The following is a 55834-nucleotide window of genomic DNA, read 5'->3' on the forward strand; positions in this document are numbered from 1 at the left end:
GCCGACCGGGTCGCGGTGATGAACGCGGGCCGCGTCAACCAGACCGGCGACCCCGCGGAGGTCTGGCGGCGCCCGGTGGACGAGGAGACCGCCCGCTTCCTGGGCTGCACGACCTTCCTCCCCGGAAGGGTGGCGAACGGCGTGCTGACGTGCGAGTTCGGCGCCATCCCCCTGTCCGCCCCGGATGGTGCCGTCCACGTGGGCCTCCGCCCCGCCGCCCTGCGCCCGGCCCCCGCTGGTGTCGCAGGCAAGGTGACCGGCCGCGTCCACCGCCACGACCACGTCCGTCTGGTCGTGGACGCGGGCCGGGCGGTGGACGCCGTGGCCGAGGTGACCAACGCCCCTTCCGTGGGCGACGAGGTGACTCTGGCGTTGGACGAGACGGGAGTGGCGATCATCGGCCCCTGACCGCACGAACACCCGACGCCCCCGCTCTCCCGACACCGACCTGCCGCGATCGGAGCGCCGCGGCCGACGAGCCTCACGATCTCCAGCCTCGCCCCGAGCCGCCGCCCGCCTGAGGCGGACCGCGGCCGGAAGTCCGCTCAGCCGTCCCGGGTGAGCATGCGGGAGAGGGCCACGGAGTAGCCGATGAGGATGTAGCAGCCTGCTCTGAGGACGCCTTCGGTGAGGGTGGGCCAGGGGAGGGGGTCGCGGGCGACCTCGCCGATGGATTCCCAGCCGGAGGTGATCAGGACCGGGTCCAGCCAGTCGAGGGCGGGGATGGCGCTGAGGACGCCGGAGACGATCAGGAGGCCGAGGGCCACCGAGAGGACGATCAGCGGGTGGTCCGTCCAGGCCGAGACGGCCAGGCCGACCGCGGCGACGCCCCAGATCTGGATGGCGACCAGGAGCGCGGTCAGCAGGACGCGCCCCAGGCCGTCGGCGAAGGGGAGGCGGGTGGCGGAGACGGTCAGCATGCCGTCGCCGCCGAGCAGGATGATCCCGGTGATCGTGCCGGTGGCGGCCATCAGGAGGCACGCCAGCAGGGTCACCGTGGCGATCCCGAACGCCTTGATCGCCAGCAGGCGGGGCCTGCTCACCGGCGCCACCAGCAACGAGCGCAACGTCCCGTTGGTCGACTCCCCCGCCAGCGCGTCGGCGGCGAGGGTGGCGCCCACCAACGGCAGCAGCATGGTCAACGCCGCGAGCAGGGAGAAGATCGGCAGCATCAGCCCGTTCCCCGCCACCAGCGTCGACAGCCCCTCCCCGACCGGCCCATCCCCATCCGCGGCGATGCGGATGGCGATGCCCGCGATCACCGGCACAGCCGCCAGCAAACCGAGACCGACCAGCGTGCGCGGCCTGCGCAGCATCATCCGCAGCTCGGAGCGGAGCAGCCGCGCGATGGGGGCTTTGGTGCGTGGCAGCGGTATGGCCATGGGGGTCATCGCGGGCCTCCGGTCGCGGCCGGTTCGGTGGCGGTGTCCGCGGTTCCCGGTATGGCCGCCGGTAGACCGAGGCTGACCAGGTTGCGTGGTGTGCGCAGCGTCCGGCGCTGCTCGGAGTGGAGTAGGCGTGCGACGGGGGCTTTGGTGCGGGGCAGTGGTGTGGCGATGGTGGTCATCGCGGGCCTCCGGTCGCGGCCGATTCGGTGGCGGTGCTCGCAGTCCCCGGTATGGCCGCTGGCAGTCCGAGGCCGACCAGGGTGCGCGGCCTGCGCACCATCATCCGCAGCTCGGAGCGGAGCAGCCGCGCGATGGGGGCTTTGGTGCGTGGCAGTGGTGTGGCGATGGTGGTCATCGCGGGCCTTCGGTCGTGGCCGGTTCGGTGGCGGTGCCTGCGGTGCCCGCGGTGCCCGCGGTCCCCGGCACGGCTGCGGTTAGACCGCAGTCGACCGGGGTGCGGAGCATCCGGCGCGGTTCGGAGCGCGGCGGCTGCTTGATCGGGGTCTTGGCGAATCCGGGGGACATCGGTTCGGATGGTGGTCGGTCGAGGTGGGCCGGGGGGTGGGGCCTGTGCGGTGTGGTGGGCGGTTCGGGGCGCAGGGGTTGGGTGGTGGGGGGCTGGGTGTGTGGTGGTGGCTTGGCCATGGCGGTCATCGTGCGTCTCCGATCATGGCCAGTTCGGCGTCCAGGGAGTCGGTGGGGCTGGGTTCGGTCAGGCGGGCGAAGAGGTCCTCCAGGCCGGTGCGCTGCCTGCGGACCTCGTGGACGGGGACGCCTGCGCGCACCAGGGTCTCCACCACTGCCGGGGCGGTTGTGGTGGTGAGGTCGGCGAGGATGCCGTTCGGCACGGCGCGGGCCGGGATGCGGTTGTCGCGCAGCGCGTCCACGGCGTGGGTGACGTCTGGAGTGGACACCAGCAGGCCCGCGCTGTCGGCGTCCAGCAGGGTGGTCAGGTCGCCCTGGGCCACGACCGTGCCCTGGTGCAGGACGGCCACGTGGGTGCAGGTGGCCTCCACCTCGGCGAGCAGGTGCGAGGACACCAGCACCGTCGTGCCCGCCGCGTGGAGGTCGGCGATGACGGCGCGGACGTCGCGGGTGCCCGCCGGGTCGAGGCCGTTGGTCGGCTCGTCGAGGATGACGAACCGGCGTGGGGCCAGCAGGGCAGCGGCCAGGCCGAGGCGCTGCTTCATGCCCAGCGAGTAGGCCTTGAACCGGCGGTCGGCCGCCCCCGCGAGGCCGACCCGCTCCAATGCCTCGGACACCGCTGCCGGGATCGCCTGGGTGGCCAGCGCGGGCTCGGCGGCACCCATCCGCAGCAGGTTCTCCCGCCCCGACAGGAACGGGTGGAACCCCGGTCCCTCCACCAGCGCCCCCACCTCGGGCAGCGCCCGGGGCAGGCCGTCCGGCAGCCGGTGCCCCAGCAGCTCGACCTCGCCCGCCGTGGGCTCGACGAGGCCGAGCAGCATGCGGATCGTGGTGGTCTTGCCCGAGCCGTTCGGCCCGAGCATCCCCATCACGGACCCGGTGGGGACCTCGAGGTCGACGTGGTCGACAGCCACTGTCCCCCGGTACACCTTGCGCAACCCCCGTGTGCGCGCGGCCGCGACCATCGTCGACCCCCCGGTCACTTCGTCGCCAGCGCTTCGGCCAGGACCTGCTGCGGCACGGCGCCCAGGGCGACCCGGCCGTCGGTGGTCACCAGGGCGGTGCCGACCTTGGTCGTGATCGCGTACCCGGTGCCGAACTCCCCGGTCACCTCGCTGCCGAACTGGCTCAGCAGGGCCATCGGGTCGGTCTCATCGCCGTTCTCCGACGGGACCGGCGTGGACATGATCTGGGTGGGCACCTTGCCCACCAGGACCGTGTCCCAGCCCTCGCCGACGACCTCGAGGTCGAGGTCCTCCAGCAGCGCGTTGCCCTCGACGTGCTTGGACCCCTGCGCGCCGTCGGTCACCGTCGCCCCGGCGGGCGGGGTGAAGCGGAACAGGGCCGGGTCCTGCGCGCCCGTGTCGAAGTCGGAGAACCCGACGCTGAGCGCGGGCTCGGCCTGGCCGTTGGCCAGCACCTCCAGCCGCAGCGGCAGCCGGGTGGCCTCGTCGACGGAGACCCTGACCTCGCGCAGCAGCGTGCGCTCGGTGGGCTTGGGCGTCAGCACCAGCTGGTACACCGGCCGGTCCGCGACGCGCGCGGTGCCGTCGATGGTGATGGTGCTGTCCTTGCGCATCAGCTCGACGAGCTCGCGGGACGCGGTGGCCGGGTCGGCCAGCCCGTCCTGCGGGGTGACCCCGTGCTCCATGCCCTCGAACCGCAGCACGCTGCGGTCCTTGCTGTCCCACACCCACGTGGTGGCGCCGTCGCCGACGATCGTGCGCTCACCGGAGCGCTCGCCCTCCAGCGCCAGCCGGAAGCGGCCGTCGCCGTCGGTGAACACCCGGGCCATGTGGCCGTCCGACGACGGCACGCCCGGGATCGGCAGGCCGAGGTCGTTGGTCAGCTCGACGGTGCCTGCCAGCGCGGGCACGTCCGCGTCGAGCACCGACTGCACCAGCGCCTCCGGCGTGGTCTCCGGCAGCGCGGGCGGCGTCTCGCCCGCACCGGCGGGCGTCGCCAGCAGGACGAGGCCGACGACCCCCGTCGCGGTCCCTGCCGCGGCGATCCCCAGCGCGGTCCGTTTCCTGTCCATGGTTTGTCTCTCCCCTGATTCGGGTTTCGATTCCCGCGATTCCGAGAGTGCACCCCGGCTGCTGAGATCGCGCTGAGAGCTGCCGCCACGCTGAGAACCCGCTGAGAGCGGCGGCGGGAACCGGCGGCCACCCGCCATGATGGCAGGCGTGAAGCCTCGGGTGCTGGTGGTCGACGACGAGCCTGGCGTGCGCCGGGCGCTGCAGCGCGGGCTGTCCGCGGAGGGCATGGACGTCGCCGTCGCCGCGGACGGGCCCAGCGCGCTGCGCGCCGCGCTCACCGGCGCCTTCGACGTGATCCTGCTCGACATCATGCTGCCGGGTCTGTCCGGCTACCGGGTGCTGGAGCGGCTGCGCGCCGAGGGCGTGCGCAGCCCGGTGCTGCTGGTCTCGGCCAAGGACGGCGAGATCGACCAGGCCGACGGCCTCGACCTCGGCGCCGACGGCTACCTGGTCAAGCCGTTCTCCTTCGTCGTGCTGGTCGCCCAGGTGCGGGCCATGCTGCGCCGCGGCGCGGACGAGGTCGGCGCCCGCGTGCTGCGGCTGGGCGAGCTGGAGGTCGACCGCGGCGCCCGGGTAGTGCGCTTCGCAGGCGAGCCGGTCGCGCTGAGCCCGCGCGAGTTCGCCGTGCTCGACGCCCTGGCCGGGCGCGCGGGCTCCGTCGTCACCAAAGATGACCTGCTCCGTGCGGTCTGGGGCGACGAGCAGGCCGCCACGCGCAACGCCGTCGAGGTCTACGTCGGCTACCTGCGCCGCAAGCTGGAGGCCGTGGGCGCGGGCGGCATCGTGCGCACCGTCCGTGGACACGGCTACCTGGCCTCGACCGGCGAGATCGACGCCGCGCTCGATCCCGCCCGGCCCCGGTGACCCGGCTGCGCGGGCTGTGGCTGCGGCGCACGATCCGCTCCCGCATCACCGCGGTCGCCACGGTGGCGACGCTGGTCGTGCTGGTCGGGGTGGCCGTGCTGACCAGCAAGCTGGCGGGCTCGGTGCTGGTCCGCGCCGCGGACAAGGAGCTGTCCTCGGTGCTGTCCGCCGCGGTGGGCGCGGTCAGCGCGGGCGCCCCGGCCGAGACGGCCCCGAACACCCAGGTCCGGGTGCTCGACACCGCGGGCACCCCGGTCGACGGCGGCCCGCCGCCCCGGCTGGACCCCGCCGACATCCGCGTCCTCAAGGCGGCCACGCCCGTCCTGCGCCGCGGCGACCGGCCGCCCACCCGCTGGCTCGGCACCGTGGCCACGGCCCCGGACGGCAGCCAGCGGCTCGTCGTCGTCGGCACCGGCCTGGTCGGCTACCACAGCGCCGACGACGAGGCGCTGCGCTGGCTGCTGATCGCCGCTGGCCTGGTGTCCGCGGCCGTGGCGCTCGCCACCGGGCTCACCGTCCGCTCCGCCATGCGGCCCGTGGAGCGGATGCGCAGGGCGGCGGGGCGGCTCGGCCCCGGCCGCAGACTGCCCCTGCCGGACGCCGACGACGAGATCCGCGCGCTGGCCAGCGCGCTGAACGCCCTGCTGGCCCGGCGCGACGAGGCCACCGACCGGCTGCGCCGCTTCACCGGCGACGCCGCCCACGAGCTGCGCTCCCCGGTCGCGTCGATCCGCGTGCAGGCCGAGGTCGCCGTCGCGCACCCGGACCCGGAGCTGTCGCAGGAGGTGCTGGCCGAGGTCGTGCACGAGTCCCAGCGCCTGTCGGTCCTGGTCGACGGCCTGTTGACGCTGGCCCGCTCGGACGCGGGGGAGCTGCCGCCCGCCGAGCCGGTCGACCTCGCGGCGGCCGCCGCCGCGGCGGTGCGCCGGTGCCCCGAGGACGGGCCGACCGTCCAACTGCACCTGCCGCCCACGGCGTGCTGGGTGTCGGCCGCGCCGTCCGAAGTGGAACTCGTGCTGGACAACCTGCTGCGCAACGCCTTCCGCCACGCCCGCGCCCACGTGACGGTGACCGTCCTGCCCGGCAACCGCACCGGTCGGCTCGTGGTCGACGACGACGGGCACGGCATCGCCGCGGAGCACCGGCAGCGGGTGTTCGACCGGTTCTACCGCGTGCAGGACGATCGCGCGCGCAGCAGCGGCGGCACGGGGCTCGGGCTGGCGCTGGTGGCCGAGGTGGTGCGCAGGCGCGGGGGCGCCGTCGGCGTCACGGAGTCGCCCGAGGGCGGGGCCCGGTTCCAGGTCGCCTGGCGGGCGGCCGCCGATGGCTGAGGCGGGCTGGCGGTGTGCTCGACCTGGCTGGCCTGCTCTGCTCGGCGGCAGGCGGGCCGGGCTGACCGGGCCAACGCTAGGCCGTGTGGCGCAGTGCAGCGTGGCGGATGTGTATGGGGTGGACGGTGAAGGGCATCATGCCCCCCATGCGGATACCGCTGCCGCCGCGGGCCGTCGCCGCCGCCCTGACGGAGTCGGGCGTCCTCGGCGCGCCCGGACCCCGCCACCTGCTCGTGCCCGGGGAGGACGTCCGGCTGGGCGAGCACCGCCTGCGGATCGCCCACCTCGACGCCGACGGCCTGCGCGCCGTGCCGGTCGGCAGGCAGGTGGTGGCGATCGACGTCGGCGTCGAGGCCGTCGACGGCGGCACCGAGCTGACCGTGGCCGTGCGCGGCCCCACGGCGTGGGCCGCGGAGCTGGTCGACCGGATCACCCAGCGCGCGGCGGTGCTCGCCGAGGCCAGGGTCGTGGTGGGCACGGCCGTCCTGCGCGACCGCCAGGTGCTCGCCCAGCAGCGCGCGTACCCGCCGGAGACGGCGGGGCTGTGGGAGTTCCCCGGCGGCCGCGTCGAACCGGGCGAGTCCGACGCCGACGCCGTGCGCCGGGAGTGCCGGGAGGAGCTGGGGATCGACGTCCTCCCCAACGGGACGGTCGGCCCGGACGTCGTGCTGGCCGATGACCTCGTCCTGCGCCTCTACACCGCCCACGCCCCGCACGGCACCCCGCGCCCGCACGACCACCAGGCCCTCGCCTGGCTGACCGAGCACACCCTGGACTCGGTCCCCTGGCTCCCCGCCGACCGCGTCCTCATCCCCGCCCTCCGCACCCGCCTGACCCAAACCCGCTAGCCGACGCCCCGGATGATGACGCCATCCCAAACCCGGATGGCGTCATCATCTGAAACCCAAATGGTCACATCATCTCGAACGGTGTGGAGATGATGGCATCATCCGAGTCGCCAGATGGCGACGACATCTGACCGGCAGCGAGATGGTGTCGTCATGCGAATCTCGGATGATGACGCCATCTGAGCTTCGATCTAGATGGTGGCGGCATGTCGATCCCAGATGATGTGGCCATCTGGCCCGCAATCCAGATGATGCAATCATGTGAATTGCGGATGATGTCATCATCTGGGTTGGGTCAGGCGACGCCTGCTAGGCGGAGGGCTGAGTCGAGGCGGTGGGCGGCGCGGTCGCGGGCGCGTTCGGCGCCGTCCTTGCGGATGCGGTCCAGCTCGGCCGGGTCGGCGAGCAGCTCGATCACCTTCTCCCGCAGGGGCCGCAGTTCCTCGATCACCGCGTCCGCCACCGCCGTCTTCAGCTCCCCGTACGTCCGGAACTCGACCTCCCGGGGCGACACCCCCACGCACGCCGCGTAGATCTCCAGCAGGTTCGCCACCCCGGGCTGCTTCTCCGGCCGGTACGCCACCACGTCGTAGGAGTCCGTCACCGCGCGCGACAGCTTCCGGCGAATCAGATCAGGGTTGTCCAGCACGAAGACCACCCCCGCCGCGTCCCGCGTGGACTTCGACATCTTCCGCTCCGGCGCCGCCAGGTCCCGCACCCGCGCCGCGGTGGGCGGGGTCGTCGCCGACGGCACGACGAACACCTCCCCGAACGTCGAGTTGAACCGCCGGGCCAACACCCGGGCCAGCTCCACATGCTGGGTCTGGTCGTCGCCCACCGGCACCGAGTCCGCGCCCTGCAGGAGGATGTCGGCGGCCATGAGCACCGGGTACGTGAGCAGCCCGAGCCGCGCGCCCGTGCCGCCGCCCTTCGCCTTGAACTGGGTCATCCTGGCGGCCTCGCCGTAGGAGCACGTGCACTCCAGCACCCAGCTCAGCGCCCCCAGCTCCCGCACGAGGTCGGACTGCACGAACAGCCGGGCCGGGTCGATGCCCTCGGCCACCAGCACGGCCAGCAGCTCGCGGGTCAGCGCGCGCAATCGGGGCGGGTTGTACGACACCGTCATCGCGTGCAGGTCGGACACGAAGTACAGGTCGCCGGGGCCGCCGTCGCGCGCCCACCGGCGCAGTGCGCCCAGGTGGTTGCCGATGTGAGCGTGGCCGGACGGGGTGATCGCGGACAGCCGGGTCATGACGTCTCCTAACGTCGGGAGTCCCGGACATGCCAAAGGCCGCCCGAGACGGACGGCCTGGAAATGTGGACAGGGTTCACAGCCGCCGTTAGGCGGCCCACCACAGTCCCGTGTTCATGGTGGTCAAGGTAGCAGCGAAGGGGGCGCTCACGCAGCCTTTTTCCCCTCGGCCTTGATCCGCTGCAGCGCCAGCACGGGGCACTTCCGGCACCGCGGCTTCGACTTGCAGCACTTCTTCTTGACCTTGCCCTTCTTCATCAGCTTCTTGACGGTCTCGGCGGGCGTGCGACGGTGTTTGCCCACGTCCGTCCTCCATTCGGTAACCTGGGATTAGGTTAGGCGTACCTCTCTTGATCGCCGTGTGGTGCCTGCCACAGGCGGGCGGCCGCTATCCTGGTAATGCGGCAGCAGCGATTCCGCTGCCTGGGCACGCCCGCCGACCGCCGCCATCCGCCAGCGAGAACCCGGGAGCACGAGCGTGCCCACTGCCACCGCCGAGCCCGTCAGCCTGCGCCGACTCGACCTGCGCAACGTCGCGATCGTGGCGCACGTCGACCACGGCAAGACCACCCTGGTCGACGCCATGTTGCGCCAGTCAGGGGCGTTCGCCGCCAGGGCGGAACTCGTCGACCGCGTCATGGACTCCGGTGAACTCGAGCGCGAGAAGGGCATCACCATTCTCGCCAAGAACACCGCCGTGCGCCGACAGACCGCTGACGGCCCGGTGACGATCAACGTCGTCGACACCCCCGGCCACGCCGACTTCGGCGGCGAGGTCGAGCGCGGCCTGTCGATGGTCGACGGCGTCCTGCTGCTGGTCGACGCCTCCGAGGGCCCGCTGCCGCAGACCCGGTTCGTGCTCCGCAAGGCACTGGCGTCGAAGCTGCCGGTCGTGCTGGTCGTCAACAAGGTCGACCGCCCCGACGCGCGCATCGCCGAGGTCGTGGAGGAGACCCACGACCTGCTGCTCGACCTGGCCTCGGAGTTCGACGACCTCGACGAGTCCGTCCTCGACCTGCCCGTCGTCTACGCCTCGGCGCGCGCGGGCCGGGCGAGCCTCAACCAGCCCGAGGACGGCGGCCTGCCCGACAGCGAGAACCTCGACCCGCTGTTCGACCTGCTGCTGGGCACCGTCCCGCCGCCGGTCGGCGACGCCGAGGCCCCGCTGCGCGCGCTGGTGACCAACCTCGACGCCTCGGCGTTCCTCGGCCGCATCGCCCTGTGCCGCATCCACGCGGGCAAGCTCCGCAAGGGCCAGACCGTGGCCTGGATGCGCGCCGACGGCAGCGCCACCAACGTCCGCATCACCGAACTGCTCATCACCGAGGCGCTGGAGCGCGTGCCCGCCGAGGAGGCGGCCGCAGGCGACCTGGTCGCCATCGCGGGCATCCCGGACATCACCATCGGCGACACCCTCGCCGACACCGAGAACCCCGAGGCGCTGCCCCGGCTCACCGTCGACGAGCCCGCCATCTCCATGACCATCGGCGTCAACACCTCGCCGCTGGCCGGGCGCAACGGCGGCACCAAGATCACCGCGCGGCTGCTGAAGAACCGCCTCGACGCCGAACTCGTCGGCAACGTCAGCGTGCGCGTGCTGCCCACCGAGCGCCCCGACGCCTGGGAGGTGCAGGGCCGGGGCGAGCTGGCGCTGGCCATCCTGGTCGAGCAGATGCGCCGCGAGGGCTTCGAGCTGACCGTCGGCAAGCCCGACGTCGTCACCCGCACCATCGACGGCAAGCTGTGCGAGCCGTTCGAGCGGCTGACCGTCGACACCCCCGAGGAGCACCTCGGCGCGGTCACCCAGCTGCTGGCCAACCGCAAGGGCCGGATGGAGCAGATGGGCGGGCACGGCTCCGGCCGGGTCAAGATCGAGTTCGTGGTGCCCTCCCGCGGCCTGATCGGCTTCCGCACGGACTTCCTCACCGAGACCCGCGGCACCGGCATCGCCAACGCCATCTTCGAGGGCTACTTCCCGTGGGCCGGTGAGATCCGCAGCAGGCACAGCGGCTCGCTGGTGGCCGACCGCCAGGGCGCGGTGACCGGCTACGCCATGCTGCAGCTGGCCGACCGGGGCACGTTCTTCGTCGAGCCCGGCGCGGACGTCTACGAGGGCATGGTCGTCGGGGAGAACCCGCGCGCCGAGGACCTCGACGTGAACGTCACCAAGGAGAAGAAGCTCACCAACATGCGCTCCTCCACGGCCGACGTGATGGAGACGCTGGCCCGTCCGCGCAAGCTCTCGCTCGAGGAGGCGCTGGAGTTCTGCGCCGCCGACGAGTGCGTCGAGGTCGCGCCGGACGTCGTGCGGGTGCGCAAGGTCATCCTGGACGCCACCAGCCGCGCCCGGACGCGGTCGCGGGAGAAGGCGCGCGACCAGAAGTAGAGTGGTTGGGGTTGTCCAACCGGTGCGTGGGCGCCCCCGGTTTTCTGGCAGCATGTCTCCCGGGGGATCCAGGGGAGGTCGGTCGTGCGTCGGGTAGTCGCGGTGGTGGCCGCTCTGGCGCTGGCGGGCTGCACGAACGCGCCCCCGCCGCCGCTGGTCACCACCGACGTCGCCCGCACCGAGCCGAGCCGCGCGGTGGACACCGGCGAGATCGTCGTCGGGGTCGACAGCGTGGCGGGCGGCTACAACCCGCACAAGCTCGCCGACCAGTCCGCGATCACCACCGCGCTCGCGCAGACGATGCTGCCCTCGGTCTTCCGCACCGGCCCGGACGGCGTGCGGCGGCTGGACCGCACGCTCATGGTCTCGGCCGAGGTCACCTCGGCCGAGCCGTACGTCGTGACCTACCGGGTGCGGCCGGAGGCGGCGTGGTCGGACTCCGCGCCGATCGCCGCCGAGGACTTCGTCTACCTGTGGGAGCAGCTGCGCGACGCGCCCGGGGCCATCGACGCCGCGGGCTACCAGCTGATCTCGAACATCTCGGCCAGTGACGGGGGCAAGGTCGTCGAGGTGACCTTCGCCAAGCCGTACCCCGGCTGGCGGTCGCTGTTCGGCGACCTGCTGCCCGCGCACCTGCTCAAGGACAGCCCCGGCGGCTGGGACGGGGCGCTCGCCGACGGCTACCCGGCCAGCGGCGGCCCGTACTCGCTGCGCCTGCTCGACCGCGACCGCGGCGAGGTCGTGCTGGAGCGCAACGACCGCTACTGGGCGGAGCCGGTCGAGCTCGACCGCGTCGTGCTGCGCCGCACGGACGTCCCCGGCATGGTCGGCGCGCTGCGCACCGGCCACCAGCAGGTCGGGCTCACCCCGGTCGACGCCGACGACGAACCGCTGATCGAGGGCCTGGGCGCGGAGGTGACCACGTCGGCCGTCCCGCGTCCGACCGTGGCGACGGTGCTGCTGCGGCCGGTCAGCGAGGCCATGCGCGAGTCGGCCGTGCGCCGGGCCGTCGTGGCCGCGCTCGACCGCGCCGCGCTGATCGCGGCGGGCACCGGCGGCGGACCCGCGGCCGCGCTGCCCGCCGACGCCCTGGTCCTGCCGCCGTCCGCGCCGGACTACGCCGCGACGCGGCCCTCCGGCGTGCCGGTCAAGCCGAACGCGAAGCAGACCCAGCAACTGCTCACCGACGCGGGCTTCGCCAAGGACACCGCGGGCGTGTGGGCGCGCGGCGGCAGCCCGCTCACGCTTGTCATCGCCGCGGGCCGCCCCGACTACACGGAGCTGGCGACCGAACTGCAGCGCCAGCTCACCGAGGCGGGCATCCAGTCCAGCATCGCCACGCCGGCCGACCCGTACCGGTCACCAGAGCCTGTTGACCTCCTGGTCGGCCCGCTTCCGGCGGACAGCGACCCCGCCACCACGCTCGCGGGCCGCTTCGGCTGCACCGCCACCGCGCACCCGGCCCCGTCGACCACCCCGACCCCGCCGCCCACGGCTCCGGACCCGACCGCGAACCCCCTGGGCTACTGCGACCTCAGCACCGACGAGGCCATCGAGTCCGCGCTGACCGGATCGGCCCCGGTCGCGTCGGTCCTGGAGAGCGTGGAGCCGAGGCTGTGGCAGGCGGCGCTGGTCTACCCGCTCTACCAGGAGACCGACCAGCTGGTCACGCACCGGACGGTGGCGGGCGTGGCCGCCGGGCCGCCGCTCGCGGGCCCGTTCGCCGTCGCCGACCAGTGGCACCGGCGCGGCTGAGACTCAGGCGACCACGCCGCCCGCGCAGGCCCGCAGCGTCCACCGTGGAGGCCACGCGCGCCTGCTCGACCAGGGCGGTCGCCGGGCGGTCCATGGCCGTCAGCGCCCGGTCTAGGCGGTCAGCGCCGCCTTCACAGGTCGAGCGGGGAGAACCAGATTGACACCTAGCGGCCGTCCAGCGCGCCGAGTGCGCGCAGCGCCCTCCGGCCCGCCGGGGCACCGAGTGGTCTCACCACGGTGGACGTCACGAACAGTGGTCGCCCGGCTTCGGGGTACTGCTTCCGTTCAGCCGTCCGTACGGACGCCGAACGGAGGGGGTCTCGTCGCCGATCGGCCCTGACGGGCGTTTTGGCAGGAAGTGGACATGCCGCGCTTGGGACATAGTCGCAATCTGGACACGGATTGTCACCGTCGTCCTGCGCTGTGTGCCAAGTGGTAACGGACACGTTGCGTGCCGGCCCCCGCGTGTCACCCTTTGGTCACGATCGCCGTGGCAGAGGTGACCGGGAGCCCTCTTCGTTCCTAGCGTGCGCAGCTAGTGCGCCGCCCAACGGTCGTTGGGGGCGTGATGGGTAAGGGACCGTTCGGCCGGACCGGCCGAGGGCGGGGCCCTGTGCTAGGAGGGCACGTGTCAATCAAGAAATCCACACTGTCGGCATTCGCCGCGGTCGTCGGAACGTCGCTCGTCCTGAGCGCGTGCGGCGGATCGAACGGTGACGGCGGCAACGGATCCACCGACGGGACCACCGACATCAAGTCGATGGCCACCGCTAAGGGCCAGTCGGGCGACGAGTACACCTCTCCGGACGTGGAGCAGGGCACCCAGGAGATCAAGGTCTCCACCGACAACCCGTTCACGGCCTACAACAACGCCGCGGCCGACGCGAACAACTCGTACAACTCGTTCGCGCTGACCATGGTCCTGTCCGGCGCCTACAAGCTCGACGGCAACGACAACGTCCTGCTCAACAAGGACGTCATGGAGTCGGTCGAGCTGACCAACAAGGACCCGCAGGTCGTCACCTGGAACATCAAGCCGGGCGTGACCTGGTCCGACGGCGAGGCCTGGGACTGCGACGACTTCCACCTGGCCTGGCTCTCCCAGACCGGCAAGGTCAAGGAGGGTGACGCCGACATCTTCACCGCGGCGGGCACCACCGGGTACGACGTCCTCGAGAAGCTGGAGTGCCCGACCCCCACCCAGGTCGTGACCACCTTCTCCGAGACCTTCCCGGACTACAAGAGCCTCTTCGGCATCTCGCTGGACATCCTGCCCGCCCACATCCTGGAGCAGGAAACCGGCATCGCCGACATCACGAAGCTGACCCCCACCTCGGACATCGCCGAGCTGAAGAAGGTCGCCGACTTCTGGAAGACCAAGTGGAACGGCTTCGACGCCAAGCTGATGCCGTCCTCCGCGCAGTACAAGATCACCGCGTTCGAGCAGAACAACTCGGTGACCCTGGAGCGCAACGAGAAGTTCGCCGGTAAGCCCGGCGGCCCGGCCAAGATCGTCCTGCGCGGCATCGCCGACCAGGTCGCCCAGGCCCAGGCGCTGGAGAACGGCGAGCTCGTCGTCAACTCCATGGCCCAGCCGGACGCCAACGCCGCCGAGCGGCTGCGCAACCTGTCCGCCCAGGGCGTGACCTTCGGCGCGACCGCGGGTCTGACCTTCGAGCACTTCGACCTCAACGTCGAGAACAAGTGGCTCAAGGACCAGGCGGTCCGCAAGGCGTTCATGCAGTGCGTGAACCGCGACGAGCTGGTCGAGAAGCTGGTCCGCCCGGTGCTCGAGGACGCCCAGCCCAAGGGCAGCCTGATCTTCTTCCAGGGCGAGGACGGCTACACCGACAACTACGCGCAGTACACCGGTGACGCCAACGCCGCCAAGGCCACCCTCGAGGGCGCCGGCTACACCATCGGCCCGGACGGCTTCGCCACCAAGAACGGTGAGAAGGTCTCGCTGAAGATCGCGCACACCGACATCCCGCGCCGCAAGCAGACCGTCGAGCTCGTGCAGTCGCACTGCAAGCCCGCTGGCATCGAGATCATCGACGACACCGACCCGAACTTCCTGGACACCCGCGTGAGCCAGGGCGACTACGACATCGCGCTGTTCGCGTGGTCGTCGGCGCCGTTCAAGTCGGGCCAGAAGTCGATCTACTCCACCGGCGGTGGCCAGAACTGGTCCAACTGGTCGAACAAGGAGGTCGACGCGGCCCTGGCCGACGCGACCACCAACCTCGACGAGGCGGCCGCCACCGCGGCCTACGCCAAGGCCGACGCCATCCTGGCTGAGGAGAACTACTCGCTGCCGCTGTTCCCGCTGCCGCGCATGTGGGCGTTCAAGGGCGTCGACAAGGTGTTCTTCCAGTCGTACTACGGCACCCTGTGGAACGCCAACGAGTGGGTCGTCTCCTAGTCACCACGCCGCCCCCTGGCGGTTGACAGGTCGACGAGCGGAGGGGCCGGGCCACACAGTCCGGCCCCTTCCGCTTGGGCACTGACCGCGGCCGGCGCACACTGGCTGGGTCAGGACGCCGGAGCGCACCTACCGGTCGCCTGGGCCCCACCGAGGAGTTCTCGTGATTCGCTACATCATCCGAAGGCTGCTGATATCAATCCCGATCCTGCTGATCGGCAGCTTTCTCGCCTACCTGATGGTTGCCTCGGCAGGCAACCCGCTCGCGGAGTACCGGGCCCAACCCAACGTGACCGAGGAGATGGTCCGCTCCCTCGAGATCAGCCTGGGCCTGGACAAGCCCGTCATCGAGCGCTACTGGATCTGGCTGACGGACTTCCTGTCCGGCGACTGGGGTGAGAGCATCGCTCTCGGCCAGGCCAGCGTCGAGGTCTTCGACTCCGTCATGCGCTCGCTCTGGATCACGTTCCGCCTGGTCATCGGCGCGGAGCTGCTGGCGATCCTGCTGGGTGTGTCCGTCGGCGTGCTCGCGGCCGTGAAGCAGTACTCGATCTTCGACTACTTCGCCACGTCCGCGGCCTTCCTGATGTTCTCCATGCCGGTCTTCTGTGTCGCGGTGATCCTCAAGACCTACGGCATCGAGTTCAACAACGTCCTCAACAGCATGGGAATGGAGCGCTGGCTGAGCACGGTCTCGCCTGCGACGACCGGCTACGAGGGCGGGTTCATCGACGTCCTTTATCAGTACACCGGCCAGTACACACTGCCGACGATCACCTTGGCGCTGATCAGCTTCGCCGCCTACAGCCGCTTCCAGCGCGCCTCGATGCTGGAGACGCTGCACTCGGACTACGTGCGCACCGCCAAGGCCAAGGGCCTCTCGCAGCGCCGCGTCATCCTGCGGCACGCCTTCCGCAACGCGATGATCCCGGTGACCACGCTGTTCTCGATCAACTTCGCCATCGTCTTCACCGGCGCGATCGTGACCGAGACCGTGTTCGGCTGGCGCGGGATGGGCTTCCTGCTGGTCAGCTCGGTGCGCCAGTTCGACCCGAACATGCTGATGGGCTGGCTGATGGTCACCGCGACCATGGTCATCATCTTCAACCTCGTCGCCGACATCATGTACGGCGTACTCGACCCGAGGATCCGTCTTGCCTAGCGACCCGATGCTGCTCACCGCGAACCAGCCCGGCCCCCCGATCGGGACGGCGAGCGAGTTCGACGCCTCCAAGGCGCGCAAGCAGAGCACGCTGATCCGGCAGCGCTTCTTCCGGCACAAGCTGGCCGTGACCAGCCTCATCGTGTTCCTCCTGATCGTGGCCTTCGGCATGATCGGCCCGCTGTTCTGGGGGATCTCGGTCGACGACTCGTCCGGCGGGCGGTTCGAGCCGCCCAGCGCCGAGCACCCGCTCGGCACGAACCAGATCGGCAAGGACATGCTGGCCCAGCTCATGCGGGGCACCCGGCTGTCGGTGCAGATCGCGCTCACCGTGGCGGTCCTGGCCACGCTGGTCGGCGTGACCCTGGGCGCGCTCGCGGGCTACCTGCGCGGCTTCGTCGACACCGCGATCAGCCGCGTCATCGACCTGATGCTGATCATCCCGGCCATCGCCGTCGCGGGCATCCTGGTCAAGGCGTTCAGCGGAAGCTGGTACGTGGTGGCCCTGGTGCTGGCGTCGTTCGGGTGGATGTCCATCGCCCGTATCACCCGCGGCGAGACGCTGTCGCTGTCGCAGCGGGAGTTCATCGAGGCGGCCAGCGCCTCCGGCGCGACCACCCGCTGGGTGATCTTCCGGCACCTGGTGCCCAACATGGTCGGCAGCATCACGGTGAACGCCACCCTGGCCATCGCCCTCGCCGTGCTGTCCGAGGCCGCGCTGTCCTTCATCGGACTGGGCGTGCAGATCCCCGACACCTCGCTCGGCCTGATCATCAGCGAGAACTACGCCCAGATCACCACCAGGCCCTGGCTGTTCTGGGGCCCGTTCGTGGTCATCGTCGCGCTGTCGCTGTGCGTCAACTTCATCGGCGACGGCCTGCGCGACGCGTTCGACCCTCGTCAGACGAAGGTGCGTGCCTGATGACCGTACTCAACGAGCGCGTCACCACCGACGCTGTGCTCGCCGTGGACGACCTCTCGGTCACGTTCCCGACCGACGACGGCAACGTGCGCGCGGTCCGCAACGTGTCCTACACGCTGCGCCCCCGCGAGGTGCTGGGCATCGTCGGCGAGTCCGGCTCGGGCAAGTCGGTGTCGTCCATGGCCGTGATGGGCCTGCTGCCCCGCTCCGCGAAGATCACCGGCTCGATCAAGTTCCGCGACCGGGAGCTGGTCGGGCGGTCGTACAAGCAGATGCAGGGCATCCGCAACAACGGCATCGCCATGATCTTCCAGGACCCGATGACCTCGCTGAACCCGGTCTTCACCATCGGGTGGCAGCTCGCGGAGGCCTACAAGGCCCACCACGACGTGTCCAAGAAGGTCGCCTGGGCCAAGGCCGTCGAGGCGCTGGAGCTCGTCGGCATCCCGGAGCCGCAGAAGCGGGCGCACCAGTACCCGCACGAGTTCTCCGGCGGCATGCGCCAGCGCGTGGTGATCGCCATGGCGATCATCAACGACCCGGACGTGATCATCGCCGACGAGCCGACCACGGCCCTCGACGTGACCGTCCAGGCGCAGATCCTGGAGACCATGCTCCGCATCCGCGACGAGACGGACGCGGCCATCGTGATGATCACCCACGACCTGGGTGTCGTCGCGGGCATGGTCGACCGCGTGCAGGTCATGTACGCGGGCACGGTCGTCGAGGCCGGGCCGGTCGACGAGGTGTTCGACCGCCCCCGGATGCCCTACACCGTCGGGCTGCTCGGCTCGCTGCCGGACCCGACGATGCTGGGCAAGCGGCTCACCCCGATCCTGGGCGCCCCGCCCTCGCTGATCAACCTGCCCACCGGCTGCTCGTTCTCGCCGCGCTGCCCGCTCGTCATCGACGAGTGCCGCAGCGTCGAGCCCCCGCTGACGCCGACCGACTCGGGCAACCACTTCGGCCGCTGCCACCGCTGGCAGCACCTGGCCTCGCTGCCGAACCCGGAGAAGCTGTTCGAGCACGAGGAGATCGGCACGATCGACGACACGATCCTGCCCGGCACGGGCGCGACCCACGTCGGCGACGACGTGGAAGCGGTCGAGCAGCGGCTGCACCAGGAAGGCCATTCGTCATGACCGAGACTTACGCCAAGGCGGACCCCCAGTCCGCCCCCCGGACCGGCAGCGCGCCGCTGCTGGAGGTCACCGACCTGGTCAAGACGTTCCCGGTGCGCGGCGGCGGGATCATCCCGCGCACCGTGGCCGAGGTGCAGGCCGTGGCCGGGGTCAGCATGACCCTGAACAAGGGCGAGACGCTGGGCCTGGTCGGCGAGTCCGGCTGCGGGAAGTCCACCACCGGGCGGGCCATCCTGCAGCTGCACAAGCCGACGTCGGGGTCGGTCAAGTTCGAGGGCCGCGAGCTGACCACGCTCAAGCCTGCGCAGCTGCGCCCGCTGCGCAAGGACATGCAGATCGTCTTCCAGGACCCCTACGCCTCGCTCGACCCGCGCTGGCAGGTCAACGACGTGGTGGCCGAGCCGCTGCGCATCCACAAGTACGGCTCCGACGAGAAGATCCAGCGGCGGGTCGACGAGCTGCTCGAGCTGGTCGGCCTCAACCCCGAGCACCGCAACCGGTACCCGCACGAGTTCTCCGGCGGTCAGCGCCAGCGCATCGGCATCGCCCGCGCGCTGGCCCTCGACCCCAAGATGATCGTGCTGGACGAGCCGGTGTCCGCGCTGGACGTGTCGGTGCAGGCGGGTGTGGTCAACCTGCTGGAGGAACTGCAGGAGCGGATGGGTCTGGCGTACCTGTTCGTCGCGCACGACCTGTCGGTGGTCCGGCACATCTCGCACCGGGTCGCGGTCATGTACCTGGGCAAGATCGTCGAGGTCGGCGACCGCAACTCCATCTACGAGCGGCCGACCCACCCGTACACCCAGGCGCTGCTGTCCGCGGTGCCGGTGCCCGACCCCAAGCAGGAGCGGCAGCGGCAGCGCATCGTGCTGACCGGCGACGTGCCCAGCCCGGCCAACCCGCCGTCGGGGTGCCGGTTCCGGACGCGGTGCTGGAAGGCGCAGGACATCTGCGCGACCGAGGAGCCGCCGCTGGTGGCCCACGGCGCCACCGTCTCGGCGTGCCACTTCGCCGAGGAGCGGCAGGTGCTCCCGTAGTAGGGTGACCGACCGGGGAAGATCGACTTCTCCGCTGGACGCCGTATGCAGGCGCGGGGACCACGGGGTCCCCGCGCCTGCATCGCCTTACTGTGCATAGGCTGACCCCGATGCTGACAGCCCCACCACGACTGCTGCTCGTCCACGCGCACCCGGACGACGAGAGCCTGTGGACCGGCGGGACCATCGCCCGCTACGCCGCCGCGGGCGTGCAGGTGACCCTGGTGACCTGCACCCTGGGCGAGGAGGGCGAGATCATCCCCGACTCGCTCGCCCAACTCGGCGCGCACGCCGCCGACCAGCTCGGCGGCTACCGGGTGGCCGAGCTGCGCGCCGCGTGCGCCGCGCTCGGCGTCTCCGACCACCGCTACCTCGGCGGCATGGGCCGCTGGCGGGACTCCGGCATGGTCGACACGCCCGCCAACGCCCATCCCCGCGCGTTCGTCGGGGGCGACCTCGACGAGCAGGCCGCCGCCCTGGCGGCGATCCTGGCCGAGGTGCGGCCCCAGGTCGTGGTGACCTACGGGCCCGACGGCGGGTACGGCCACCCCGACCACATCCGCGCCCACGAGGTGACCGTCGCGGCGCTCGCGAGCTGCCCTGAGGTGCAGCGGCTGTACTACGCGGTCGTGTCCGAGGGGGACGTCGAGGCGGGCCTGGCCGCGCTGGCGGGCGTCGACCTGCCCTACCGGATGCCCGAGCCGGGCGAGCTGCCGGTGGTGGCCGACCGGGAGATCACCACGCGGGTGGCCATCGGCGACCACCTGCCCGCCAAGCTGCGGGCCCTGCGCGCCCACGCGACCCAGGTCAGCGTGTGGCAGGGCGCGGGGGAGGCCGCGGACACCGTCGTCTACGCGCTGTCCAACGGGATCGCCCAACCGGTGCTCGACAGCGAGTGCTACGTGCTGGCGTCCGGGTCCGGCCCGGTGGAGACCGACCTGTTCGGCGGGCTCGCCCCGGTCGAGCACGCGGGCGCGGACCGATGAGCCGGGCGTGGCCGTCGTGAGCGCGGAGCGCGGGTCGCTGGGCGGGTTGTTGGTCATCAGCGCCGTGCTCGCCGTGTTCGAGCTGTTCTTCCTCCCGCTGCGCTTCGACGGGACGCTGCTGCCCGACATCGGGGCCACGCCGTTCCCGATCTCCGCGCTGGTCGCCGCGGTCAGCATGTGGTGGCTGGTCGGCGCGGCGGGCCGGGTGGCCCCTCGGCCCGCGGTCGCGGGCGCGCCGCTGTGGGTGTGGCTGGGCACGCTGCTGCTGTTCGTGCTCATCGGCCCCGGCGGCGACCGGATCGTCCTGTCGGACTGGCGGATGCTGCTGTTGCTGGGCGCGGGCGCGTTCCCGGCGGCCTTCCGGATCGGCGACGTGATGGCCAAGGCGGCCATCGCGCGCAACCAGGACACACGCGGCTAGCCTGCGGGCGCCGCGCCGATCACCCAGACTGGGCCCGTGGCCGAGTACATCACCGACAAGCACGTGGTGTCCGTCCTGCGGCCGTTCGTGCGGGCCACCGCGCCCATGCTCGCCGCGCTGCGCGACTCCAACCCGTTCTTCCTGGTCCGCAAGGTCCTGCCGAGCGCTGAGGCCGACCGGTCGGACGCGGACAGGGAAGACACCGAGCACCTGGCGAAAGTCGACAAGTCGATCCGCGAGCGGCTGCGCTCGGGCCTGGAGCACGTGCGCGTGCCCGGGACGCGGGCGTGGGACGGGATGACCGTCGCCGAGCGGGAGGACTGGTGGCTCAACCGGGTCGGCCGGTTCACGGTGCTCATCGCGGCCATCCCCGGGGTCGGCGGCGCCCTTGCCGACCGCCTGCCGATCCAGACGACGCTGGCGAGCGCGGGCCAGGGCCTGGTCCTCTCGGCGATCGGCATGGAGAACGGCCTGGACGCCGCCGAGCGCGTCCGGCTGATCGCCCACGTCCTGTTCGACCGCGACATCCCCCCCGAGCTGGCCCGCGGCGCGGGACTGGCCGACGCCGATGAGGACGCCGCCACCGCCGACCTCACCCAGGAGCTCGACGCCAGCTCGGCCAAGCACGGCCGGGTGACGGTCAAGGCCGCCGCCCGCACCCTCTGGCGCTTCGGCCGCACCCTCTACGCGCTGGGGGAGGAGCTGGACAAGCGACCGCAGGGCCGGTTCTACCACCAGCTGATCGGCATGCTCCCGATCGTCGGCGCCCTCGGCGACTACCTCGGCGAGCGCTCCGCCCTGAAGCGGGCGGTGCGCAAGGGGCGCAAGTGGCTCAGTCGCCGACCCAGTATCGGTAGCGGTGGGACTCGGTGAGGCCCTCGCGGCGGTAGAGGGCCACCGCGGCGGTGTTGGCCGTGGTGACCTGGAGGACCCGGTAGGGCGTCCCGGCCCAGTGGTCGAGCGCGGCGAGCAGCGCGGCGCCGTGGCCCCTGCGGCGGTGCTCAGGGCGCACCTCCAGGACCGCGACGTGCAGGTACGCCCCCACGACGCAGCCGCGCGCGATGCCCGCGATGGCGTCGCCGTCCCACACCGTGGCGAAACCGACGCGCGGTCCGGTGGTGAGGACGTGTTCTTGAGCACGTGTCGGGGCGCCGCCCACCGCGACCTCCAGCCAGCCCGGGGGCGGGGTGTCGCGGACATCGCCGGGCGCGGGCCGGGTCGGGCCGACGAGCACGTACGTCTCGGCGCCCTTGGCGTGGGCGGTGTTCGCCCGCCAGCCGTGGCCGGTCAGGTCCTCCTCGACGGGTGAACCGCTGACGACCTGCAGGTAGGGGCGGATGCCGTGCTCGCGGGAGAAGGCGACGACGGTGTCCAGGGCGCGGTGCAGCGGCAGCCCGGGGTCGCCGATCGCCAGCGTGCTGTTAGCCCGTCCGGTGTAGCCGCCCGCCGCGCGCATCCGCCAGTCGCCGAGGTCGCGGCGGACGACGGCGGGCCAGGCGTCGGCGCAGACGCCCTCCAGGGTCTCCATCGGGTGCACTACCCCAGTCTCGCCGGATGGGGCCACCTTCTCCTGCATTGTGAACAACATGGCACCTGCTGCGTGTCACAGTGGGGGGCAGGGGATACTGGCCGGTGTCGCGCAGAAGGACGCCTGCGCGCCGTCGAAGATAGAAGGAGCAGGAGACCGCAGTGACGTACGTGATCGCCGAGCCCTGCGTCGATTTGCTCGACAAGGCCTGCATCGAGGAGTGCCCCGTCGACTGCATCTACGAAGGGGACCGGATGCTCTACATCCACCCCGACGAGTGCGTCGACTGCGGAGCCTGCGAGCCGGTCTGCCCGGTCGAGGCCATCTACTACGAGGACGACGTGCCCGACCAGTGGGCCGCCTACACCAAGGCGAACGTGGACTTCTTCGACGAGCTCGGCTCCCCCGGCGGTGCGTCCAAGACCGGCAAGACCAGCAACGACCCGGACTGGATCAAGGCGCTGGACCCGCGCTCCCACGACGAGTGACCACGCTTCCGGACTTTCCCTGGGACAGCCTGGCCGACCACGCCGCCCGCGCGCGAGCGCATCCCGACGGCGTGGTCGACCTGTCGGTGGGCACCCCGGTCGACCCGGTGCCGGAGGTCATCCGCGCCGCGCTGGCGTCGGTGTCGGACGTGCCCGGATACCCGACCACGCACGGCACGCCCGCGCTGCGGGTGGCCGCGGTGGCGGCGATGGCGCGCCGGTTCGGCGTGGTCGGGCTCGACCCGCTGGCGGTGCTGCCGACCATCGGGTCCAAGGAGCTGGTGGCCTGGCTGCCGACGCTGCTGGGCGCCACCTCGGTGGTGATCCCCGAGGTGGCCTACCCGACCTACGAGGTGGGCGCCCTGCTCGCGGGCGCGTCGGTGACGCGCGCCGACAGCCTGACCCAGATCGGGCCTGCCACGCCGTCGCTGCTGTGGCTGAACTCCCCGGCGAACCCGACCGGGAAGGTGCTGCCGGTCGAGCACCTGCGCAAGGTCGTGGACTGGGCGCGCTCGCGGGGCGTCGTCGTCGCCTCGGACGAGTGCTACCTGTCGCTGGGCTGGGACGCCGAGCCGGTGTCGATCCTGCACCCCTCGGTCTGCGACGGCGACTTCACCGGGCTGCTGGCGGTGCACTCGCTGTCGAAGTCGTCGAGCCTCGCCGGGTACCGCGCCGGTTTCGTCACCGGTGATCCCGCCCTGGTCTCGCGCCTGCTGGAACTGCGCAAGCACGCGGGCATGATCGTCCCGTTCCCGGTCCAGGCGGCCATGACCGCCGCCCTGACCGACGACGACCACGTCGCCGCGCAGAAGGCGCGGTTCGGCCGCCGCCGCGAGGCGCTGCGGGCCGCGCTGGCGGAGGCGGGCTTCACCATCGACCACTCCCAGGCGGGCCTGTACCTGTGGGCGACGCGCGGGGAACCGGCGTGGGACACCGTCTCCTGGCTGGCCGACCACGGCATCCTCGCCGCGCCCGGCACCTTCTACGGCCCCACGGGCGGCAAGCACGTCCGCATCGCCCTGACGGCCTCCGACGAACGCGTCACCGCCGCCGTCGTCCGCCTGACGATGGCGTGATCTCCCCGCGAGGCGGCCGCCCTCATGGTGCGGGAGTCGCGGTGCTGCTCCTTCTTCACCCCGCCCGCGACATCGCCGTCACCGGGCAGCACGTCGACGTGCTCGACGCGCTGCCCGGGGAGCGGCCCTCAGTCCGCCAGTAGGGCGCCCAGCTCGGCCACCGCGTCGCGGAGGTGGTCGGCGAACTTCATCATCTCGTGGGAGACCGCGCGCGGGGTGCTGAGGTAGACGTTGAAGCGGTCGGGGAGCAGGACGTAGGCGACGCCGATGCACTGCTTGCTCGTCGAGCCGAAGCCGAAGTACTGGATGGTGGTCGACGGGGCCGACGACGTGCTCAGGTAGTCGTCGCGCATGATCAGCCAGCCGGGGGAGTCGTACAGGGGCAGGGGGGCGGTGCCGCCCTGGCGGCGCTGGATCCACTGCAGTTCCCACAGGTGCTGTTCCGGCGCCTGGCCCGCCTGGCACTCCTTGGCCCTGGCCACGTGCGCTGCCGCCGCGGCGCGGAAGGCAGCGCGGCGGACCTCCGGCGACGGGTCGTCCATCGCCTTGACGAAGGCCAGGACCTCCGGCGTCACCACGCGCATCGCCTCGGTGCGGCCGTTCTGGAACTGGCGGGTGGCGATCGACTCGTACGTCGCGCCCGTCAGGCCCTTGGACCGCTTGTGCGCCAGTTGGTACGCCATCTGCACGAACGCGTCCGGCGACATGCCGAGCGCCTTGATCGCGTCCGCGCCGAAGTCGGGGAAGGAGACGATCGAGGTCGCCGTGTCGGCGGCGTACGCGGCGAACGACGACGCCGCCTCGGCGATGTCCGCGCGCAGCGCGTCGTCCACAGTGAACTCGACGGGCGTGACCGCGGGCTTTCCGGTGGCGAACTCCGTCGACCGGGGGATGATCGGGCGCAGCAGGGCGTCGGTGAAGGCCAGGATCGTGGTGCCGTCCAGGCCGCAGTGCTCGACGTTGATGCCCGCCCTGCCGTCGGCGAAGACGATCAGCGAGACGGCCTTGTCGAACCAGCGGTTGCCGCTGTCGCCGTGCAGGAGCTGGTCGCACGCGGCCTGCGTGTCCGCCGGGGCGAAGTCCTCGAGGCACAGGCAGAACAGCGCGGACTCGATGACCTCCACCGCCTCCGCGTTCTCGCGCAGCAGCGCCTCCCGGGAGGCCGCCCACTCGGCGCGGGCCTTCGTCGTCAGGTGGCCGACGGGCGACGCGGGGCGCACCGCCTCGGCCATGATCGACCGCAGCCCCTCGGCCAGCGCCTCCGCCGGGTACGGCCGCCCGTCGGAGAGCACGTCCAGCGAGTACACCGCGCCCCGGTGGAAGACGGCGATGTGCCGCGCGGGCGACGGACCGTCCCACCCGTGCCCGTAGGGCGCGCGCACGGTGTCCTGCCGCACCCCGGGGATCCGGGTCGTGGAGAACAGGAACTTCTGCTGCTCCATCGACTGCGGCTGACCGCGCAGCACCACCGGCGGCACGGCCTCGACGTCCAGCGCCAGCTTGTAGTCCACCGCGGCGGACACCAGCGACACCGCCCGCTCGACCTGCCCGAGCGGGACGTCCTCGAACAGGAAGAAGAAGTTGGCGTTGAGCGCGATCCGGTCCCGCCTGCCCAGGTACCGCGACGGCCAGAACAGGTCGAGCCAGCTGCGCACGCCCTCGGTCGCGTCGTACTTCTCCAACTCGGCGTGCAGCGTGCGGGCAGGGCTGTCCGGGGCGAGGAACTCGGCCACCGCCGCCTCGGTCTCGGCCAGCTCGGCGGGCGTCAGCAGCGGCGCGCACCACCGCAGGAAGCGGTCGCAGGACTCCTCCAGCGTCGGCAGCGGCACCCGGGGGAGCCGGTCGTCGTTGCCGAAGGTCCGCGTCGACAGCTCTGCACTATTCACGGGTCAACCTTCTCTGCGGGGAGTGATCAGGGGAGAACTCTGGCGCGGGGCCGGGAGATGTGCAATCGGGCGTACAGCCAGCCCTCGGTCTCCCACCCGGACGGGTCGACGCCGACCTGGGCGAGGGTGTCGAGCACCTGTTCCTGCTCGTCGTCGGAGGCGAACCGGCGCTGCGGGAACATCCGGTCCACCACCTCCGTCTCGTAGCCCAGCGCGTCGAGGCGGTCGGCGATGGGCGTGAACGGGAACATGCGCAGCACGAAGTGGGCCATCCACGGGGTCCGCTCGCCCGCGACGCGCGCCAGCGTCGCCTCGGTGACGTAGCCGATGCAGCCGGTGGAGATCACCAGGTCGACGCTGTCGAACAGGGCCCGCTGCGCGGCAGTGGGCTCGTTGGACTCCAGGTCGGCGTGGACGGCGTCGTCGAGGAAGCCCGCGGCCAGGGCGTAGTCCAGCGCCGGGCGGGAGGCGTCCAGGCCCGCGAACCAGGACCGGTCGCCGCGGGCGCGGACCAGTTCGCGGTCGGCGAGGAGCAGTTCGGCGCGCGGGCGGTCGTCGGCGGGGTAGCGCGCGTACAGGTCGTCCATCGTCAGGTCGCAGCGCAGCAGGGCGGCGTTGACGCCGTACGAGCAGCCGATGTCGAGCACCCTGGCCGCGCCGGAGCGGGCGATCAGCTCGGCGAAGTGCGGCTTGGCCAGCTGCGGCACCCGGTAGTCCAGGCCGCGCAGGGTGCTGAAGAACGGGCGGGGGTCGGGGGCGGTGTAGATGTGGTCGAGCGAGACCTTCCCGGTGGCGTCCAGTTTCATCGCGTCAGTCCAGAAGGTCGTCGCCGCGCACCGGGCGCCGCTCGTGGACGGGCAGCACCCGGCCGAACAGCTGCCGGGTCCTTGCGGGGCTGCCGACGACACCGGGCCGCTCGCTGTAGGCGAAGATCGCCGAGTGGCGCTGGGTCTCGCCGCCGACCTCGGTCACCCGGTGCAGGGAATACCGGCCCTTGAACAGCTGCAGGTCACCGGGCCGCAGGGCGAGCCGCCGCACCGGCCGGGTGTCCCCGTCGAGGACGGCCCGGACATCGGCCAGGTTCTCCGCGTCGGCCGAGCGGATGTTGGGACAGTACTCGAAGACGCCGCCGTCGTCGGCCTCCTGCGTCAGCATGCTGACGGTGAACTCGTTGGTGTCGAAGTGCCACGGGTGCGCCATGCCGGGGCGCACGACGTTCAGGCACAGCCCGGCGAGCGGGTCGGCCAGTTCGTGCACTTCGGACAGTCCGAAGCAGTCAGCGACGAATCGCTGGAAAACCGGGCTTCTGTAGAGCTTGTTGATAATCGCGGTGGCCGGAATGCGATCCCATGGCACAAAAGCGTTGCCGCGCACCATGGTCCGGCGGCCGGGGTGGTCGTCGGGGAGGTCGCTGTCGACGGGGATGTTGTACGCGTTGACGGTCTCGGTGTCGTAGTGCGCCATCGGGGCGATGTCCGCGCCCTCGCGGCGCAGCGTCTCGCGCAGTTCCGGGCGGATGAAGTCGGCGAGCACGCAGCAGCCGGACTCGGCCAGCTCGGCCCGCGCCCCGGCCACCACGCCCGGATCGTCCAGCGGATACCGGTCCGTATCGACAACCTGCTCGACCACCGGTGCGGTCATCGCGTCCTCCGATCGGATGCTGTGTCCCCCAGAAGGGTTAGCACACCGAGGGTGTCCGCGACATTACCCGCCGGTAATATGTGATCGTTTCTACAGCGCGCTTGCCTTCGCCCCGACCTTCGCCGCCGCCGCGCGCCAGCGGGCCCGGCAGGCGGACTTGCGCGCGTGCTCGCGCTCGATCAGCCGCCCGGCGACGAGCGCGACGTCGAGGGGCACGTCGTCCATCGCGTCGAGCAGGGCGCGGACGCGCTCCTCGGCGACCACGGCGTCCTGGTGGTCGCCGAGGATGTCCTGGAGCCGCTTCGCGGCCTTGACCACCGGTTTCGCCTTCTTGCCGTGCAGCTCGGCGGCGTATCGCAAACGCTTGCCCCGGATGCGCAGCCGGTGCAGCTCCTCGTCGGCGGGGTCATCGCCGAGCCCCGCCACGGCCTTGGTGAACCTGCGGCGCGGCCGCTTCAGCACCGGTCCCGCGTCGGGCTCGGCCTCCCGCGCGGCCTCCTCGAGGGAGGCGAGCAGACTCCGGAAGCGGGCGCTGCGCAGCGCGGCGAGCATGTGCCTGCGCGCGCCGCGCCGCTGCTTCTCCATCCCGGACAGCAGGCGTTCGACGGCCGCGCGCTCGTCGTCGGTGAACCCCGCCGCGGACGCGCGCAGGCGGGCGAGCAGCACGTCGTCGTCGCGGACGTCGCCGCACACCGCGCCGAGCCACTTCAGCTCGGCCCGCAGGTGCTTGTGGGAGCGCACCGCCCTGAGGACGGCACGCGCCCGCCGCACGGCCACCCGCAGCTGGTGCACGTGCTCGGGGTCGTTGTCGGCCTGGATGCCCGCGGCATGGCGGGTGAGCGCCCGGACCTGGTCGTCGAGCCGGGCCCGGACGTGCTCGGTGAGAGCGCTCATCCAGCCAAGGTTAGTCAGTTCGCGTGCAAAGCGGCGTTGAGCGCGATGCCCTGTCCCGTCCTCGGACGGACCTCGACGGCCCCGGTGGTGGAGTTGCGGATGAACAGCAGGCCGTTCTGCCCGGACAGCTCGCGCGCCTTGGTCGCCGTGCCGTCGGGCAGGGTCACCTTGGTGCCCGCCGTGACGTAGAGCCCGGCCTCCACCACGCAGTCGTCGCCCAGCGAGATGCCCACGCCCGCGTTCGCGCCGATCAGGCAGCGCTCGCCGACCCGGATGGTCTCCTTGCCGCCGCCGGAGAGCGTGCCCATGATCGACGCGCCGCCGCCGACGTCGGAGCCGTCGCCGACCACCACGCCCGCGGAGATGCGGCCCTCGACCATCGACGCGCCCAGCGTGCCCGCGTTGAAGTTCACGAAGCCCTCGTGCATGACCGTCGTGCCCTCGGCCAGGTGCGCGCCGAGGCGGACCCGGTCGGCGTCGGCGACGCGCACGCCGGTGGGCAGGACGTAGTCGACCATCCGGGGGAACTTGTCCACGCCGTACACGGTGACCGGGCCGCGGGCGCGCAGGCGCAGCCGGACGGCCTCGAAGCCCGCCACGGCGCACGGCCCGTGGTTGGTCCACACGACGTTGCTGAGCAGGCCGAACACGCCGTCGAGGTTCGCGCCGTGCGGCGTGACCAGGCGCGCGGAGAGCAGGTGCAGGCGCAGGTAGACGTCGTAGGCGTCGACCGGGGCCTCGGCCAGGTCCTCGATGGTCGTCCGCACCGCGACGACCTCGACGTCGCGGTCCTTGTCCGGCCCGACCTGATCGGCGAAGTCGCTGGTCCGCGTGGTGCCCGAGGCGTCGTGCTCGCCGAGTGCGGGGTTGGGGAACCAGACGTCAAGCACGGTGCCGTCTGCGGTGATGGTCGCCAGTCCGACGCCGCTCGCGCCGGTGGTGTCTGCACTGCTCACGGGCCCCACCGTATAGCGTGGCCGGACGTGACCGTCGCCCTGGATATCACCGCTGACCCTGTCGAGCTGACCGCCGCCCTGGTGGACGTGCCGAGCGTGTCCCGGGAGGAGGCGGAGCTGGCCGACGCCGTCGAATCGGCGCTGCGGCGCCAGGCCCCGCACCTGGAGACCATCCGCTCCGGCAACGCCGTGCTGGCCCGCACGTCCCTGGGCAGGCCGTCCCGCGTGGTGTTCGCCGGGCACCTGGACACCGTGCCGGTCAACCAGAACCTGCCCCTGCGCCGCACCGACGGCGTGCTGCACGGGCTGGGCACGGTCGACATGAAGGGCGGCGTCGCGGTCATGCTGCACCTGGCCGCCACCGTCACCGACCCGAGCCACGACCTGACGTTCGTCTTCTACGACTGCGAGGAGATCGACTTCGCGAGCAACGGCCTGACGCGCATCGAGCGCGAGCTGCGCGACTGGATGACCGGCGACCTGGCCATCGTCTGCGAGCCGTCGAACGCGGTCGTGGAGGCGGGCTGCCAGGGCACGATGCGCGTCGAGATCCGCGCCAAGGGCGTGCGCGCGCACACGGCCCGGGGCTGGATGGGCGAGAACGCCATCCACGCCCTGGAGCGCCCGCTGCGCGCGTTGGCGGAGTACCACCCCAGGACGGTCGAGATCGACGGCTGCCTCTACCGCGAGGGCCTGCAGGCCGTCTCGGTCTACGGCGGCGTGGCGGGCAACGTCGTGCCCGACGAGGCCGTGCTGGTGGTCAACCACCGCTTCGCGCCGGACCGCTCGCCCGCCGAGGCCGAGGCCCACCTGCGCGAGGTCTTCGGCGACCTGACCGTCCTCGACTACGCCGCGGGCGCCCTGCCCGGCCTGGCGACGCCCGCCGCCCAGCGGATGGTCGAGGCCGCGGGCGGCACCCCGGTGGCCAAGCTCGGCTGGACCGACGTCTCGCGCTTCGCCGCGCTGGGCATCCCGGCCATCAACTTCGGCCCCGGCGACCCGACCCTGGCCCACACCCAGCAGGAGAACGTGCGCGAGTCGGAGATCCGCCGCTGCGCCCAGGTGCTGACCCGGTTCGTCAGCGCCTGAAAACGGTCGCGACCAGGCCCGGCGCGCTGGCCGCGATGAGCCACGGGGCGGGCCACCAGTCACCGTCGACGACCTGTCCCAGCCAGACCAGCAGGCCGGGCACGGTCGCGCCCAGGACGACCGCGGCTGCCTTCGCCCCGGCGGCCACCTCCTCGGCGCAGGCGGCCGCCGTCGCCGTCACGGCCAGCGCGAGCACGGCCGCCAGCAGGGCGAACGGCTGCCCGCCGTGCTGGTCGACCAGGCCCCACAGCGTCGACGTCTCCCGGCGGTCGGTGACCCAGGGGAGGGCGGTGAGCACGACGGCCGCCGCCGCGAGGGCGGGTGCGATCAGCCGGGCGGGCAGCGCGGCGCGCTCGACGGCGCGCCGCTCCTCCAGGGCGCTGATCCTGGTCCGCAAGGCCCGCAGGGTCTTGTCGATGTCGGTCGTCATGCCCGCTCCGACGCCGCCGCGCCCGCCGGGCGTTCCCTAGACTCGCCGGGGTGACCACCGAGGACCCGCATCCGCGCGAGAAGCAGCGCGGCCCCGTCACCCTGCGCCGGGGGCGCAGCGACGAGGAGACCACCACCGACCAGCGCCTGCTCGACTCCCGCGGGCCCAGCGACTGGGTGCACACCGACCCGTGGCGGGTGCTGCGCATCCAGGCCGAGTTCGTCGAGGGCTTCGGGGCGCTGGCCGAGGTCCCGCGCGCGGTCACCGTCTTCGGGTCGGCCCGCACCAAGCGGGAGGACCCCGAGTACGGCACCGGGCGCAAGATCGGCGCGGCGCTGGCGGCGGCGGGCTTCGCCACCATCACCGGCGGCGGTCCCGGGACCATGGAGGCGGTCAACCGCGGCGCGTCCGAGGCGGGCGGGCTGTCCGTCGGACTGGGCATCGAGCTGCCGTTCGAGCAGGGGCTCAACCCGTGGGTCGACCTCGGGGTGAACTTCCGGTACTTCTTCGCGCGCAAGACGATGTTCATCAAGTACTCGCAGGCGTTCATCTGCCTGCCGGGCGGCTTCGGCACGCTCGACGAGCTGTTCGAGGCGCTGACGCTGGTCCAGACCAAGAAGGTGACCAAGTTCCCGGTCGTCCTCTTCGGCCGGGACTACTGGTCCGGCCTCTACGACTGGCTGCGCGACTCCGTCCACGCCGCGGGCAAGATCGGCGAGAAGGACCTGGCCCTGCTCCACCTGACCGACGATGTCGACGACGCCGTGCGCGTGGTCGAGGAGGCCTACCAGGCATGGATCGACACGCACTGAGCCTCTGCGTCTACTGCGGCTCCAACGACAACGTCCCACGCGCGTACCTCGACCTCGCCGACGCCGTGGGCGCTGGCCTCGCCGCCCGCGACTGGTCCCTGGTCTGGGGCGGCTCGTCCGCGGCGATGATGGGCGTCCTGGCCCGCGCGGCCCGCCGGGGTGGGGTCAAGACCGTCGGCGTGATCCCCCAGGGCCTCGTCGCCCTGGAGAAGGCCGACCCGGAGGCCGACGAGCTCATCGTCGTCGACACCATGCGCGAGCGGAAACGCGAGATGGACGACCGCGCCGACGCCTTCCTCGCCCTCCCCGGCGGCCTCGGCACCTGCGAGGAGCTGTTCGAGGTCTGGACCTCCCGCTACCTGGGCATGCACCAGAAGCCCGTGGTCCTCCTCGACCCCGACGACCACTGGGCAGGCCTGCTGGAGTGGACCCGCGAACTGTCCGGCCGAGGCTTCGTCGGCGAGGCAGCCCTGAACGCCCTGATCGTCACCCGGACGGTGGAGGAGGCCCTGGACGCCTGCGCAGGCTGACGGTGCGACCCGCCGAGGAGATGGCCGACTACCTGACGGCCTGCAAGCGATGACGACGGAGCCTGGCCGCGATGACCCGGAACCCCAGTGCGGTGGCTGCCCACACCGCGATGACCGGCGGCCCGCACTGCGGTGACCCAAGCCCGCATGCGGTGGCCGGGCCCGCACACTGCGATGGCTGGGCACCGTGATGGCCAGCGGCCCGCACTGCGGTGGCTGGGCCTGCAACCGGGCTGCGCGGGTTCGCTGCCACGTCGGCCGGGCTCCGGCGAACGCACCCCGCCCCAACCGGGGGCAAACCGCCCTATTTTCCAGGCTACCGGCTTGAGGATCTTGTCAATAGGGGCGTGGTGGCCGCCTGTGGATAACTCGGCCGTGGTCCCGCTCGCGGATGCCCCGAGCAGGGCGACTTCCCGAGCAGGCTGCCCCCGAGCAGGGCGACTCCCGGGCAGGGCGACTCCCGAGCAGGGTGACTTCGCGGGCAGGGCGACTTCGCGGGTCGGGTGCGTCTGCCCCGCGTGATCAGGCCGCTGGGTCGTTGGAGCGCTTGTGGTAGGAGTCGACGTACTCCTGGCCGGACAGCTCCATGATGGCGTACATGACCTCGTCCGTTACCGCCCTGCGGATGGGGAGGGAGTTGGTGAGGCCGTCGTAGCGGTCGAAGTACAGGGGTTCGCCGAAGCGGATCTCGATGCGGTGGCGGCGGGGGAACCGGGCGCCTGCCGGGAGGACGCGGTCGGTGCCGATCACGCCGACGGGGACCACGCAGGCCTTGTGCTCCAGTGCCAGCTGGGCGACGCCGGTGCGGCCGCGGTGCAGCTTGCCGTCCAGGGAGCGGGTGCCCTCGGGGTGGATGGCGAAGGCCGCGCCCCGGTCCAGGACCTCGCCCGCCACGTCCAGCGACGCCAGGGCAGCGCGGCTGTTGTCGCGGTCGACGGGGATCGCGCCGAGTGCCCGGAACAGGGTGCCGACGAGGCGCTTGCGGGGGGAGCCGCCCTGGAAGTACTCGGCCTTGGCCAGGAAGCTGACCGGCCTGCGGAGCATCATCGGGACCAGGAAGCTGTCGATCACCGACAGGTGGTTCACCGCCAGGATGACCGGTCCTTTCGCGGGCACCAGCTCCGCGCCGGTGACCACCGGACGGAGGAACACCCTCGTGAGGGACGAGAGCAAGAAACGCAGGGCGCGGTAGAACACGGCTGGTCCTCCTCAGTCGGGTTCAACTGTAGTTCCCCGCACCCGACCCCACCGAGCCCGAGGAGACCTGCCTCACGTCGGTAAAGTGGGGAGTCGTGACTGTCCTTCGCTTTGGCGCCCGCACCGTCCCCCAGGATCGCGCGCTCGTCATGGCGATCGTCAACCGCACCCGCGACTCCTTCTACGACCGCGGCGCCACCTTCGCCGCCGAGGCCGCGCTGGCCGCCGTCGACCAGGCCGTCGCCGACGGCGCGGACATCGTCGACATCGGCGGGGTGCGGGCGGGCTCGCACGGGGAGCCGGTGGACGCCGCCGAGGAGGCCCGCCGGGTCGTGCCGATGGTCGAGGCGGTCCGCGACCGGCACCCGGGCGTGGTCATCAGCGTCGACACCTGGCGCCACGAGGTCGGCGCCGCGGTGTGCGCCGCGGGCGCGGACCTGATCAACGACACCTGGGCGGGCGCCGACCCCCGGCTGGCCGAGGTCGCCGCCGAGCACGGCGTGGGCATCGTCTGCTCGCACACCGGCGGCGCCGCCCCCCGCACCGACCCGCACCGCGTCCGCTACGACGACGTCGTCGCCGAGGTGGTCGACGAGCTGGTCGCGCGGGCCGAGCGGATGGTGGCCATCGGCGTGCCCAGGGAGGGCGTGCTGATCGACCCGACGCACGACTTCGGCAAGAACACCTGGCACGGCCTCGCCCTGCTGCGCCACCTCGACCGGCTGGTGGCGACCGGATGGCCGGTGCTGATGGCGCTGTCCAACAAGGACTTCGTCGGCGAGACCCTGGGCGTGGAGCTGGGCGAGCGGGTGGACGGGACGCTGGCGGCCACCGCGGTCGCCGCGTGGACGGGCGCGCGGGTCTTCCGCGCCCACGAGGTCCGCCGCACCCGGCACGTGGTGGACATGGTGGCGGGCATCGCCGGGACCCGGCCGCCCGCCCGGGCCGTGCGGGCGCTGGCGTGAACGACCAGCGCCTGCTCGCCGACCGGACCTGGCAGAGTCCGGAGTGGACGGTTTCGCAACTCGTGCTGGCCAAGGGCGCGCGCACGGTGAGCGTCGTGCTGCCCGCGCTGGACGAGGAGGCCACCGTCGGCGCGGTCGTGGCCTCGGTCCGGCCGCTGCTGGGCACCCTGGTGGACGAGCTGGTGGTGCTCGACTCAGGCTCGACCGACAGCACCGCGCGGGTGGCCGCAGAGGCGGGCGCGCGGGTCGTGCGCCGCGCCGACGTCCTGCCCGACCTGCCGCCGCTGCCCGGCAAGGGCGAGGTCCTGTGGCGGTCGCTGGCCGCCACCACCGGCGACCTGCTGGTCTTCCTCGACTCCGACCTGGTCGACCCCGACCCGGCGTTCGTCCCCGCCCTGCTCGGCCCGCTGCTGACCGCCTCGGGCGTGCACCTGGTCAAGGGCTTCTACCGCCGCCCGCTGCGGGTGGAGTCCGCCGAGCACGGCACCGGCGGCGGCCGGGTCACCGAGCTGCTGGCCCGCCCGGTCCTGGCCGCGCTGCGCCCCGAGCTGTCCGAGGTCATCCAGCCCCTCGGCGGCGAGTACGCGGGCACCCGGGCGTTCCTGGAGTCGGTGCCCTTCGCAGGCGGCTACGGCGTGGAGATCGGCCTGCTGCTCGACGCCCACACCGCCTACGGCCTCGACGGGATCGCGCAGGTCAACCTCGGTGTCCGCAAGCACCGCAACCGCTCGCTGCAGCAGTTGGGCGTGATGGCCAGGCAGATCCTCGGCACGGTCTTCGCCCGCTGCGGCGTGCCGGTCGCCTCCGACCGGCTCACCCAGTTCGTGCAGGTCGGCGGCGAATGGCTGCCGGACACCCTCACGGTCCCGGTCGCCGACCGCCCGCCGATGCGGGACGTGCGAACTCGTCCAGGGCCCGTTCGCTGAGCCAGTGGTCGCGGTAGTAGCCCGCCTGCTCGACGAGCACGTCATGGTTTCCGCGCTGCACGACACGGCCGTTGTCCAGGACGAGGATCTCGTCCGCGTGCGGTAGCGCGCCCAGTCGGTGGGTGGCGACGACGACCGCGCCCGGGCGGGTGAGGACGTCGGCGAGCAGCGCGTCCGCCGTCGCCGGGTCCAGGCCCTCGACGGGCTCGTCCAGCAGGAGGACGTCCGGTCGCGCGGTGCGGGCGCGGGCCAGGAGCAGGCGGGCGCGCTGGCCGCCGGACAGGGTGGTCGCGCTCAGCTCGGTGGCCCAGCCGTCCGGGAGGGTGGACAGCCAGGGGGCCAGCACGGTGTCGTCCGGTTCGGCGTCGACGCCCAGGAGGACGTTGTCGCGCAGCGTCGCGGTGAAGACGTGGTCGTCGGCGAACGCGCCGCGCACGACGTCCGGGTCGGCGGCCACCGCGGCGCCGCCGGTGGGGCGGACACTGCCCTCGATCAGGCGCAACAGGGTCGTCTTCCCGGAGCCGCTGGGTCCCACCAGGGCGATCTTGCGGCCCGCTGGCACCTCCAGGTCGACCTCGGACACCCGGCCCGCGACGGTGGCGCGGACGAGCCGGACCTCGCCCGTGGGCGCGGGCTCGTCGGGGGTGATGGCGAGCAGGTCGCGGATGCGGGCGAGCGCGGCGCGGGCGGCGGGCCAGCGGCGGGCGGCGACCACGGCGGGCATGGCCGTCTCGAAGACGCCGAGCAGGCCCAGCACGACGGCGGCCGCCACCGGCAGCCCGCGGTGCGCGGTCAGCACGCCCGCCGCCAGCGCCGTCGCCCCGCCCACGACCGCGACGAACGCCGAGGCGACCCCGTCCGGCGCGGCGCGGTCCAGCGCGGCGATGCGCGCGGAGGTCGCGACGGCGCGATCCCGGAAGCGGCCGGTCGCGCCGAAGACGGCCAGCTCGGGAGCGCCGCCGATCAGCTCGTCGGCCTCCTCCGCGAGCCGCGCGCGCAACGCGGGACCGGTGGTGTCGGGGGAGCGCACGACCCCGGCGAGGGCCACCGCGAGGAGCCCGGCCAGCACGACCGCGCCCGCTCTCGGATCGACCAGGAACGCCGCCCCCGCCGCGGTGAGGCCGACGACGGCCGCGGTGATCCACGGCAGCAGGCACCGCAGGACCGCGTCCTGCACGGCGTCCACATCGGACACCAGGCGGCTCAGCGCGTCGCCGTGCGACAGGGCGTCCCGCCGCCGGGCGACGGCGTCGTAGATGCGCCCGCGCAGCTCGGTCACGTACTCCAACACCGCGCGATGCCCGGCCAACCGCTCGCCGTAGCGCAGCCCGCCCCGCCCCAGCGCCAGCGTGCGCACCAGCACGATCGCGATGGCCAACGCCCCCAGCTGCGGCCGCTCGGCCGCCCGCAGCAGCAACCACCCCGCTGTGGCCATCAGCCCGACCCCGGCCAGCTCCGCCCCCACGGACGCCGCCGCCGCCCCGACGATCCTCACACCACCACCCCGCTCCGCACGATCAGCACGCGGGAGGCTTCCCGCAGGAACACCGGGCGGTGCGCGACCACCAGCGAGGTCTGGTCGAGTGCCCGCCAGGCGGTCAGGAGCACGCGTTCGCCGGTGCCGTCGAGGTGCGCGGTCGGCTCGTCCAGCAGCACCAGCCCGGCGGGCCTCGCCAGCGCCCGGGCGAGGGCGACGCGCTGGGCCTGGCCGGTGGACAGCTCGCCGACCGGGCCGTCCAGTCCGGCCAGGTCCGCGGCGGCCAGCGCGGTGTCGACGTCCGGGCCGCCGAGCGCGACGTTGGCGCGCACGCTCCCGGCGAACAGCCAGGGCCGCTGCGGCACCCAGGCCAGGTGCGCGCGCCAGGCCGCCGGGTCCAGCTCGCGCAGGTCGACCCCGCCGACGGCCACCCGCCCCGCCGAGGGCGTGACCAGGCCGAGCAGCACCGCCAGCAGCGTGCTCTTGCCCGCGCCGCTGGGCCCGGCCACCGCGATGCGCTCGCCCGGCTCGATCCGCAGGTCGACCGACCGCAGCACCGCGCCCCGGTCCGGATAGGACACCGTGACGCCCTCGAAGGCGATGTCGGCGACGCGCGGGTCCGGCGGGCGGGCGGTGCCGCGCGCGGGCGGGCGCGGCACGGCCAGCGCCGCGTTCAGCGCGGCCAGGCCGTCCGTGCTGGCGTGGAAGCGCGCCCCCGCAGCCCGCAGCGGCAGGTACGCCTCCGGGGTCAGCACCAGGATCAGCACGGCGGTGTGCGCCGCCACCCCGCCGGAGAGCAGCCGCAGGCCGACCGGCACGGCCACCAGCGCCACCGACAGCGTCGCCACCAGCTCCAGCACGAGCGCCGACAGGAACGCCACCCGCAGCGTGCGCATGGTCAGGTCGGTGTGGGCGCGGGCCATGGCGCGCACGGTCTCCGACTGCGCCCGCACCCGCTGGAACAGCCGCAGCGTCGGCAGGCCGCGCAGGACGTCGAGGAAGTGCCCGCCGAGCCGGGCCAGCGCCGCCCACTGGGTGCGCGCTGCCGTGTGCTTGCCGACCAGCGCGGCGAACACCGGCACCAGCGGCAGCGTCAGCGCGACCACCAGCGCCGAGGTCAGGTCGACGAACGCCAGCCGCACCAGGACCGCCAGCGGCACGACCGCCGCTACCGCCACCGCGGGCAGGTACCCGGTGAGGTAGGGGCGCAGCGCGTCCAGACCCCGGGTGAGCAGCGTGACCGTCGACCCTGCGTCCCCGGGCACGCCGTCGATGACCCGGGTGCGCAGCGAGTGCGTCACCCGGGCCGCGGTGCGGGCCGCGACGACCTCGCGCGCCCAGCCGATCCCGGCCCGCGCCGCGATCGCCAGACCGGCGACCACGGCGGCCGAGACGGTCGGCTCCACCAGGAACGACGCCAGCAGCTCCGCCTGGACCAGCACCGCGACCGCCGTGGCGGCCCCGAACGCGCCGAGGACCGCCAGGTACCCGCGGCCGCCCGGAAGGGTCCTCACCAGAACACCGGGCGACGGTCGCCCCGGAAGGCCCACCAGCACATGCCCTGGAACGCCGCCACCAGCGGCAGCACGAGCGCGGCGAACCACACCAGCACCCCGAGCGTCGCCGGACCGGCGGCGGCCTCGGCCACGGTGAGCGTGCCCGCCGGGTCGGCGGTCGAGGCCAGCGCCACCGGCCAGCGGGCCGCCCCGATCACCAGCACCGGCAGCCCGCACGCCAGGCCCGTGCACAGCGTCGCGCGCGCCGGGCTCAGCCGGGGCGCCACCAGCACGAGCGCGATCACCGCGACCGCGCCGGGCGCCGCGATCAGCGGCTCGACGCCGGTCACCCCCACCGCCGCCAGCGCCACGACCGCGCCGACCAGGACCGCGGCGACCCGGGACAGCACCGGCACGAGCCGCCGGACGTCCACAGTGGAGCGCCAGGTCAGGAACACCGCGCCGTGCACGGCGACCAGCGCGGCGAAGGCCAGCCCGGACACGACCGCGACGGGGGAGAACAGGCTCCCCGAGCGGTGGCCGTCCGCGTCCAGCGGCAGGCCGTTGAGCAGCGCGCCCAGGAACACGCCCCAGCCGACGGCCACGATCCCGGCCCCGCCGACGATCAGCGCGTCCCAGCCCGCCTTGGCGCCCGCGTGCCACCGGCCCCGCAGCTGCACGGCGGCCGTGTAGCCGATGAGCGCGACCAGCAGCGCCACCAGCACCGGGTACAGCGCCGACAGCAGCTCGCCCTCCAGCCGGGGGAACGCGCCGAACAGGACGCCGACCGCCGCCACCAGCCACACCTCGTTGCCGAGGAAGAACGGGCCCGTCGCCGCGAGCACCTCGCGGCGACGCTCCGGCGGGGCGGCGCGCATCAGCAGCGCGGTTCCGTAGTCGGCGCCCGCGAGCGCGAAGTATCCGGCGAACAGCACGCCGAGCAGGACGAACCACAGCGTCACCACGCCCGCACCTCCTGGGGGACGAACTCCGGGGTCGAGACCGGGCTGCGCCGGGCGACCTTGGCGAGCAGCCGCCAGTCGAGGAACGCCAGCGCGGCGAACATGGCGGTGAAGGCGACGAACGAGAGCAGCATCGTCGTCGGATCGGTCTGGCTGGCCGCGTCCTCGGTGCGCAGCAGGCCGTAGACCAGCCACGGCTGCCTGCCCACCTCGCGGAAGACCCACCCGCTGATGGCGGCCACGAACGGCCACGGGATCGCCAGCACCGCCAGCCACAGCGCCCACCTCGGCTGGCGTTTCCGCATGTGCGCCAGCACCAGGTTCGTGATCAGCAGGACGACGCCGATGTTCATCATCAGGGCCAGCGGGATGCCCAGCGCGCCGGTGTCCTCGCCGAGCTTGTCCGGCTGGAGCTCGTTGATGATGGGGAACTGGGCGATGCCCGCGCCGACGACGAACGGCGCGCTCACCGCTGCCGCGATGACGCCCTGGCGCATCGAGCGCCGGAAGAACTCCGTCTCGGCGGTGCCGCGCAGCAGGTGCCACGCGCTGATGCCCGCCATCACCACGCCGCCGGTCAGCAGCGCGGCGGTCAGCACGTGCAGGAGCGCCGACCCGAAGGTGGGGTTGGACAGCAGCGCGCCGAAGTCGGTCAGCCGCAGCACGCCGTCGCGCAGCTCGTAGCCGACCGGGTGCTGCAGGAACGCGTTCGCGCTCATGATCCACAGCGCGGACGCGTAGGCGGTCAGCGCGACCAGCCAGATCAGCGCCAGGTGCAGGCGCGGGGACAGCCGGTCCCAGCCGAAGATCCACAGGCCGAGGAACGTCGACTCCAGGAAGAACGCGACCAGCGTCTCCACCGCCAGCGGCGCGCCGAACACATCGCCCGCGAAGGCCGACAGCCCGCTCCAGTTCAGCCCGAACTGGAACTCCATGACGATCCCGGTGGCGATGCCGACCGCGTAGTTGATCACGTAGAGGTGGCCCCAGAACCGGGTCATCCGCCACAGCACGGGATCGCCCCGGCGATGGGCGCGGGTCTGCGTGATCGCGACCAGGGTGACCAGCCCGAGGGTCAGCAGCACGAACAAGAAGTGGAACGAGGTCGTCACGGCGAACTGCAGCCGGGCGAGCACGAGCGCATCCATAGGTTTGGAGGCTACATGTAGCGTGTCTACCTATGGCGGTGATCCGGGAGACATCAGGGTCGAACCAGGGTCCGGAGGCGGCGCCGGGGTCCGTAAGGTCTGCTGCATGAAGGCCGACGCCCTCCGCGGCCACCTCGACGCCCTGCTGCTGGCCGTGCTCGACGGCCGCCAGCTGCACGGCTACGCGATCATCGAGGCCCTGCAGGCCCGCAGCGGCGGCGCGCTGGACCTGCCGACCGGGACCGTGTACCCGGCGCTGCGCAGGCTGGAGCGCGGCGGGCTGCTGGTCAGCGAGTGGAGCACCGTGGGCGGGCGCAAGCGCCGCACCTACCGGCTGACCCCGGCGGGCACGCGGGCGCTGGCCACGGAGCGGTCCGCCTGGCGGGAGTTCACGGCGGCCATCGACGGGATCCTGGGAGGCGGACCGTGGCCCACACAGGCGTGAGCGATCCGATCGCCGACTACATCGCGGCGCTGTCCGCGCGGCTGCGCGGGCCGTCGTCGGCCAAGGCCGACCTGCTCGCCGAGGCCCGCGACGGCCTCGACGACGCCGCCGAGGCCTACGCCGCGGCGGGCCACCCCGACCCGCGCGGGCGCGCGGTGGCCGAGTTCGGCGACCTGACCTGCCTGGCCAGGGCCTACCAGGCCGAGCTGGGCGTCGCCGAGGGCGCGCGGGCGCTGAAGTCGGTGCTCGTGGCCGTCCCGGTCATGCACGCGCTGTGGCAGACCAACCAGCTGGTGTGGATCGGCTCGTGGTCGGAGTACGGCGGGCCGGTGCCCGAGTGGTACCGCGCGGTGGCCGACGTCAACGACTGGATCGGCTGGGTCGTGATGGGCCTTGCCGGGCTGGCGCTGCTCGCCGGGCGGCTGCTGTCCCGGCGCGGGGTCGAGACCCGCAGGCTGGGCCGCGCTGCCGGGTTCCTCGGCGCGGCCGGGTCGTTCGTGCTGCTGCTGAACCTGGTCGTGCTGCTCACCGCGACCGCGAGCCTGGACATGTCCCGGCTGCTGATGCCCCTGCCGTGCCTGGCGGTGGGCGCCGGGATGTTCATCGTGCACGGGCGGATACTCGTGCTCGCGCACCGTTCATTGAAGTTCACGGCGGGTTAACCGTGCGCGGGCGGGGCCGGACGTGCCACCATCGGCCCCGTGACCTCCGCGCTTGTGTACCTCGTCGTCATGGTCCTGGTGGCGGCCGTGGTGTTCCTGCTCGCCTCGGTGGTGTTCGGCCGGGGCGAGGAGCTGCCCGCGCTGCCGCCCGGCGCGTCGCCCACCCGCCTGCCCGCCGACGGGCTGACCGGCGACGACCTGCGCGCCGTCCGCTTCCAGCTGGTGCTGCGCGGCTACAAGATGGCCGAGGTCGACTGGGTGCTGCGGCGCACCGGCGAGGAGCTGGACGCCCTGCGCGCCCGGGTCGCCGAGCTGGAGGCCGCCCGCGCGCCGGAGCCCGCCGACCGGTGATCGACGTCGTGGAGCGGGTCGACGTGGTCGCGCCCGCCGCGGTCGTCTGGGCCGCCGTCACCGACTGGCACAACCAGGGCGTGTGGATGCTGGGCACCCGCGTCCGGGTCACCTCGGGCGACGGCAGGCTCGGCTCGCGGCTGGCGGCGCGCACGGCTGTCGGACCCCTGCGGTTCACTGACCGCATGGAGATCACCCGCTGGGAGCCGCCGGTGGCCTGCGAGGTCGCGCACGTGGGCAGGCTGGTCCGCGGCACGGGCGGCTTCCGCGTCGAGCCCCGGGGCGTCTCGCGCAGCACGCTGGTGTGGTGGGAGCGGCTGGTCCCGCCGCTGGGGCCGCTGGGCGCGGTCGCGTGGCGGCTGACGGGCCCGGCGTTCCGGCTGGGCGTGCGCCACTCGCTGCGCCGGTTCGCCGACTTCGCGGAGTCCCGGGTATGAGGTGCGGGTGGGCGAACACGCCCGAGTACGTCGAGTACCACGACGCCGAGTGGGGCACGCCGCTGCGCGGGGTCCGGGAGATGTTCGAGCGGATCTCGCTGGAGGCGTTCCAGTCGGGCCTGTCGTGGATCACGATCCTGCGCAAGCGCGAGGCGTTCCGGGCGGCGTTCGCGGCCTTCGACCCCGCCGCCGTGGCGGCCTTCGGCGACGGGGACGTGGCCAGGCTGATGGCCGACGCGGGCATCGTGCGCAACCGGGCGAAGATCGACGCGACCATCCGCAACGCGCGCGCGGTGCTCGACCTCGACGTCCCGCTCGACGACCTGCTGTGGTCCTTCGCCCCCGACCGGCCCGGCGCGCGCCCCGCGACGCTGGCCGACGTCCCCGCCGTCACCCCGGAGTCCAAGGCGATGGCCAAGGAGCTCAAGCGGCGCGGGTTCGCCTTCGTCGGGCCGACGACGTGCTACGCGCTCATGCAGGCCACGGGCATCGTCGACGACCACGTCGCCACCTGCTGGCGGGCTAGCGCCCGGTGAACCCCGGCTCGCGCTTGGCCACGAACGCGTCGACCGCCTCGCGGTGGTCGGCGGTGCGACCGGCCTCCGCCTGCGTGCGCCCCTCGACCGCGAGGCCCTCGGCGAGCGAGCCGCCCGCCGAGGCCAGCATGGCCTCCTTGATCTTGGCGTACGCCGTGGTCGGGCCCGCCGCCATCCGCGCGGCCAGCGCGTGGGCCACCGGCAGGACCTCGGCGGCCGGGACCACCTGGGTGACCATGCCGACCCGCAGCGCCTCCTCGGCGGACACGGGCTTGGCGAGCAGCATCATCTCCATGGCGCGGCCGTAGCCGATCAGCCTGGGCAGGGTCCACGACGCGCCCGAGTCGGCGGTCAGGCCCACGTTGGCGAAGGCCATGAGGAACTTCGCCGAGTCCGCGGCGACGCGCAGGTCGCACGCGTAGGCGAAGGACGCGCCCGCGCCCGCTGCCATCCCGTTGACCGCGGCGATGATCGGCTTCGGCAGCGCCGTGATCGCCGTCACAATCGGGTTGTAGTGCGCCTCGACGGTCGACAGCGGGGCCGGGTCGTTCGCGGCCAGCAGGGCCATGTGCTCCTTGAGGTCCTGGCCCGCGCAGAACGCCTTGCCCGCGCCCGTCAGGACCACCGCGCGGACCGCGTCGTCCGCCGCGGCGGCGACCAGGGCGGCGAGCAGGGCCTCCTTGAGCTCCACCGTCAGCGAGTTGAACGCGTCCGGTCGGTTCAACGTCAGCGTCCGGACGCCGTCGCGGTCCTCGGTGAGCAGCGCGGTCAAGCCAACCTCCGATGTCAGGCCGTTTTGCGGCCGGTGGTCAAACAGCCGTCGACGAACTCCGCCGCGGCCGGGGCGAACAACGCGGTCCTGGTGTCGAAGAACGCCGCGGCGGCCGTCCCCGGCCACGGCGTGGGCAGCAGGTCCTCGGGCAGGCCCGGGTCGCGGAACAGGAACTTGCGCCAGGCGTGCAGCAGGCGCTGGCAGGCCGCGAACGCGGCCGCCGGGTCCGTCGCGTCCACACCGGACAACCGGGCCGACCACTCGGCCACGAACCCCGCGTACTCCGCGCCCAGCTCGGTGAGGTCCCACGCGCTGGCGGCCAGGTCGGCGTCGTCGCCGTCCAGGGCGCCGTGGAAGACGCGGGCGCGCACGCCCTCGGCGGCCAGCACCTCGTCCAGCCCGGCCGACGGGCGCGGGGCCACCCAGGTCGCCGGGCCGAGCGGGCCGTAGCCGAGCAGGCGCAGCGACGAGGTCAGCCGGTCGCGGGCGGTGCGGGCGGGCAGCTCGGACAGCGCGACCACGTGCCAGCGGCCGTCCCAAGTGGAAGCGCCCAGCCGGTAGATCCGCGACCCGGCCTCCGCCAGCCGCCGCTCGGCCCGCTCGGTCAGCGCGTAGCCGGGGCCGTCGGGCAGGCGGCGCGGGGTCAGCCAGCCCTGGCGCACCATTCTGGACACCGCGGTCCGGATCGCGGGCGCGCCGAAGTCGAGCGGGGCCAGCAGCCGGACCAGGGCGGCGATGGTGGCCGCGCCGCCCCGCCCGCGCAGGTAGGCGCCGTAGACGTCGAACAGGGCCGAACGGGCACGCACGTGGAGTGAGTCTGTCAGTCCGAACCGGCCCCGCGCCACCATCGTGGCCGGTCACCGACACGCGATGATCGGTTCCGATTTCACCGCCGCGACCGGATAGGGGAGAATAGCGACAGCCCGGCCGGTTCCTCCCGGCCTGGTAGGCAGGCTATGACGGAGGGAGCACGCTATGGCGGCCATGAAGCCCCGGACCGGTGACGGTCCCCTCGAGGTGACGAAGGAGGGCCGGGGCATCGTGATGCGCGTCCCGCTGGAGGGCGGCGGGCGGCTCGTCGTGGAGATGACTCCGGACGAGGCGGCCAACCTCGGCGAGGCTCTCAAGAACGCCGTCGGCTGACCCGACCCCTCCCTTCCCCACCCGTCAACCCGGAGGAACGCTTGCCCACGCCGGTGCCCACGGTGCCTTCGCCGCTGCCCGCCGTCGAGGTCGCCGCCGCGCCGCGCGCGGGCGTGCCGACCGTCGTCATCGCTCGTCCCGCCGACGAGGGCGGCCAGCCGACCTTCGGCGACCCCGGGCTCACCCCGGACTGGGCGACCGCGCTGGGCCTGACCGGCAAGGCCGGTGAGGTCCAGCCCGCGCCCCCCGGCGCCGCCGCCCGCTGGGTGGTCGGCGTCGGCGCGGGCGCGGCGGCGGACTGGGGCGCGGCCGGGGCCGCGCTGGCCAGGACCGCCCAGGACCGGCTCACCGCGGAGACCCCGCAGGCCGAGCGCTCCCTCCAACTCGAACCGCCCGCCGACCTCCCGGACGACGCCATCGCCGCGTTCGTGCGCGGCGTGCTGCTCGGCGGCTACCGCTTCACCGTCTCCGGGGCCGAGCAGGCGCCCCGGCTGCGCGGGCTGCGGCTGGTCGTGTCCGATCCGGACCGTCGCGAGCGGATCGGCGCGGTGGCCCGGCGGGCCGAGGTGCTGGCCGGGGCCACGGCGTTCGCCCGTGACCTCGCCAACACCCCGTCGAACGTCAAGGACCCCGCCTGGCTGGTCAAGACCATCGGAAGGGCCGCGGCCAAGGTGTCCGGTGTGGACGTCGTGGTGCGCGACGAGCGGTGGCTGGCCGAGCGCGGCTTCGGCGGCCTGCTGGCCGTCGGCGGCGGCTCGGCGCGCCCGCCCCGGCTGCTGGAGCTGACCTACGCCCCCTCGGGCGCGAGAGGGCCGCACCTGGTCCTCGTCGGCAAGGGCATCACCTTCGACACCGGCGGCATCTCGGTCAAGCCAGCCGACGGCATGCACCTCATGCGCACGGACATGGCGGGCGGCGGCGCGGTCGCCGCGGCCACCATCGCCATCGCCCGGCTCGGCCTCCCGGTGCGGATCACCGCGCTGGTGGCGTGTGCCGAAAACCACATCTCCGGCTCCGCCTACCGCCCCGGCGACGTCGTCACCCACTACGGCGGGCAGACGACCGAGGTCGTCAACACCGACGCCGAGGGCCGGATGGTCATGGCCGACGCCCTCGTCTACGGCCACCGCGACCTCGGCGCCGACCTGCTGGTCGACGTGGCCACCCTGACCGGGGCCATGAAGGTCAGCCTCGGCCTGCGCACCGGCGGCCTGTTCGCCACCGACGACGACCTCGCCGCGCGCATCGACGCCGCAGGCGCGGCCGCGGGCGAGGCGTGGTGGCGGATGCCGCTGCTGGACGACCACGCCGACGACGTCGTCTCCACCATCGCCGACCTGCGGCAGTGCCCGCCCGGCCCGGGCGGCATCACCGCGGCGCTGTTCCTGCGGGAGTTCACCGGCGGCCTGCCGTGGGCGCACCTGGACATCGCGGGCCCGGCGCGCGCGGAGAAGTCCTACGGCGACGTCGTGCCCGGCGCGACCGGCTTCGCGGCGCGGACGCTTGTGGGCCTGGCCGAGTCGCTCTCCGGCTGACCGAAGAGGCGGTCGAGCAGGGCGAACTTGGCCACGAACACCGGCAGCCCGCCGAGGACGTAGGCCAGGTTCAGCACCAGCGTGCGGGAGCCCCGGTCGTCGATCACCGGGCCGACCAGGGCGTCGGCCAGCGTGGTCAGGCCGACCGACACCAGCCCGCCCAGGGCCGTCACCACCAGGTAGCCCACCACCTGGCGGGTCAGCCTCGGCCTGCCCCGCTGGCCCCACGCCCACCAGCGGATCATCACGAAGTGCGGGAGCGCGCCCGCGGCGAACCCGATCGTGCTCGCCGTCAGCGCGCCCACGCTGGCCTGCGAGTACAGCACCCACAGGACCAGCTGCGTGATGCCCGTCGCGGTCAGCGAGGCGACCGTGTACCGGGTGAACCGAGGTCCCACGCGGACCACCGTACGTCTCACCTCCTGACCGAGCTCTCAGCCGCCCGGTAGACCTCGACGGTCCGCGCCGCCACCGACTCCCAGGAGAACTCCCGCTCGGCGCGCGCCCGCCCGGCCGCGCCCATCGCCGCCGCCCTGGCCGGGTCGGCGAGCAGCGCGTTCACCGCGTCGGCCAGGCCCGCCTCGTAGGCGTCGGTGTCCGCCGAGTAGCGCACCAGCAGGCCCGTCTCGCCGTGCGCCACGACCTCCGGGATGCCGCCCACGTCGGATGCCACCACCGCGGTCGCGCACGCCATCGCCTCCAGGTTCACGATGCCCAGCGGCTCGTACACCGAGGGGCACACGAACACTGTCGCCGCCGTGAGGAACTGCCGCAGCTCGGCGGCGGGCAGCATCTCCTGGATCCAGTGGACGCCCTCGCGCGCGGCGGCCAGCCGGGCCACCGCCGCCCTGGTCTCCTCGGCGATCTCCGGGGTGTCCGGGGCGCCCGCGCACAGCACGACCTGCGCGTCCGGCGCGATGGCGTGGGCGGCGGCGACGAGGTGGGCGAGGCCCTTCTGCCGGGTTATCCGCCCGACGAACAGCACGATCGGCCGGTCCGGGTCCACCCCGAACCGACGCAGCGCGTCGGTCTCGGGCACCGGCCGGTACTCGACGGTGTCGATGCCGTTGCGCACGACGTGCACGCGGTCGGGGTCGAGCGAGGGGTAGCAGTCCAGCACGTCGGCGCGCATGCCCTCGCTGACGGCGATGACGGCGGCCGCGGCCTCGTACGCGGTCCGCTCGACCCAGGACGACACGCGGTAGCCGCCGCCGAGCTGCTCGGCCTTCCACGGCCTGCGCGGCTCCAGCGAGTGCGCGGTGACCACGTGCGGGACGCCGTGCAGCAGGGCGGCCAGGTGACCGGCCATGTTGGCGTACCAGGTGTGCGAGTGGACCAGGTCCACGCCCGCCGTCGCCGCCGCCATCGACAGGTCCGCCGACAGCGTCCGCAGCGCGGCGTTGGCGTCCTCGAGGCCGAGCGGGTTGTGCGCGACGGCGCCCTCCCGGGGCGCGCCGAAGCAGTGCACGTCCACCTCGACCAGCTCGCGTAGTCGGGGCACCAGGAAGCCCACGTGCACGCCCGCCCCGCCGTAGACCTCCGGCGGGTACTCCCTCGTCAGCAATCCGATCCGCACAGGTCGAACGGTAGCCGTCGACCAGGTGCGCGAACGCGGTGCGGCGGCCGGGTGAACGCGGTGTCAACGACGCGCGGCCCGCCGTGTCGCATCTGGCCGTGATCGCCCGGGGCGAATAGTGTCCACCTCGTGAAAGGGCAGCCGCGCGTACTCGGGATCGTGCTCGCGGGCGGCGAGGGCAAGCGGCTCTGGCCGCTGACCGCCGACCGGGCCAAGCCTGCCGTGCCCTTCGGCGGCAACTACCGGCTGGTCGACTTCGTGCTGTCCAACCTGGTCAACGCGGGCTTCCACCAGCTGTGCGTGCTGACCCAGTACAAGTCGCACTCGCTGGACCGGCACATCTCCACGACCTGGCGGCTGTCGAACGTGCTCGGCCAGTACGTCACGCCCGTGCCCGCGCAGCAGCGGCTGGGCAAGCGCTGGTACACCGGCAGCGCGGACGCCATCTACCAGTCGCTGAACCTCGTCTACGACGAGGAGCCCGACTACATCGCGGTCTTCGGCGCCGACCACGTGTACCGGATGGACCCCGCGCAGATGCTCGCCCGGCACATCGAGTCCGGCGCGGGCGTCACCGTCGCGGGCATCCGGGTGCCGAGGGCCGAGGCGCGCGCGTTCGGCTGCATCGACTCCGCCGCCGACGGGCGCATCACCCGGTTCCTGGAGAAGCCCGCCGACCCGCCGTCGGTGCCCGACGACCCGGACGTCACCTTCGCGTCGATGGGCAACTACATCTTCTCCTGCCGCACCCTGCTGGAGGCCCTGCGCGCCGACGCTGCCGACCCCGACTCCGTCCACGACATGGGCGGCGACATCATCCCCATGCTGGTCGACGCCGGGGTGGCGCACGTCTACGACTTCGACGACAACGACGTGCCCGGCGCCACCGAGCGCGACCGCGGCTACTGGCGCGACGTGGGGACCATCGACGCCTACTACGAGGCGCACATGGACCTCGTCTCCGCGCACCCGGTGTTCAACCTCTACAACCGCGAGTGGCCCATCCGCACCGCCACGCCGCCGCTGCCGCCCGCGAAGTTCGTGCACGAGGGCACCGCGCGCGACTCCATCGTCGGCCCCGGGTCGATCATCTCCGGCGCCTCGGTGCTGCGGTCGGTGGTGTTCTCCGACGTCGTCATCGAGGACGGCGCGGTCGTGGAAGGCAGCGTGCTGCTGCCGGGCACCCGCATCGGCAAGGGCGCGACCGTCCGGCGGGCGATCCTGGACAAGAACGTGGTGGTCTCCGACGGCGTGCGCATCGGCGTCGACCCCGAGCTGGACCGGGCGCAGTACACCGTCAGCGCGGGCGAGGTCGTGGTCCTGGGGAAGGGCTTCAGAGCCGGGTGAGCTCGCCGCTCTTGGCGGCCACGAGCAGGCCGTCGGCCAGCGTGAGGGGGACCAGGCGGTCGTCGGCGCGCACGGCCCGGACGAGGTCGCGTAAGTTCGCGCCGTCGGCGAAGGCCAGCACGCCGCCCGGGCGCAGCAGGCGGACGGCCTCGTCGTGGTAGGCGGCGTAGTCGCCCTTGGCGGCGTCGACGAACAGCAGGTCGTAGCCGCCGTCGGTGAGCCGGGGCAGCACGTCGAGCGCGCGGCCCATGATGAGCCGGGTGCGGCCGGGGGCGATGCCCGCCGCGCGCAGCGCCCGCTTGGCCTCGGCCTGGTGCTCCGGCTCGACGTCGATCGAGGTCAGCACGCCGTCGGAGACCATGCCGCGCAGCAGGTAGAGGGCGCTGACGCCGGTGCCCGTGCCGATCTCGACGACGGCCTTCGCCCGCAGTACGGTGGCCAGGAACCGCAGCGCCGCCCCGACGCCCGGGGCGATGGCCGGGCAGCCCAGCGCCGCCGCGCGGGCCCGCGCGGCGCTCAGCGAGTCGTCCTCGACGACGGGCGTATCCGGTGCCACAGGGAGGCAGGTTAGCGCCGGTTGTCCCGAAATCGGGTGAACCTGCCCGGAAGGTCACGCTCCGGGATCACGGTTTCTCAGGGACGTCTCAGGTCACTCTCACGGTGGGCTCATCGTCGCGCGCCAGACTTGTCACCAACGGCGGGTCCGAGCGGGGGAACTTCGGCACATGGGGAACACAGGGCGAGCGACGAACGTTGACCAGGGCAACAGCCTCCAGGAGGTGCACATCCCCGCGATGACGCAGACGGTGCCGGTCGAGGACGTGGAGTGGGTCACCCCGTCCTGGGACGAGGTCGTGCGCGAGCACGCCGACCGCGTGTACCGACTCGCCTACCGGCTTTCCGGGAACAAGTACGACGCCGACGACATCACCCAGGATGTCTTCATCAAGGTGTTCCGCTCGCTGAACAGCTACAAGCCCCAGACGTTCGAGGGCTGGCTGCACCGCATCACGGTCAACATCTTCCTCGACATGGTCCGCCGCAAGGGCCGGGTCAAGATGCACGCGCTGCCGGAGAACAGCGAGCGCATCAAGGGCGAGGAGCCCAGCCCCGAGGACATCTACGCCGACACCCACCTCGACCCCGACCTGCAGGCCAGCCTCGACGAGCTGCCCCCCGACTTCCGCGCCGCGGTCGTCCTCTGTGATGTGGAAGGCCTCTCGTACGAGGAGATCGGCGCCACACTTGGGGTTAAGCTCGGAACCGTGCGCAGCCGAATCCACCGGGGACGCCAGGCCCTGAAGGCCTCGCTGGAACGCCGCCGAGACCTCGCCGCCGCCGCGGAGGCCGCCTCATGAGTTGGGGCCTGTCCGAACAGCACCTGCTGCCGGACGCCGTCGTCGCGTTCGTCGACGGCGAGCTGTCGGCAGGCGCCCACCAGCGCGCGGCCCAGCACGCCGCCCGCTGCTCCTGCTGCTCGGCCGAGATAGCCGCCCAGCGCCAGGCCAGGGCCGCTGTCCGTGGGGCAGACGCCCCCGGCGCCCCAGCGGGCCTGCTGGCCGCGCTGCGCGCCATCCCGCACGAGGTGGACCTCCCCTCGGCCCCCGACAACCTCGCCATGACCCCCGACGGCCAGTTCGTCACCGTCCAACGCCCCGAGGCCTTCCCCGGCGGCGAACCCCTCGGCTCCTCCCCCCGCCTAGGCGAGGGCCGAGCCGTCCTCGGCCGCCGCGCAGGCGCGGGCGTAGTCGTCTCCGGCCTCATGCTGGGCGCCTTGGCCCTGGTCAACTCCGGCGACCAACCCCCCATCCAGTCCCCCGCGGCCTGGATGCAGTCGCCCCCCGACCCAGCGGACGCCGAACCCGCCACCACCTCGGTAGGCTTCGGCCTCTTCTCCGCCCGCTGAGCACCCGCCAGAGGGCCAAGCAAGCCACTGCCCGGGTAGAGCCCGTGGGCGGCAGGGGAAGTAGGCCCGGCCGGCCGACAGCCCCAGGCACACGGCAAACGGACAAGGGCAGGCGGTTCGGGGGCAGCGGCCAACGCCAGAGGTCGAGGGCCGGGGGCTGGGAGCCAGGGGCCAGGGGTCAAGAGCCAGCGGCCAGGGCCAGGCACCAGGGGCCAGAGCCCATGGCCAGCGGCCAGGAGCCCAGGGCCAGCGGCCGGGAGTCGAGGGCAGGGGCCGAGCGCCAAGGGCCAGAGCCCAGGACCAGCGGCCAGGAGCCCAGGACCAGCAGCCACGGGCCAAGTGTGGCAGGGCCATCGCAAGCACCCACTAAACGCAACACGCCCCGGACAACTGTCCGATGGGGCGGACTCGCATTCGTGGGGAGCGAGACGGTGCTACCCTCGCTCGGCGCGGACGGCTTCGCCGCTCCGCCCCTAATCCGCGCCGCGCCGTCTCGCTTAGGGGCCCCGCGAATGCGAGTTCGCCCCATCGGACACCCCCAAGAAACTCGCGTCAAAACCCCTGCGCGCGAAAGGCAAGGGGAGAGTGCGAGCCCGACGAACAGGGTCTTCACCGCCCCCCATGCATGCTGTACCACGATGAACGACCAGCCACCTGCCACGCCCGAGATCCCACCCGACCAGCGGGTGGGCCCTCGCCCCCTCCAGCGGCCCGCCGTCGATCCGGCGGAATCCGCCGTCTTCGGGCGTCCCTCCGGCGTGGAAGGCGCGTTCGCCGCCACCGGTCCCACCCTCAACACCCTCCGCCAGGCCCCGCCCACCACCGAGGCGCTCGCCTCCGCGTTCGGCAGGCCCGAGGGCCAGCGGGACACCCTCCAGCGCCCCCCGGGCCACGGCTCGAACGCCCCCGACGACGAGGACCCGATGTGGTCCGGCGACCAGAACCCGTGGCGCGATCCGGGCGCGGGCGCCGTCATCGGTCCTCCCGCCCTGGACCGCGACGACGACGCCGCGGCGAAGGCGGCGCCCGGGGACCGGGGACGGCAGCTGAGCCTGCCCGAGGTGCTCTTCGGCAGGCGGGTCAAGCCGTCCGCGCTGGTCGTGCTCGGGGTCGTCGCGTTGCTGATCGGGGCGGCGGGCGGAATCGGGGGCTGGCTGCTCGCCCGCGGCGGCGACAGCCTGACCAGGGACGTCACCCTCGCCGAGGCGCAGCCAGGCAAGGAGCGGCCACCTGGTTCGGTGGCCGACATCGCCGCCCGCGTGCGGCCCGCGGTCGTCTCCATCGAGGTGAAGCTGGAACGCGGGGGCGGCGGGTTCGGGTCGGGCGTGGTCATCGACGGCGCCGGGTACATCGCCACCAACTGGCACGTCGTCACCCTGGAGGGCCGCGCCGACGAGACCGCGCGGATCACCGCGCTGTTCACCGACGGCACGCGCGCCGAGGCGACCATCGTCGGCACCGACCCCAAGACCGACCTGGCCGTGATCAAGGTCGACGTGGACAACCCCACCGTGCTCCAGTTCGGGAACTCCGACGAACTGCAGGTCGGGGACGCCGTCATCGCGATCGGGTCGCCGCTGGGGCTGACCGACACCGTCACCGAGGGCATCGTCAGCGCCCTGCACCGCCCGGTGGTCGCAGGCGGCGACAACGGAACCGCGCCCATCACCTACGACGCGATCCAGACCGACGCGGCCGTCAACCAGGGCAACTCCGGCGGTCCGCTGGTGGACTCGACCGGCGCGCTGGTCGGCATCAACTCGGCGATCCGCAGCAGCGCGGGCAACACGGGCAGCGTCGGCCTCGGCTTCGCCATCCCGTCCAACGACGCCCGCCGCATCACCGAGGCGCTGATCCGCGACGGCCGGGTCGCGCACGCCGACCTCGGCGCCAACGTGCGGTCGGTCTCGGCCGACACCGCCGAGGGCGCGCAGGTCGTCAACGTCACCGAGGGCGGCGCCGCGCACAGCGCGGGCATCGTCGAGGGCGACGTCATCCGCAAGGTCGGCGACCGCCAGGTCCGCACCGCCGCGGAGCTCACCGTGGCCGTGCGCGCGAACCGCCCGGGGGACACTGTTCCCGTCGTGTTGGCCCGGCAGGGGCAGGAGCTCACGATTCAGGTAACCCTGGGCTCGGACTGATTGGCTAGTCTGGGGCCAGGAGCGAGCGCGGAGGTGTCAGGGTGTTCGAGAGCATCGGCTGGGCCGAGATCCTGGTTCTCGGCATCGCCGGGCTGTTCATCCTGGGCCCGGAGCGGCTGCCCGACGCGGCCGCCTGGCTCGGGCGCAGCATCCGCAAGGTCCGCGACTTCGCCACCGGGGCCCGCGACCAGCTGAAGAACGAACTGGGCCCGGAGTACGACGACATCCGCAAGCCCCTTGAGGACCTGCGCAGGCTGCGCAACTTCGACCCGAAGCAGATGATGGCCAACCACCTCTTCGGCGACGACCACGACGGCACCAAGCCCAACGGCTACGCCCCGCAGCCCCCGATCCCGCAGATCAAGCCCGCCGCCCCGCCCGCCCCGGAGAAGAAGCCGGACTTCGACCCCGACGCGACCTGATCCCGGCGCCATTGGGGGTGCGGGGAGAAGCGACGCCGAGTCGCGCAGGCTGGTGGTCGAGCACCTCGGCGCGACCGCTCACGTCGTCCAGGCCGGCTACCGGCTGAACAGGCGCCCACGACCCCCGCGAGCGGTGAAAGCCCGCTCGCAGGGGGACAGGGCTAGCGGCCCGCGGGGCTGACGGAGAGCATGCGGCCCGCCAGGCCGCGGGCGCGGACGGTGAGCTTGCCCGCGATCTCGTGCAGCACCTTCGCCGCCGGGGCGTCGGGCTGGGACGTGACCAGCGGCTCGCCCGCGTCGCCGCCCTCGCGGAGGCGGGGGTCGAGGGGGACCTGGCCGAGCAGGGGGACGTCCGAGCCGACGGCCTGGGTCAGCGAGTCCGCGACGGCCTGGCCGCCGCCGGTGCCGAAGACGTCCATGCGGGAGCCGTCGGGCATCTCCAGCCAGGACATGTTCTCGATCACGCCCGCCACCCGCTGCCGGGTCTGCAGGGCGATGGCGCCCGCGCGCTCGGCGACCTCGGCCGCCGCCTGCTGGGGGGTGGTGACGACCAGGATCTCCGCGTTGGGGATCAGCTGGGCGACGGAGATGGCGATGTCGCCGGTGCCCGGCGGCAGGTCGAGCAGCAGCACGTCCAGGTCGCCCCAGAAGACGTCGGCGAGGAACTGCTGGAGGGCGCGGTGCAGCATCGGGCCGCGCCAGACGACCGGGGTGTTGCCGGGGGTGAACATGCCGATGGAGATCACCTTCACGCCGTTGGCCTGCGGCGGGAGGATCATCTTCTCGACCTTGGTCGGCTTGTCGGTCGCGCCGACCATGCGCGGGATCGAGTGGCCGTAGATGTCGGCGTCGACGATGCCGACCTTGAGGCCGCGCGCGGCCATGGCGACCGCGAGGTTGACCGTCACGCTGGACTTGCCGACGCCGCCCTTGCCGGAGGCCACGCAGTACACCCTGGTCAGCGAGCCGGGCTCGGCGAACGGGATGCGCGGCTCCTCGGCGTCCCCGCGCAGCGACTTGCGCAGGGCGGTGCGCTGCTCGTCGGACATGACGTCGAGTTCGACGGCGACCGAGACCACGCCCGGCAGAGCCGACACCGCGGCGGTGACGTCGCGGGTGATCTTGTCGCGCAGCGGACAGCCCGCCACCGTGAGGTACACGCCCACGTCCACCCGGCCGTCCGGGTGCACGGTCACGTCCTTGACCATGCCCAGCTCGGTGATCGGCCGGTGGATCTCGGGGTCCTGCACCCCCGCGAGCGCGGTGCGCACGGCCTCGGTGCTGGGGACCTGCTGCGTGGAAGTCACCTATCCATGTTACGGAGTGGTAGGCCGCTGTCCGCATGGCCCGCGCCACACGGGCTGGTGGCGAGGCAGCCAACCACGCTCCGTACGATCGGCAGTCTCTCCCCGTGAAGGAGGACGCCGTTGACGGTGCCGCAGCAGGCCGCCCGGCCGACCCGAGAACAGCTCGCCGCCTGGCGGAACTTCCTGCGCGCGCACGCCCGCATCACGCGCAGCCTGGAGGCCGAGCTGGTGGCCGAGCAGCGCCTCTCCCTCGGGTCATACGACGTGCTGCTCCAGCTCGCCGAGGCGCCGAGGCGGCGGCTGCGGATGGCCGAGCTGGCCGACGCCGTCCTGCTGTCGCGCTCCGGCGTGACCCGCCTGGTCGACCGGCTGGAGCGCGCGGGCCTGGTGGCCCGCGAGCGGGTCGCGGGCGACGGGCGCGGCGTGGTCGCCGCGCTCACCGAGCGTGGTCTCGACACCCTCAGGACGGCGTCGCACACGCACCTGGCGGGCATCGTGCGCCACTTCGTCGCCCACCTCGACGCCGCCGAGCTGGCCGAGATCGGCCGGATCTGCGGGGACCTCGCCGACCAGCCGGAGTGAGGGTCAGAACGGCAGTTCGTCGCGGGACTTGCGCCGGGGCTCCCCGGACAGCCCGGTCCTGAGCTTCTCCAGCTCGCCGCGCAGGTAGTCGCGGGTGGCGACCTCGCCGATCGCCAGCCGCAGCGCGGCCAGCTCGCGGGCCAGGAACTCGGTGTCGGCCTTGGTCTGCGCGGCGCGCGCCCGGTCCTCCTCCAGCGACACCCGGTCCCGGTCGTCCTGGCGGTTCTGGGCCAGCAGGATCAGCGGGGCGGCGTAGGCGGCCTGGGTGGAGAACGCCAGGTTCAGCAGGATGAACGGGTAGGGGTCCCAGCGCAGCGACACCGCCACCAGGTTCAGCGTGATCCAGACGACGACGATCAGCGTCTGCCAGAACAGGAACTTGCCGGTGCCGAGGAACCGGGCCAGCCGCTCGGAGAACCGGCCGAAGGCCTCCGGGTCGAACCGGACCCGGAGGCTGCGCGGCGCCCTCGGCTGGTCGAGCCTGCGGCGGAATGTCGGCTCAGGCACCCATGACCCCTTCGGAATGCCGCCAGCCCTCGGGGAGCAGGTGGTCCAGCACGTCGTCGACCGT

60 protein-coding genes (2 of these 60 cut by a window edge) are annotated in these 55834 nt (G+C 73.0%); 34 read left to right on the forward strand and 26 right to left on the reverse strand.

Translation table 11 applies throughout. The features are described from left to right. On the forward strand, positions 1-408 hold the end of the coding sequence (locus Actkin_RS03860; protein WP_258905949.1) for an ABC transporter ATP-binding protein. 582 nt of this gene lie to the left of the window's left edge; only the last 408 of its 990 coding nucleotides appear in the window; its start codon lies beyond the left edge, outside the window; its stop codon occupies positions 406-408. A 137-nt stretch (positions 409-545) separates the two neighbouring features. On the opposite strand, the gene Actkin_RS03865 is transcribed toward Actkin_RS03860, so the two are convergent. The 4 genes from Actkin_RS03865 to Actkin_RS03880 all read right to left on the reverse strand — a co-directional run bounded on the left by Actkin_RS03865 (position 546) and on the right by Actkin_RS03880 (position 4071). After that, on the reverse strand, positions 546-1382 hold the full coding sequence (locus tag Actkin_RS03865) for an ABC transporter permease (protein WP_309569108.1): 837 nt from the start codon (positions 1380-1382) through the stop codon (positions 546-548). Between the two features lie 357 nt (positions 1383-1739). Continuing rightward, on the reverse strand, positions 1740-1913 hold the full coding sequence (locus Actkin_RS03870; RefSeq protein ID WP_258905951.1) for a hypothetical protein: 174 nt from the start codon (positions 1911-1913) through the stop codon (positions 1740-1742). A gap of 125 nt (positions 1914-2038) precedes the next feature. Continuing rightward, complete coding sequence (locus Actkin_RS03875; protein ID WP_258905952.1) at positions 2039-2998, reverse strand: ABC transporter ATP-binding protein; 960 nt, start codon at positions 2996-2998, stop codon at positions 2039-2041. A 14-nt stretch (positions 2999-3012) separates the two neighbouring features. After that, positions 3013-4071, reverse strand: a complete 1059-nt coding sequence (locus tag Actkin_RS03880) for a LolA family protein (protein WP_258905953.1) — start codon at positions 4069-4071, stop codon at positions 3013-3015. A gap of 136 nt (positions 4072-4207) precedes the next feature. Here Actkin_RS03880 and Actkin_RS03885 point away from each other — a divergent pair, with 136 nt between their 5' ends. From Actkin_RS03885 to Actkin_RS32550, 3 genes are all read left to right on the forward strand, one after another. After that, positions 4208-4936: a response regulator transcription factor gene (locus Actkin_RS03885; protein ID WP_189208368.1), complete on the forward strand. Its 729-nt coding sequence runs from the start codon at positions 4208-4210 to the stop codon at positions 4934-4936. After that, a complete protein-coding gene (locus Actkin_RS03890; protein ID WP_189208367.1) occupies positions 4933-6267 on the forward strand; it encodes a sensor histidine kinase in 1335 nt (444 codons plus the stop codon). Before Actkin_RS03885 ends, Actkin_RS03890 begins: the two co-directional genes overlap by 4 nt. Positions 6268-6413: 146 nt before the next feature. Next, entirely contained in the window at positions 6414-7115 is a 702-nt protein-coding gene (locus tag Actkin_RS32550) for a (deoxy)nucleoside triphosphate pyrophosphohydrolase (RefSeq protein ID WP_309569109.1), read from the forward strand. Between the two features lie 295 nt (positions 7116-7410). Here the strand turns inward: Actkin_RS32550 and trpS are convergent, their stop codons facing one another. Next, the gene (gene trpS, locus Actkin_RS03900) at positions 7411-8367 is read right to left on the reverse strand and encodes a tryptophan--tRNA ligase (protein ID WP_189208366.1); all 957 of its coding nucleotides are present in this window, start codon (positions 8365-8367) and stop codon (positions 7411-7413) included. Positions 8368-8514: 147 nt separating this feature from the next. Beyond that, a complete protein-coding gene (locus Actkin_RS03905) occupies positions 8515-8670 on the reverse strand; it encodes a hypothetical protein (protein WP_189208365.1) in 156 nt (51 codons plus the stop codon). Positions 8671-8845: 175 nt separating this feature from the next. Between Actkin_RS03905 and typA the strand changes: the two genes are divergently transcribed. The 10 genes from typA to Actkin_RS03955 all read left to right on the forward strand — a co-directional run bounded on the left by typA (position 8846) and on the right by Actkin_RS03955 (position 21473). Continuing rightward, on the forward strand, positions 8846-10753 hold the full coding sequence (gene typA / locus Actkin_RS03910; protein ID WP_189208364.1) for a translational GTPase TypA: 1908 nt from the start codon (positions 8846-8848) through the stop codon (positions 10751-10753). Between the two features lie 84 nt (positions 10754-10837). Next, positions 10838-12508 (forward strand): ABC transporter family substrate-binding protein, encoded by a 1671-nt coding sequence (locus Actkin_RS03915; protein ID WP_229786420.1) that lies wholly within the window; start codon positions 10838-10840, stop codon positions 12506-12508. A gap of 628 nt (positions 12509-13136) precedes the next feature. Further along, positions 13137-14930 (forward strand): ABC transporter family substrate-binding protein, encoded by a 1794-nt coding sequence (locus Actkin_RS03920; RefSeq protein WP_229786419.1) that lies wholly within the window; start codon positions 13137-13139, stop codon positions 14928-14930. A 163-nt stretch (positions 14931-15093) separates the two neighbouring features. After that, positions 15094-16092 carry an ABC transporter permease gene (locus Actkin_RS03925; protein ID WP_229786417.1) on the forward strand — a complete coding sequence of 333 codons (999 nt, stop codon included), beginning with the start codon at positions 15094-15096 and terminating at the stop codon, positions 16090-16092. 7 nt (positions 16093-16099) lie between these two features. Then, a complete protein-coding gene (locus tag Actkin_RS03930) occupies positions 16100-17014 on the forward strand; it encodes an ABC transporter permease (protein ID WP_189209957.1) in 915 nt (304 codons plus the stop codon). After that, positions 17014-18156 (forward strand): ABC transporter ATP-binding protein, encoded by a 1143-nt coding sequence (locus Actkin_RS03935; protein WP_189208362.1) that lies wholly within the window; start codon positions 17014-17016, stop codon positions 18154-18156. Before Actkin_RS03930 ends, Actkin_RS03935 begins: the two co-directional genes overlap by 1 nt. Then, entirely contained in the window at positions 18153-19193 is a 1041-nt protein-coding gene (locus Actkin_RS03940) for an ABC transporter ATP-binding protein (RefSeq protein ID WP_189208361.1), read from the forward strand. The genes Actkin_RS03935 and Actkin_RS03940 overlap by 4 nt, the downstream gene beginning before the upstream one ends. 110 nt (positions 19194-19303) lie before the next feature. Continuing rightward, positions 19304-20179, forward strand: a complete 876-nt coding sequence (gene mshB / locus Actkin_RS03945; protein ID WP_189208360.1) for an N-acetyl-1-D-myo-inositol-2-amino-2-deoxy-alpha-D-glucopyranoside deacetylase — start codon at positions 19304-19306, stop codon at positions 20177-20179. Positions 20180-20186: 7 nt separating this feature from the next. Beyond that, positions 20187-20600, forward strand: a complete 414-nt coding sequence (locus tag Actkin_RS03950) for a hypothetical protein (RefSeq protein WP_258905958.1) — start codon at positions 20187-20189, stop codon at positions 20598-20600. A 36-nt stretch (positions 20601-20636) separates the two neighbouring features. After that, entirely contained in the window at positions 20637-21473 is an 837-nt protein-coding gene (locus Actkin_RS03955) for a hypothetical protein (RefSeq protein WP_258905959.1), read from the forward strand. Here the strand turns inward: Actkin_RS03955 and Actkin_RS03960 are convergent. Beyond that, positions 21433-22188, reverse strand: a complete 756-nt coding sequence (locus tag Actkin_RS03960) for a GNAT family N-acetyltransferase (protein WP_258905960.1) — start codon at positions 22186-22188, stop codon at positions 21433-21435. The genes Actkin_RS03955 and Actkin_RS03960 overlap by 41 nt on opposite strands. 101 nt (positions 22189-22289) lie before the next feature. Here Actkin_RS03960 and fdxA point away from each other — a divergent pair, with 101 nt between their 5' ends. Both fdxA and dapC read left to right on the forward strand, forming a co-directional pair. Further along, positions 22290-22616 (forward strand): ferredoxin, encoded by a 327-nt coding sequence (gene fdxA / locus Actkin_RS03965; protein WP_189208357.1) that lies wholly within the window; start codon positions 22290-22292, stop codon positions 22614-22616. Then, a complete protein-coding gene (gene dapC / locus Actkin_RS03970; RefSeq protein WP_189208356.1) occupies positions 22613-23692 on the forward strand; it encodes a succinyldiaminopimelate transaminase in 1080 nt (359 codons plus the stop codon). The genes fdxA and dapC overlap by 4 nt, the downstream gene beginning before the upstream one ends. A 128-nt stretch (positions 23693-23820) precedes the next feature. On the opposite strand, the gene Actkin_RS03975 is transcribed toward dapC, so the two are convergent. The 5 genes from Actkin_RS03975 to dapD form a co-directional block, all read right to left on the reverse strand. Further along, the gene (locus Actkin_RS03975) at positions 23821-25578 is read right to left on the reverse strand and encodes a choline/carnitine O-acyltransferase (protein ID WP_258905962.1); all 1758 of its coding nucleotides are present in this window, start codon (positions 25576-25578) and stop codon (positions 23821-23823) included. Between the two features lie 26 nt (positions 25579-25604). Further along, positions 25605-26384, reverse strand: coding sequence for a class I SAM-dependent methyltransferase (locus tag Actkin_RS03980; protein WP_189208354.1), 780 nt, complete (start codon positions 26382-26384; stop codon positions 25605-25607). Positions 26385-26388: 4 nt separating this feature from the next. Continuing rightward, positions 26389-27219, reverse strand: coding sequence for a HalD/BesD family halogenase (locus tag Actkin_RS03985; RefSeq protein ID WP_258905963.1), 831 nt, complete (start codon positions 27217-27219; stop codon positions 26389-26391). A gap of 90 nt (positions 27220-27309) precedes the next feature. After that, positions 27310-28113 (reverse strand): CHAD domain-containing protein, encoded by an 804-nt coding sequence (locus Actkin_RS03990; RefSeq protein WP_258905964.1) that lies wholly within the window; start codon positions 28111-28113, stop codon positions 27310-27312. A 14-nt stretch (positions 28114-28127) separates the two neighbouring features. After that, entirely contained in the window at positions 28128-29069 is a 942-nt protein-coding gene (gene dapD, locus Actkin_RS03995; RefSeq protein ID WP_258905966.1) for a 2,3,4,5-tetrahydropyridine-2,6-dicarboxylate N-succinyltransferase, read from the reverse strand. A 27-nt stretch (positions 29070-29096) separates the two neighbouring features. Between dapD and dapE the strand changes: the two genes are divergently transcribed. Next, the gene (dapE, locus tag Actkin_RS04000; protein WP_258905969.1) at positions 29097-30158 is read left to right on the forward strand and encodes a succinyl-diaminopimelate desuccinylase; all 1062 of its coding nucleotides are present in this window, start codon (positions 29097-29099) and stop codon (positions 30156-30158) included. Here dapE and Actkin_RS04005 read toward each other — a convergent pair. Beyond that, the gene (locus Actkin_RS04005) at positions 30148-30588 is read right to left on the reverse strand and encodes a hypothetical protein (protein ID WP_258905971.1); all 441 of its coding nucleotides are present in this window, start codon (positions 30586-30588) and stop codon (positions 30148-30150) included. The two genes, dapE and Actkin_RS04005, sit on opposite strands and share 11 nt — an antisense overlap. A 50-nt stretch (positions 30589-30638) precedes the next feature. Here Actkin_RS04005 and Actkin_RS04010 point away from each other — a divergent pair, with 50 nt between their 5' ends. Together Actkin_RS04010 and Actkin_RS04015 are read left to right on the forward strand one after the other, a co-directional pair. Beyond that, entirely contained in the window at positions 30639-31400 is a 762-nt protein-coding gene (locus Actkin_RS04010; RefSeq protein WP_258905972.1) for an LOG family protein, read from the forward strand. Further along, on the forward strand, positions 31382-31930 hold the full coding sequence (locus Actkin_RS04015) for an LOG family protein (protein WP_258905973.1): 549 nt from the start codon (positions 31382-31384) through the stop codon (positions 31928-31930). The genes Actkin_RS04010 and Actkin_RS04015 overlap by 19 nt, the downstream gene beginning before the upstream one ends. A gap of 522 nt (positions 31931-32452) precedes the next feature. Here the strand turns inward: Actkin_RS04015 and Actkin_RS04020 are convergent. Beyond that, positions 32453-33082, reverse strand: a complete 630-nt coding sequence (locus tag Actkin_RS04020; protein WP_229786408.1) for a lysophospholipid acyltransferase family protein — start codon at positions 33080-33082, stop codon at positions 32453-32455. Between the two features lie 194 nt (positions 33083-33276). On the opposite strand from Actkin_RS04020, the gene folP reads away from it, so the two are divergent. Further along, positions 33277-34092, forward strand: a complete 816-nt coding sequence (folP, locus tag Actkin_RS04025) for a dihydropteroate synthase (RefSeq protein ID WP_258907845.1) — start codon at positions 33277-33279, stop codon at positions 34090-34092. Further along, on the forward strand, positions 34089-35018 hold the full coding sequence (locus Actkin_RS04030; RefSeq protein WP_229786404.1) for a glucosyl-3-phosphoglycerate synthase: 930 nt from the start codon (positions 34089-34091) through the stop codon (positions 35016-35018). The genes folP and Actkin_RS04030 overlap by 4 nt, the downstream gene beginning before the upstream one ends. Here Actkin_RS04030 and Actkin_RS32555 read toward each other — a convergent pair. Genes Actkin_RS32555 through Actkin_RS04055 form a run of 4 tightly spaced genes read right to left on the reverse strand, consistent with a single transcriptional unit; the run spans position 34951 to position 40101 of the window. Then, positions 34951-36513 (reverse strand): amino acid ABC transporter ATP-binding/permease protein, encoded by a 1563-nt coding sequence (locus Actkin_RS32555; protein ID WP_309569110.1) that lies wholly within the window; start codon positions 36511-36513, stop codon positions 34951-34953. The genes Actkin_RS04030 and Actkin_RS32555 overlap by 68 nt on opposite strands. Next, a complete protein-coding gene (gene cydD / locus Actkin_RS04045; RefSeq protein WP_258905978.1) occupies positions 36510-38009 on the reverse strand; it encodes a thiol reductant ABC exporter subunit CydD in 1500 nt (499 codons plus the stop codon). Before cydD ends, Actkin_RS32555 begins: the two co-directional genes overlap by 4 nt. Then, positions 38006-38956, reverse strand: a complete 951-nt coding sequence (locus Actkin_RS04050) for a cytochrome d ubiquinol oxidase subunit II (protein WP_258905980.1) — start codon at positions 38954-38956, stop codon at positions 38006-38008. The genes cydD and Actkin_RS04050 overlap by 4 nt, the downstream gene beginning before the upstream one ends. Further along, entirely contained in the window at positions 38950-40101 is a 1152-nt protein-coding gene (locus tag Actkin_RS04055; RefSeq protein ID WP_258905982.1) for a cytochrome ubiquinol oxidase subunit I, read from the reverse strand. Before Actkin_RS04055 ends, Actkin_RS04050 begins: the two co-directional genes overlap by 7 nt. Before the next feature lie 106 nt (positions 40102-40207). On the opposite strand from Actkin_RS04055, the gene Actkin_RS04060 reads away from it, so the two are divergent. The 5 genes from Actkin_RS04060 to Actkin_RS04080 are packed head-to-tail and all read left to right on the forward strand — an operon-like array spanning position 40208 to position 42532. After that, a complete protein-coding gene (locus Actkin_RS04060) occupies positions 40208-40546 on the forward strand; it encodes a PadR family transcriptional regulator (protein WP_189208340.1) in 339 nt (112 codons plus the stop codon). After that, positions 40543-41208 (forward strand): hypothetical protein, encoded by a 666-nt coding sequence (locus Actkin_RS04065; RefSeq protein ID WP_189208339.1) that lies wholly within the window; start codon positions 40543-40545, stop codon positions 41206-41208. Before Actkin_RS04060 ends, Actkin_RS04065 begins: the two co-directional genes overlap by 4 nt. Before the next feature lie 39 nt (positions 41209-41247). Further along, a complete protein-coding gene (locus tag Actkin_RS04070; RefSeq protein ID WP_189208338.1) occupies positions 41248-41559 on the forward strand; it encodes a DivIVA domain-containing protein in 312 nt (103 codons plus the stop codon). Next, positions 41556-41996 (forward strand): SRPBCC family protein, encoded by a 441-nt coding sequence (locus Actkin_RS04075; RefSeq protein WP_258905983.1) that lies wholly within the window; start codon positions 41556-41558, stop codon positions 41994-41996. The genes Actkin_RS04070 and Actkin_RS04075 overlap by 4 nt, the downstream gene beginning before the upstream one ends. Beyond that, the gene (locus tag Actkin_RS04080; RefSeq protein WP_189208336.1) at positions 41993-42532 is read left to right on the forward strand and encodes a DNA-3-methyladenine glycosylase I; all 540 of its coding nucleotides are present in this window, start codon (positions 41993-41995) and stop codon (positions 42530-42532) included. The genes Actkin_RS04075 and Actkin_RS04080 overlap by 4 nt, the downstream gene beginning before the upstream one ends. Here the strand turns inward: Actkin_RS04080 and Actkin_RS04085 are convergent. Together Actkin_RS04085 and Actkin_RS04090 are read right to left on the reverse strand one after the other, a co-directional pair. Next, positions 42519-43304 (reverse strand): enoyl-CoA hydratase-related protein, encoded by a 786-nt coding sequence (locus Actkin_RS04085; protein WP_258905986.1) that lies wholly within the window; start codon positions 43302-43304, stop codon positions 42519-42521. The two genes, Actkin_RS04080 and Actkin_RS04085, sit on opposite strands and share 14 nt — an antisense overlap. Before the next feature lie 14 nt (positions 43305-43318). Beyond that, positions 43319-44110, reverse strand: coding sequence for a PaaX family transcriptional regulator (locus Actkin_RS04090; RefSeq protein WP_258905988.1), 792 nt, complete (start codon positions 44108-44110; stop codon positions 43319-43321). 169 nt (positions 44111-44279) lie between these two features. On the opposite strand from Actkin_RS04090, the gene Actkin_RS04095 reads away from it, so the two are divergent. Both Actkin_RS04095 and Actkin_RS04100 read left to right on the forward strand, forming a co-directional pair. Beyond that, positions 44280-44447 (forward strand): DUF3117 domain-containing protein, encoded by a 168-nt coding sequence (locus Actkin_RS04095; RefSeq protein ID WP_189208333.1) that lies wholly within the window; start codon positions 44280-44282, stop codon positions 44445-44447. Positions 44448-44500: 53 nt separating this feature from the next. Then, positions 44501-45982, forward strand: a complete 1482-nt coding sequence (locus tag Actkin_RS04100) for a leucyl aminopeptidase family protein (RefSeq protein ID WP_396122976.1) — start codon at positions 44501-44503, stop codon at positions 45980-45982. Here Actkin_RS04100 and Actkin_RS04105 read toward each other — a convergent pair. Together Actkin_RS04105 and glgA are read right to left on the reverse strand one after the other, a co-directional pair. Further along, on the reverse strand, positions 45904-46380 hold the full coding sequence (locus Actkin_RS04105; protein WP_258905990.1) for a GtrA family protein: 477 nt from the start codon (positions 46378-46380) through the stop codon (positions 45904-45906). The genes Actkin_RS04100 and Actkin_RS04105 overlap by 79 nt on opposite strands. Before the next feature lie 17 nt (positions 46381-46397). After that, on the reverse strand, positions 46398-47558 hold the full coding sequence (glgA, locus tag Actkin_RS04110) for a glycogen synthase (protein ID WP_258905992.1): 1161 nt from the start codon (positions 47556-47558) through the stop codon (positions 46398-46400). A 129-nt stretch (positions 47559-47687) separates the two neighbouring features. Here glgA and glgC point away from each other — a divergent pair, with 129 nt between their 5' ends. Further along, positions 47688-48905, forward strand: coding sequence for a glucose-1-phosphate adenylyltransferase (gene glgC / locus Actkin_RS04115; protein ID WP_189208329.1), 1218 nt, complete (start codon positions 47688-47690; stop codon positions 48903-48905). On the opposite strand, the gene Actkin_RS04120 is transcribed toward glgC, so the two are convergent. Then, a complete protein-coding gene (locus Actkin_RS04120) occupies positions 48892-49461 on the reverse strand; it encodes an O-methyltransferase (protein WP_229786399.1) in 570 nt (189 codons plus the stop codon). The two genes, glgC and Actkin_RS04120, sit on opposite strands and share 14 nt — an antisense overlap. Before the next feature lie 169 nt (positions 49462-49630). Here Actkin_RS04120 and sigE point away from each other — a divergent pair, with 169 nt between their 5' ends. From sigE to tatB, 4 genes are all read left to right on the forward strand, one after another. Next, a complete protein-coding gene (sigE, locus tag Actkin_RS04125) occupies positions 49631-50263 on the forward strand; it encodes an RNA polymerase sigma factor SigE (protein ID WP_258906001.1) in 633 nt (210 codons plus the stop codon). After that, on the forward strand, positions 50260-50811 hold the full coding sequence (locus Actkin_RS04130) for a zf-HC2 domain-containing protein (protein WP_189208327.1): 552 nt from the start codon (positions 50260-50262) through the stop codon (positions 50809-50811). The genes sigE and Actkin_RS04130 overlap by 4 nt, the downstream gene beginning before the upstream one ends. Positions 50812-51449: 638 nt before the next feature. Beyond that, positions 51450-52952 carry a S1C family serine protease gene (locus Actkin_RS04135; RefSeq protein ID WP_189208326.1) on the forward strand — a complete coding sequence of 501 codons (1503 nt, stop codon included), beginning with the start codon at positions 51450-51452 and terminating at the stop codon, positions 52950-52952. Positions 52953-52993: 41 nt separating this feature from the next. Beyond that, a complete protein-coding gene (gene tatB / locus Actkin_RS04140; RefSeq protein WP_189208325.1) occupies positions 52994-53374 on the forward strand; it encodes a Sec-independent protein translocase protein TatB in 381 nt (126 codons plus the stop codon). A 161-nt stretch (positions 53375-53535) separates the two neighbouring features. Here the strand turns inward: tatB and Actkin_RS04145 are convergent, their stop codons facing one another. Continuing rightward, positions 53536-54681, reverse strand: a complete 1146-nt coding sequence (locus Actkin_RS04145; RefSeq protein WP_258906005.1) for an Mrp/NBP35 family ATP-binding protein — start codon at positions 54679-54681, stop codon at positions 53536-53538. A gap of 120 nt (positions 54682-54801) precedes the next feature. On the opposite strand from Actkin_RS04145, the gene Actkin_RS04150 reads away from it, so the two are divergent. Next, positions 54802-55263 carry a MarR family winged helix-turn-helix transcriptional regulator gene (locus Actkin_RS04150; protein WP_189208323.1) on the forward strand — a complete coding sequence of 154 codons (462 nt, stop codon included), beginning with the start codon at positions 54802-54804 and terminating at the stop codon, positions 55261-55263. 3 nt (positions 55264-55266) lie between these two features. On the opposite strand, the gene Actkin_RS04155 is transcribed toward Actkin_RS04150, so the two are convergent. Beyond that, positions 55267-55770 carry a DUF1003 domain-containing protein gene (locus Actkin_RS04155; RefSeq protein WP_189208322.1) on the reverse strand — a complete coding sequence of 168 codons (504 nt, stop codon included), beginning with the start codon at positions 55768-55770 and terminating at the stop codon, positions 55267-55269. Further along, on the reverse strand, positions 55763-55834 hold the final stretch of the coding sequence (locus Actkin_RS04160; protein WP_258907847.1) for a magnesium transporter MgtE N-terminal domain-containing protein. 1194 nt of this gene lie beyond the right edge of the window; only the last 72 of its 1266 coding nucleotides appear in the window; its start codon lies off the right edge, out of view; its stop codon occupies positions 55763-55765. The genes Actkin_RS04155 and Actkin_RS04160 overlap by 8 nt, the downstream gene beginning before the upstream one ends.

This window comes from Actinokineospora sp. UTMC 2448, assembly GCF_024760565.1.
Lineage (GTDB): Bacteria > Actinomycetota > Actinomycetes > Mycobacteriales > Pseudonocardiaceae > Actinokineospora > Actinokineospora fastidiosa.

Bases quoted from the DNA above. Each gene is read 5' to 3' on its own strand.
- Actkin_RS04055 (WP_258905982.1), bottom strand. From the start codon at position 40,101: ATGGATGCGCTCGTGCTCGCCCGGCTGCAGTTCGCCGTGACGACCTCG.
- Actkin_RS04015 (WP_258905973.1), top strand. From the start codon at position 31,382: ATGGATCGACACGCACTGAGCCTCTGCGTCTACTGCGGCTCCAACGAC.
- Actkin_RS04060 (WP_189208340.1), top strand. From the start codon at position 40,208: ATGAAGGCCGACGCCCTCCGCGGCCACCTCGACGCCCTGCTGCTGGCC.
- Actkin_RS03960 (WP_258905960.1), bottom strand. From the start codon at position 22,188: ATGTTGTTCACAATGCAGGAGAAGGTGGCCCCATCCGGCGAGACTGGG.
- Actkin_RS03940 (WP_189208361.1), top strand. From the start codon at position 18,153: ATGACCGAGACTTACGCCAAGGCGGACCCCCAGTCCGCCCCCCGGACC.
- mshB (WP_189208360.1), top strand. From the start codon at position 19,304: ATGCTGACAGCCCCACCACGACTGCTGCTCGTCCACGCGCACCCGGAC.
- Actkin_RS03990 (WP_258905964.1), bottom strand. From the start codon at position 28,113: ATGAGCGCTCTCACCGAGCACGTCCGGGCCCGGCTCGACGACCAGGTC.
- Actkin_RS04130 (WP_189208327.1), top strand. From the start codon at position 50,260: ATGAGTTGGGGCCTGTCCGAACAGCACCTGCTGCCGGACGCCGTCGTC.
- Actkin_RS03885 (WP_189208368.1), top strand. From the start codon at position 4,208: ATGATGGCAGGCGTGAAGCCTCGGGTGCTGGTGGTCGACGACGAGCCT.
- Actkin_RS03980 (WP_189208354.1), bottom strand. From the start codon at position 26,384: ATGAAACTGGACGCCACCGGGAAGGTCTCGCTCGACCACATCTACACC.
- Actkin_RS04080 (WP_189208336.1), top strand. From the start codon at position 41,993: ATGAGGTGCGGGTGGGCGAACACGCCCGAGTACGTCGAGTACCACGAC.
- Actkin_RS03875 (WP_258905952.1), bottom strand. From the start codon at position 2,998: ATGGTCGCGGCCGCGCGCACACGGGGGTTGCGCAAGGTGTACCGGGGG.
- Actkin_RS03870 (WP_258905951.1), bottom strand. From the start codon at position 1,913: ATGTCCCCCGGATTCGCCAAGACCCCGATCAAGCAGCCGCCGCGCTCC.
- trpS (WP_189208366.1), bottom strand. From the start codon at position 8,367: ATGACCCGGCTGTCCGCGATCACCCCGTCCGGCCACGCTCACATCGGC.
- Actkin_RS03930 (WP_189209957.1), top strand. From the start codon at position 16,100: ATGCTGCTCACCGCGAACCAGCCCGGCCCCCCGATCGGGACGGCGAGC.
- Actkin_RS03935 (WP_189208362.1), top strand. From the start codon at position 17,014: ATGACCGTACTCAACGAGCGCGTCACCACCGACGCTGTGCTCGCCGTG.
- Actkin_RS04005 (WP_258905971.1), bottom strand. From the start codon at position 30,588: ATGACGACCGACATCGACAAGACCCTGCGGGCCTTGCGGACCAGGATC.
- folP (WP_258907845.1), top strand. From the start codon at position 33,277: ATGGCGATCGTCAACCGCACCCGCGACTCCTTCTACGACCGCGGCGCC.
- Actkin_RS04095 (WP_189208333.1), top strand. From the start codon at position 44,280: ATGGCGGCCATGAAGCCCCGGACCGGTGACGGTCCCCTCGAGGTGACG.
- Actkin_RS32550 (WP_309569109.1), top strand. From the start codon at position 6,414: ATGCGGATACCGCTGCCGCCGCGGGCCGTCGCCGCCGCCCTGACGGAG.
- Actkin_RS03985 (WP_258905963.1), bottom strand. From the start codon at position 27,219: ATGACCGCACCGGTGGTCGAGCAGGTTGTCGATACGGACCGGTATCCG.
- sigE (WP_258906001.1), top strand. From the start codon at position 49,631: ATGGGGAACACAGGGCGAGCGACGAACGTTGACCAGGGCAACAGCCTC.
- Actkin_RS03880 (WP_258905953.1), bottom strand. From the start codon at position 4,071: ATGGACAGGAAACGGACCGCGCTGGGGATCGCCGCGGCAGGGACCGCG.
- Actkin_RS03865 (WP_309569108.1), bottom strand. From the start codon at position 1,382: ATGGCCATACCGCTGCCACGCACCAAAGCCCCCATCGCGCGGCTGCTC.
- Actkin_RS04135 (WP_189208326.1), top strand. From the start codon at position 51,450: ATGAACGACCAGCCACCTGCCACGCCCGAGATCCCACCCGACCAGCGG.